Origin of the sequence: Tolypothrix tenuis PCC 7101 (genome assembly GCF_963874875.1) — a bacterium.
Taxonomy (GTDB): domain Bacteria; phylum Cyanobacteriota; class Cyanobacteriia; order Cyanobacteriales; family Nostocaceae; genus Aulosira; species Aulosira tenue.
Genome location: NZ_CAWNJS010000001.1, coordinates 3,511,173 through 3,568,843 on the forward strand (window position 1 = coordinate 3,511,173; position 57,671 = coordinate 3,568,843).

Annotated in this window: 44 protein-coding genes and 2 pseudogenes (1 of these 46 only partly in view); 28 read left to right on the plus strand and 18 right to left on the minus strand. The window is 41.6% G+C overall.

The genetic code is table 11. From position 1 onward, the window contains the following. Window positions 1–405 carry the 5' portion of a hypothetical protein gene (locus tag AACU25_RS14325; protein ID WP_096576661.1) on the minus strand. Its footprint begins 18 nt before the window's first position, so only the first 405 of its 423 coding nucleotides appear in the window; the start codon lies at window positions 403–405; its stop codon lies beyond the left edge, outside the window. A gap of 673 nt (window positions 406–1,078) precedes the next feature. Then, window positions 1,079–1,300: a BrnA antitoxin family protein gene (locus AACU25_RS14330; RefSeq protein ID WP_096576665.1), complete on the minus strand. Its 222-nt coding sequence runs from the start codon at window positions 1,298–1,300 to the stop codon at window positions 1,079–1,081. A gap of 337 nt (window positions 1,301–1,637) precedes the next feature. Between AACU25_RS14330 and AACU25_RS14335 the strand changes: the two genes are divergently transcribed. Then, window positions 1,638–5,054 carry a COR domain-containing protein gene (locus tag AACU25_RS14335; protein ID WP_321206736.1) on the plus strand — a complete coding sequence of 1,139 codons (3,417 nt, stop codon included), beginning with the start codon at window positions 1,638–1,640 and terminating at the stop codon, window positions 5,052–5,054. Between the two features lie 394 nt (window positions 5,055–5,448). Here AACU25_RS14335 and AACU25_RS14340 read toward each other — a convergent pair whose 3' ends face one another. Together AACU25_RS14340 and AACU25_RS14345 are read right to left on the minus strand one after the other, a co-directional pair. Beyond that, a complete protein-coding gene (locus AACU25_RS14340; protein WP_096576667.1) occupies window positions 5,449–5,778 on the minus strand; it encodes a hypothetical protein in 330 nt (109 codons plus the stop codon). Window positions 5,779–5,966: 188 nt separating this feature from the next. After that, window positions 5,967–6,368, minus strand: coding sequence for a fasciclin domain-containing protein (locus AACU25_RS14345; RefSeq protein WP_045867371.1), 402 nt, complete (start codon window positions 6,366–6,368; stop codon window positions 5,967–5,969). Between the two features lie 171 nt (window positions 6,369–6,539). On the opposite strand from AACU25_RS14345, the gene AACU25_RS14350 reads away from it, so the two are divergent. Then, complete coding sequence (locus AACU25_RS14350; RefSeq protein ID WP_096576669.1) at window positions 6,540–7,475, plus strand: putative 2-dehydropantoate 2-reductase; 936 nt, start codon at window positions 6,540–6,542, stop codon at window positions 7,473–7,475. A gap of 108 nt (window positions 7,476–7,583) precedes the next feature. On the opposite strand, the gene AACU25_RS14355 is transcribed toward AACU25_RS14350, so the two are convergent. The 3 genes from AACU25_RS14355 to treZ form a co-directional block, all read right to left on the minus strand. After that, window positions 7,584–9,104, minus strand: a complete 1,521-nt coding sequence (locus AACU25_RS14355; protein WP_096576671.1) for a trehalase family glycosidase — start codon at window positions 9,102–9,104, stop codon at window positions 7,584–7,586. A gap of 507 nt (window positions 9,105–9,611) precedes the next feature. Continuing rightward, entirely contained in the window at window positions 9,612–12,407 is a 2,796-nt protein-coding gene (gene treY, locus AACU25_RS14360) for a malto-oligosyltrehalose synthase (protein ID WP_096576673.1), read from the minus strand. 138 nt (window positions 12,408–12,545) lie between these two features. After that, window positions 12,546–14,396: a malto-oligosyltrehalose trehalohydrolase gene (treZ, locus tag AACU25_RS14365; RefSeq protein ID WP_096576675.1), complete on the minus strand. Its 1,851-nt coding sequence runs from the start codon at window positions 14,394–14,396 to the stop codon at window positions 12,546–12,548. Between the two features lie 384 nt (window positions 14,397–14,780). Between treZ and AACU25_RS14370 the strand changes: the two are divergent. After that, window positions 14,781–15,720 (plus strand): annotated as a pseudogene (locus AACU25_RS14370) (Rpn family recombination-promoting nuclease/putative transposase). Between the two features lie 183 nt (window positions 15,721–15,903). On the opposite strand, the gene AACU25_RS14375 reads toward AACU25_RS14370, so the two are convergent. The 6 genes from AACU25_RS14375 to AACU25_RS14400 form a co-directional block, all read right to left on the minus strand. Continuing rightward, window positions 15,904–16,692 (minus strand): SDR family oxidoreductase, encoded by a 789-nt coding sequence (locus AACU25_RS14375; RefSeq protein ID WP_096576677.1) that lies wholly within the window; start codon window positions 16,690–16,692, stop codon window positions 15,904–15,906. A gap of 160 nt (window positions 16,693–16,852) precedes the next feature. Beyond that, window positions 16,853–18,328, minus strand: a complete 1,476-nt coding sequence (locus AACU25_RS14380; protein WP_096576679.1) for an NB-ARC domain-containing protein — start codon at window positions 18,326–18,328, stop codon at window positions 16,853–16,855. Window positions 18,329–18,566: 238 nt separating this feature from the next. Continuing rightward, on the minus strand, window positions 18,567–19,514 hold the full coding sequence (locus AACU25_RS14385; protein WP_096576681.1) for an AMIN domain-containing protein: 948 nt from the start codon (window positions 19,512–19,514) through the stop codon (window positions 18,567–18,569). 120 nt (window positions 19,515–19,634) lie between these two features. Continuing rightward, a complete protein-coding gene (locus AACU25_RS14390) occupies window positions 19,635–20,156 on the minus strand; it encodes a hypothetical protein (protein WP_096576683.1) in 522 nt (173 codons plus the stop codon). Between the two features lie 4 nt (window positions 20,157–20,160). Then, a complete protein-coding gene (locus AACU25_RS14395; protein ID WP_096576685.1) occupies window positions 20,161–22,338 on the minus strand; it encodes a cation:proton antiporter in 2,178 nt (725 codons plus the stop codon). A 452-nt stretch (window positions 22,339–22,790) separates the two neighbouring features. Then, the gene (locus AACU25_RS14400; RefSeq protein WP_096576687.1) at window positions 22,791–24,080 is read right to left on the minus strand and encodes a cation:proton antiporter domain-containing protein; all 1,290 of its coding nucleotides are present in this window, start codon (window positions 24,078–24,080) and stop codon (window positions 22,791–22,793) included. Between the two features lie 527 nt (window positions 24,081–24,607). On the opposite strand from AACU25_RS14400, the gene AACU25_RS14405 reads away from it, so the two are divergent. From AACU25_RS14405 to AACU25_RS14415, 3 genes are all read left to right on the plus strand, one after another. Then, window positions 24,608–25,105, plus strand: a complete 498-nt coding sequence (locus AACU25_RS14405; RefSeq protein ID WP_096576689.1) for a GNAT family N-acetyltransferase — start codon at window positions 24,608–24,610, stop codon at window positions 25,103–25,105. A 219-nt stretch (window positions 25,106–25,324) separates the two neighbouring features. Continuing rightward, window positions 25,325–25,549 (plus strand): hypothetical protein, encoded by a 225-nt coding sequence (locus tag AACU25_RS14410; RefSeq protein WP_096576691.1) that lies wholly within the window; start codon window positions 25,325–25,327, stop codon window positions 25,547–25,549. Window positions 25,550–25,755: 206 nt separating this feature from the next. Further along, on the plus strand, window positions 25,756–26,322 hold the full coding sequence (locus AACU25_RS14415; RefSeq protein WP_096576693.1) for a hypothetical protein: 567 nt from the start codon (window positions 25,756–25,758) through the stop codon (window positions 26,320–26,322). A gap of 690 nt (window positions 26,323–27,012) precedes the next feature. Here AACU25_RS14415 and AACU25_RS36930 read toward each other — a convergent pair. Next, a pseudogene (locus AACU25_RS36930) lies at window positions 27,013–27,105 on the minus strand (tetratricopeptide repeat protein); the annotation flags it as partial. Window positions 27,106–27,551: 446 nt separating this feature from the next. On the opposite strand from AACU25_RS36930, the gene dndD reads away from it, so the two are divergent. The 10 genes from dndD (at window position 27,552) to AACU25_RS14465 (ending at window position 36,099) form a co-directional block, all read left to right on the plus strand. Continuing rightward, a complete protein-coding gene (dndD, locus tag AACU25_RS14420; RefSeq protein ID WP_096576697.1) occupies window positions 27,552–29,534 on the plus strand; it encodes a DNA sulfur modification protein DndD in 1,983 nt (660 codons plus the stop codon). 117 nt (window positions 29,535–29,651) lie between these two features. After that, window positions 29,652–29,894, plus strand: coding sequence for a hypothetical protein (locus AACU25_RS14425; protein ID WP_190445912.1), 243 nt, complete (start codon window positions 29,652–29,654; stop codon window positions 29,892–29,894). A 5-nt stretch (window positions 29,895–29,899) separates the two neighbouring features. After that, window positions 29,900–30,247 carry a type II toxin-antitoxin system PemK/MazF family toxin gene (locus AACU25_RS14430; RefSeq protein ID WP_096576698.1) on the plus strand — a complete coding sequence of 116 codons (348 nt, stop codon included), beginning with the start codon at window positions 29,900–29,902 and terminating at the stop codon, window positions 30,245–30,247. A 47-nt stretch (window positions 30,248–30,294) separates the two neighbouring features. Beyond that, a complete protein-coding gene (gene dndE / locus AACU25_RS14435) occupies window positions 30,295–30,681 on the plus strand; it encodes a DNA sulfur modification protein DndE (protein ID WP_096576700.1) in 387 nt (128 codons plus the stop codon). Window positions 30,682–30,724: 43 nt separating this feature from the next. Continuing rightward, window positions 30,725–32,173 carry a DNA phosphorothioation-associated putative methyltransferase gene (locus tag AACU25_RS14440; RefSeq protein ID WP_096576702.1) on the plus strand — a complete coding sequence of 483 codons (1,449 nt, stop codon included), beginning with the start codon at window positions 30,725–30,727 and terminating at the stop codon, window positions 32,171–32,173. 325 nt (window positions 32,174–32,498) lie between these two features. Further along, on the plus strand, window positions 32,499–33,791 hold the full coding sequence (locus AACU25_RS14445) for an AmpG family muropeptide MFS transporter (protein WP_190445916.1): 1,293 nt from the start codon (window positions 32,499–32,501) through the stop codon (window positions 33,789–33,791). After that, the gene (locus tag AACU25_RS14450; RefSeq protein ID WP_096576706.1) at window positions 33,776–34,189 is read left to right on the plus strand and encodes an ABC transporter permease; all 414 of its coding nucleotides are present in this window, start codon (window positions 33,776–33,778) and stop codon (window positions 34,187–34,189) included. The genes AACU25_RS14445 and AACU25_RS14450 overlap by 16 nt, the downstream gene beginning before the upstream one ends. A 241-nt stretch (window positions 34,190–34,430) precedes the next feature. Next, entirely contained in the window at window positions 34,431–34,592 is a 162-nt protein-coding gene (locus AACU25_RS14455) for a hypothetical protein (protein ID WP_167727210.1), read from the plus strand. Further along, the gene (locus tag AACU25_RS14460) at window positions 34,585–35,115 is read left to right on the plus strand and encodes a GNAT family N-acetyltransferase (protein ID WP_321206822.1); all 531 of its coding nucleotides are present in this window, start codon (window positions 34,585–34,587) and stop codon (window positions 35,113–35,115) included. The genes AACU25_RS14455 and AACU25_RS14460 overlap by 8 nt, the downstream gene beginning before the upstream one ends. Before the next feature lie 225 nt (window positions 35,116–35,340). After that, window positions 35,341–36,099, plus strand: coding sequence for a HEAT repeat domain-containing protein (locus AACU25_RS14465; RefSeq protein WP_096576708.1), 759 nt, complete (start codon window positions 35,341–35,343; stop codon window positions 36,097–36,099). A gap of 4 nt (window positions 36,100–36,103) precedes the next feature. Here the strand turns inward: AACU25_RS14465 and AACU25_RS14470 are convergent, their stop codons facing one another. Then, the gene (locus tag AACU25_RS14470; RefSeq protein WP_190445913.1) at window positions 36,104–36,259 is read right to left on the minus strand and encodes a hypothetical protein; all 156 of its coding nucleotides are present in this window, start codon (window positions 36,257–36,259) and stop codon (window positions 36,104–36,106) included. 325 nt (window positions 36,260–36,584) lie between these two features. On the opposite strand from AACU25_RS14470, the gene AACU25_RS14475 reads away from it, so the two are divergent. The 3 genes from AACU25_RS14475 to egtD all read left to right on the plus strand — a co-directional run bounded on the left by AACU25_RS14475 (window position 36,585) and on the right by egtD (window position 41,228). Further along, a complete protein-coding gene (locus AACU25_RS14475) occupies window positions 36,585–36,797 on the plus strand; it encodes a hypothetical protein (RefSeq protein ID WP_155539265.1) in 213 nt (70 codons plus the stop codon). Between the two features lie 604 nt (window positions 36,798–37,401). Beyond that, window positions 37,402–40,110 carry an MGH1-like glycoside hydrolase domain-containing protein gene (locus AACU25_RS14480; protein ID WP_096576710.1) on the plus strand — a complete coding sequence of 903 codons (2,709 nt, stop codon included), beginning with the start codon at window positions 37,402–37,404 and terminating at the stop codon, window positions 40,108–40,110. Window positions 40,111–40,211: 101 nt separating this feature from the next. Beyond that, window positions 40,212–41,228, plus strand: a complete 1,017-nt coding sequence (egtD, locus tag AACU25_RS14485; RefSeq protein WP_321206823.1) for an L-histidine N(alpha)-methyltransferase — start codon at window positions 40,212–40,214, stop codon at window positions 41,226–41,228. A gap of 184 nt (window positions 41,229–41,412) precedes the next feature. Here egtD and AACU25_RS14490 read toward each other — a convergent pair whose 3' ends face one another. After that, complete coding sequence (locus AACU25_RS14490; protein WP_096576712.1) at window positions 41,413–41,802, minus strand: Alr5209 family pentapeptide repeat protein; 390 nt, start codon at window positions 41,800–41,802, stop codon at window positions 41,413–41,415. Between the two features lie 156 nt (window positions 41,803–41,958). Here AACU25_RS14490 and AACU25_RS14495 point away from each other — a divergent pair, with 156 nt between their 5' ends. Beyond that, window positions 41,959–43,191: a hypothetical protein gene (locus AACU25_RS14495; RefSeq protein WP_096576714.1), complete on the plus strand. Its 1,233-nt coding sequence runs from the start codon at window positions 41,959–41,961 to the stop codon at window positions 43,189–43,191. A gap of 500 nt (window positions 43,192–43,691) precedes the next feature. Here the strand turns inward: AACU25_RS14495 and AACU25_RS14500 are convergent, their stop codons facing one another. After that, window positions 43,692–44,084 (minus strand): DUF4112 domain-containing protein, encoded by a 393-nt coding sequence (locus AACU25_RS14500; protein ID WP_096576716.1) that lies wholly within the window; start codon window positions 44,082–44,084, stop codon window positions 43,692–43,694. Window positions 44,085–44,518: 434 nt separating this feature from the next. Here AACU25_RS14500 and AACU25_RS14505 point away from each other — a divergent pair, with 434 nt between their 5' ends. From AACU25_RS14505 to AACU25_RS14530, 6 genes are all read left to right on the plus strand, one after another. Next, window positions 44,519–49,927 (plus strand): ATP-binding sensor histidine kinase, encoded by a 5,409-nt coding sequence (locus AACU25_RS14505; RefSeq protein ID WP_096576718.1) that lies wholly within the window; start codon window positions 44,519–44,521, stop codon window positions 49,925–49,927. Window positions 49,928–50,253: 326 nt separating this feature from the next. Next, entirely contained in the window at window positions 50,254–51,204 is a 951-nt protein-coding gene (locus AACU25_RS14510; RefSeq protein WP_096576720.1) for an alpha/beta fold hydrolase, read from the plus strand. Window positions 51,205–51,357: 153 nt separating this feature from the next. Continuing rightward, the gene (locus tag AACU25_RS14515) at window positions 51,358–52,341 is read left to right on the plus strand and encodes a zinc-dependent alcohol dehydrogenase family protein (RefSeq protein ID WP_096583758.1); all 984 of its coding nucleotides are present in this window, start codon (window positions 51,358–51,360) and stop codon (window positions 52,339–52,341) included. Window positions 52,342–52,538: 197 nt separating this feature from the next. Continuing rightward, complete coding sequence (locus tag AACU25_RS14520; RefSeq protein ID WP_321206824.1) at window positions 52,539–52,973, plus strand: hypothetical protein; 435 nt, start codon at window positions 52,539–52,541, stop codon at window positions 52,971–52,973. Window positions 52,974–53,042: 69 nt separating this feature from the next. Then, a complete protein-coding gene (locus AACU25_RS14525) occupies window positions 53,043–53,609 on the plus strand; it encodes a pyridoxamine 5'-phosphate oxidase family protein (RefSeq protein WP_096576724.1) in 567 nt (188 codons plus the stop codon). A 503-nt stretch (window positions 53,610–54,112) separates the two neighbouring features. Next, on the plus strand, window positions 54,113–54,346 hold the full coding sequence (locus tag AACU25_RS14530) for a Nif11-like leader peptide family natural product precursor (RefSeq protein WP_096576726.1): 234 nt from the start codon (window positions 54,113–54,115) through the stop codon (window positions 54,344–54,346). Window positions 54,347–54,741: 395 nt separating this feature from the next. Here AACU25_RS14530 and purH read toward each other — a convergent pair whose 3' ends face one another. Beyond that, a complete protein-coding gene (purH, locus tag AACU25_RS14535) occupies window positions 54,742–56,283 on the minus strand; it encodes a bifunctional phosphoribosylaminoimidazolecarboxamide formyltransferase/IMP cyclohydrolase (protein ID WP_096576728.1) in 1,542 nt (513 codons plus the stop codon). 303 nt (window positions 56,284–56,586) lie between these two features. Here purH and AACU25_RS14540 point away from each other — a divergent pair, with 303 nt between their 5' ends. After that, on the plus strand, window positions 56,587–57,213 hold the full coding sequence (locus tag AACU25_RS14540) for an alpha/beta hydrolase (RefSeq protein ID WP_096576730.1): 627 nt from the start codon (window positions 56,587–56,589) through the stop codon (window positions 57,211–57,213). Between the two features lie 154 nt (window positions 57,214–57,367). Beyond that, window positions 57,368–57,580: a protein IsiD gene (gene isiD, locus AACU25_RS14545; RefSeq protein ID WP_096576732.1), complete on the plus strand. Its 213-nt coding sequence runs from the start codon at window positions 57,368–57,370 to the stop codon at window positions 57,578–57,580. Window positions 57,581–57,671: the final 91 nt, after the last annotated feature.

Consider the following 57,671-nt stretch of genomic DNA (forward strand, 5'->3'; position numbering starts at 1 on the left):
GTTTTGCTTACCATTGTTATTTGCACCATTCAAAGCTGTAACTGTACCCTCTGATGAAGGTTCAGATTTTTTAGAACGGCGGGATGAACTCTTGCGTAGCTTACCTCCCGCCTGGGTATATTGCACACTATCTTTGCCATAATTAGTAGCCACACTCATTAACATCTTTTCGGAATAGCTACTTAATTCTTCTTCACTTTGAGCGATACGAGCTGCCATTTCATCTAAAGTAGAAAGTAAATTATTGTAGTTTGATAGCTCAGTCTGCAAACTTTGAATGCGGCTGTCGTATTCTGTTAAATTCAAGCCATTACCAAAGTCTAGCGTCTGGTTAATCCAGCGCATTCCGCCAATTCGCCGTAAAGCTTTTTCGAGAATAGGTGAACCGCGTTTTTGTCTCGCCATAATAATATGCACTCCTGAAGAAAATCAGAGTATGACTGCGTATAATCTAGCCAATACAACAATGAATTTATATGAGAAATAATTCGGAAAATTAATCGCAAATAAACATCAATTTGATTATTTTTACTTATTTATACTGAAATTTTTAAAAAAAGCGTCTTCAATATCGTTTTGAGCGTCTTCAATGTCGTATTGAGCGCCTTCAATATCGTATTGAGCGTCTTCAATATCGTTTTGAGCGTCTTCAATATCGTATTGAGCGTCTTCAATATCGTATTGAGCGCCTTCAATGTCGTATTGAGCGCCTTCAATGTCGTATTGAGCGCCTTCAATGTCGTATTGAGCGCCTTCAATGTCGTATTGAGCGTCTTCAATATCGTTTTGAGCGTCTTCAATATCGTATTGAGCGTCTTCAATGTCGTTTTGAGCGCCTTCAATATCGTTTTGAGCGTCTTCAATATCGTTTTGAGGGTTAAATTATGATTTTCCCTTGCTTAACCGGACTTATGGCAAAGGCGATCGCACAAAGTAGGGTGTGTTGTCGCGCAGCGCAACGCACCATCAACAATTTAAGGCGATAACTTCTCTACGAGACGCTACGCGTAGCTTGCTTCCCCGTAGGGATACGTTAAGCTCCGCTAACACATTACCAATAAGGAAATACACTCAGGTGTTATGCGGATTGTTGATCGGCGCTGCTTTCAATATGACGACGCAAAACAGCGTTGATGAGTGTTTTATATTCTGAGCCTTGAGCTTGAAACCAAGCTATTACATCTGGGTCTAATTGAATCAAATTTTTAGCTTGAGCCGCCGGAATTCGCAATGTTGCTTTTTCAAAAAATTCATCAGTTAATGGCGGAATATCTGAATAATCAATGTCTTCATCTAACATTGCTGCATTAAGGTCTAGGGAATGTTCATTGGGCTATCACTTAATTATCTCCCATTAAAAGCGATGTCTACGACGGGCTACGCCTACGCACTTTTGCTGAAGATGAGAAAAGCGCGATCGCACTGGTTAAACATTCTTTGCCTACTCTGAATATTTTTCATACAAATCAATACCTTTGTCAGTATCGGCATGACCTTCTTAAATAATGCGTATATAATGTGACAATTCTAGCTTAAACGCGCAATAGCTTGTCCTTAGGCATTCTATCTTCATTTATCTTGAATGCATTGGACTTAGAACACCTTTAGAACAGTAAGTAATATTCCAGTAATTATCCATGACTAACGAAGAATTGCTACAGGTAATTGAAGAAGCAGCAAGAAATAGTGTCACCGAACTTAATCTCTCAGGTTACGGGTTAACGATCTTACCACCTGAGATTGGAAAATTGAGCAACTTGCGATCGCTCAATATCAGAGAAAATCAACTGAGCAGTCTGCCAAGTGAAATTGGAAAATTGAGCAACTTGCGATCGCTCAACCTCAGCAGTAATCAACTGAGTAGTCTAGCAGGAGAAATTGGACAACTGAGTGAGTTGCAAACACTCGATCTTAGCTTTAACCAACTGAGTAGTCTAGCAGGAGAAATTGGACAACTGAGTGAGTTGCAAACACTCGATCTTAGCTTTAACCAACTGAGCAGTCTACCAGGAGAAATTGGACAACTGAGTGAGTTGCAAACACTCGATCTCAGCTTTAACCAACTGAGCAGTCTACCAGGAGAAATTGGACAACTGCTTAACTTACACCTACTTGAGCTACGTAGTAATAAACTAAGAAGTCTACCAGGGGAAATTGGACAACTGGGTGAGCTGCAAACACTCGATCTCAGCTTTAACCAACTGAGTAATCTGCCCTACAAAATTGCAAAACTTATTAACTTACAAAGTGTAGACATTAGCAATAATCAACTGAGCAGTCTGCCCTACGAAATTGAAAAACTTATTAAATTGGAAACGTTTAATCTCCGCAGCAACCAACTAAATAGTCTGCCTTTGGAAATTAGACAACTGCCAAACCTCAAAAAGCTAGACTTACGTAGCAATCCACTCCCCATTTCACCTGAGATTTTAGGGACAAACAAGCTTTGGGAAGATCCAGGTGATGTGAATGAAGTCCTCAATTTCTATTTCCGAGTGCAAGATCCAAATGAAAGTGAACCCTTCTGCGAAGCAAAACTCTTAATTGTCGGCGAAGAGAACGCTGGCAAAACCTCCTTTGCCAAGAAAATTCAAAACGAAAACTATTATCTACAGCCAAAAGAAAAATCAACTGAAGGTATTGACATAATTCCGTGGCACTTCATACAGAACAATAGTAATAAAGATTTTCGCGTTAATATCTGGGATTTTGGAGGTCAAGAAATCTATCACAAAACCCACCAGTTTTTTCTCACTGAACGTTCTCTTTATGCCTTAGTTGTTGATACTCGCGAAGAAAATATAGACCTTAACTGGTGGCTTAATATTGTTAAACTGTGCGACGAAGATAGCCCTGTTATCATTATTAAAAACGAAAAAGATAATCGTGAGTGCAAAATTGATGAGGGCAAGTTACATGGAGAATTTACCAATTTAAAAGAATTTTTGACTACAAACCTAGCTGACAATCGTGGTTTACCAGAAATTAAACAAGCTATTCAATACTACATAAGCAGACTACCCCATGTTTACGATCCTCTGCCAAAAATCTGGCTGAGAGTTCGTTCTGCTTTAGAAAACGACTTACGCAACTACATCACTTTAGAGGAATACAAAAAGCTTTGCCAAGTTAATAATTTAACAGACACTGAAGATATGCTGCGGCTAAGTCGTTATTTGCACGACATCGGTGTTTGTCTACACTATCAAGATGATTCTCTACTTGAACAGTATGTCATTCTAAAACCCAAATGGGTGACTGCTGCCGTCTACAAAGTCTTAGACAATGAAAAAGTCCAGCAAAATAAAGGTGAGTTTAGCAAGAATAATCTCAAAGATATCTGGAAAAACAAAGAATACACTGATATGCGAGGTCAACTGCTGGAACTCATGAAGCGATTCAGACTTTGCTACGAAATTCCTTATAGTCCTAGCAATTATATTGCACCACAACTACTCAGTGACAAGCAACCTAAATATAATTGGGACAAAACTCATAACTTGATTTTGCGTTACAAATACGAGTTCATGCCCAAAGGTATTATCACTTGCTTGATTGCTACGAGACATGATTTGATTGAACAAAAGCTTGTTTGGAGAAATGGTGTTGTTCTCAACAAAGATGAAACTCGTGCTGAAGTAATTGAAGATTACGAGCGTAAAGAAATCAAAATACGTGTAACAGGAATCACAAAGAAAGTATTACTGGGAATTGTTAACGACGAATTACATCAAATTCACCAGTCTTTCAAAAAATTGAGTCCGCAAATTTTGGTTCCTTGCAACTGCAAAAGCTGTACAGAAAGCCAAACACCTCATGATTACCTATTTGAAAATTTATATAAGCGTTTAAAAGCTGGTCGCTATAAAGTTGAGTGCGAGAATAGCTATGAAATGGTAGATGTCCGCAGGTTAATTGATGATGTTAATTTGCTACCTGTAGAAGTAGAACAGAAATGTAATCCCCAAGTTGAATCATTCCAAAATCAAGCGATGATCAATTACCATGATTTTCAAATATTAGTAACAGCAGACCGCAAAATTCGCGCTTCCTCAGCAGAACAAGGCGAGGAGTGGGGTGAATTGCGCTTGGAAATGAACGAAATTGATCTGGCATTACCACTAATTGAGCAGAGACAGACAAATGCCAAATTGATCAAAGGACTAGGTAGTAAACTTTACCAAGCGCTTTTCCCTGTAGATATTCGCGGTCAATTGCGGGCTACAATAGCAGGTGCACAAGCTAATGGCTACGAGGTACGCTTGAGCCTTGTATTTAATTCCCCAGAATTAGCCGCTCTCCCTTGGGAATTTCTTTATGATGAGGCTACTAACACATTCCTGGCAAACAATACTCAAACTGTGCTTTCGCGTTATGTTGATGTTCCCCTACAAAAGCGCGAACTCAAAGCCGCAAGTCAACCGCTTAAAGTTCTACTAGTCATCTCTAGCCCAAGTAACTTACCGCCATTAGACGAAGCTGGAGAAGAAAGCCTCATCCGTGATGCGCTGGCAAAACACATAGACTCAGGCACAATTGAGTTAGATGTGCTACAAGAGGCTACTATCCGCAATATCAATCAAAAGCTACACGAAAAGCCATACAATGTTTTACACTTCATCGGTCACGGTAAATTTGAGAACAATAAAGGCTATATCGCCCTAGTAGATACCGATGGCAAATATAAATTATTAGATGATGAAGGCTTTGCCAACTTCTTCTTAGGGAACCGCAGTTTAGGTTTAGCTGTGCTAAATTCCTGTCAAGGCGCAGCTGTATCTTCCAATCAAGCATTTGCAGGTATCGCACCCAACCTAGTACGCCGAGGAATCCCTGCTGTAGTCGCCATGCAATACGAAATCCTCGACACCACCGCCAAGCTGTTTGCAGATGAATTTTATCGCACCCTCGCCCTTGGCTGGCCTGTAGATGCAGCGATACAAACCACTCGCAACGCTATTTCAATGGAAGTCGGCTTAGATAAACCAGACTTTGCGACACCAGTGCTTTATATGCGCGCCAAGGATGGAATTATTTTGGCTAAAGAAGTATGAAGTGTAAAGGCTAAAGGATAAAAAGCAATTGAGATATACAGGGTATTTCACGTAAATTAATTACACGCGTAGGGGCGCGGCAATATCCATACGTGTCAACTTAACGTGAAACCCGCTTGGCGACAACGTTCTGCCCTCACCCCCAGCCCCTCTCCCTCAGGGAGAGGGGAGCAAGAGATTCAATTCCCCTTCTCCCTGGGGGAGAAGGGGTTAGGGGATGAGGGCGAGGGTTTTTGTACAACACTCGCCGTATATAGCTTTTAGCTTAAGTTGACACAAATGGGCATTGCTTTGCCCTCTAGAACATTATTGATGTGTTGCAAACATTATTTGATCTGGCGGTGCGTTAGGCTAAAGTCATAACGCACCCTACTGAAGATTTACTTTTCATCCTTCATCCTTGAAACTTCAGCCTTTTCACCCAGTGTCTTTGCCAAAGAATTGTGGCTAAGTTAACGAATAAACAAGTCATCGCCAGGCATAGCAAGATATAAGTTGGCAGCATCACTACACCAATTTCAAACCAAGTATATACGTGCCATACCATGATTAAGGCAAAAATACTGGCAATTCCCGCCGATTGCCATACTTGATGTGATGGGCGATGAATTACCGTCAAGATAATTGTCAAAATTGTAGCTAATAGGTTTGCAGGGACAAGAAACGCACAAATACTGACGCAGTTGGCGCGAGAGAACTCAGCTAAGGTGTGGAAATCGAGCATCAAGTTGTTGGGATAATGTTCGCTTATACTAACAAATTTAATATATTTCAAAATAATTGAACTAACCTTAGCATGATATGAGAGTGTAGCAATCAATTGTGTAACATAATTTAAATTAATTACGGTATTTAAAAATGTTAATCACATCATTAATAACTGGATGGTGGGTAATCCCCACCATCACCAAATCATCCCATCAAAATTACTGTATCAATGACGTGAATTACACCATTATCAGCTTCAATATCTGCTGCTAAAACTGTGGCGTTTTTCACTTCAAATCCGTCAGAACAATCAATTTTAATCGGTGAACCTTCCACAGAAGTAACCGTGCCCAGTTTTGCTAAGTCAGCCTGCATCAGCTTTCCAGGCACTACATGAAATTTTAAAATCCTTGTTAACTGAGGAATATTTTGCACTAGAGTTTGAATAGTTCCTGCTGGTAATTTAGCAAAAGCATCATCAGTAGGAGCAAACACAGTAAACGGCCCAGGACTTTTTAATGTCTCTACTAAACCAGCAGCTTGTACAGCAGTTACTAAGGTTTTAAACGCGTCATTGCTAACGGCAATATCTACAATATCAGCCATTTATTTATCCTATATTTGTGTATGTCATCATAAAGGATAGTAAACCATTTTTAAGTTTTATTACACAAGGTGAGTAAAAAATTAGGTGCAATTATATAACACTTACACGCGAGTGTATTCTTGTTAGGTATCTCTTGATGATCAGCATAGAAAAATATCATTGTAGGTAAAATGTCCGAGCGTAGTTACGCCATTTTAGGTACTGGTGCATTAGGTGGTTTTTATGGTGCCAAGCTGCAAAAAGCTGGTTTAAATGTCCACTTTTTGTTGAGAAGTGATTATGAATATGTCAAAAAATCGGGTTTGCTGGTGGAGTCAATTGATGGTGATTTCACACTGACTCAAGTCAACGCCTACGATGATGTCGCCAAAATGCCACAATGCGATGTGGTGGTGGTGTCGCTGAAAACTACACAAAACCATTTACTACCGCAGATGTTACCGCCCGTAGTTAAGGAGAATGGGGTGGTTTTGGTGCTGCAAAATGGACTGGCGGTAGAGGAGGAAGTTGCCAAGATAGTTGACAATGTGACTATTATTGGTGGGTTGTGTTTTCTCTGTTCCAACAAAGTTGCAGCTGGACATATCAGCCATCTCGACTATGGACAAATTACCTTGGGAGAATATGCTGCTAACTACAATCCGATGGGAATTACACCCAGGATGCAGCAAATAGCTGATGACTTTACTAATGCAGGTATCGCCATCGAGTTAACTGAAGATTTATTACTGGGGCGATGGAAAAAGCTGGTGTGGAATATTCCCTATAATGGGCTGTCTGTGATTCTCAACGCTAGAACTGATGAGTTAATGGCGAATATGCACACCCGTGAGTTAGTTGAACAGGTGATGTATGAAGTTAGCGCTGGGGCGAAGACGGCGGGGAGGGTGATTGCTGAGAGTTTTATTCAAACTATGTTGGATTATACGGTGAAGATGAAGCCTTACCGTACTAGCATGAAGATTGATTATGATGAACGCCGTCCTTTAGAAGTGGAAGCGATTTTTGGGAATCCGTTACGGAAGGCGGAAGCGGCTGGGGTGGATTTACGGTTGATTCGGTGTTTGTATCAGCAGTTGAAGTTTTTAGATATGAGGGATGGGTAATGGGGATTGGGGATTGGGGATTGGGGATTGGGGATTGGGGATTGGGGATTGGGGATTGGTAATGGGTAATTGGAAGACGCGATGAATCGCGTCTCTACAATTGTGGGTTTACATCAAAGTTGCGAGGAGTTCGAGTACTACACCGTTTGTCCAGCCGAAGCCGACTTCGTTGGAACTGTAGCCAAAGCAAATTTCGTCGGAAACGTTGGCGGAACAGCGTTCTACGTCGTATTTTTCGACTAGGCTACCGCGACGCTCAAATTCTTTAATTACCATAGCTAAGAATTTACGGGCAATGCGATCGCCTTCTTGATGATAGCCGTAACGATGCAATCCTTGGACGGCAATTAATGTTAAGGGTGCCCAGCCAAAGGGTGCATCCCATTGGTTACCTGTAACGCGGGTGCTGGTAAATAATCCGCCTGGGGCTTCAAATATGGAGAGATTTTCTACGACGCGTTTAGCTTGTGCGTCGGAGGCGACTCCTACCCACAGGGGATAAAAGGTGGTAGCAAATTCGTATTTGCGGCGTGTTTGAGTTTGAAAGTGATAGTCGAGATAAAGTCCCTGGGCTTCATCCCAAAGACATTGATTCATGCGATCGCGTCTTACTTCTGCGCGATCGCGCCATTGTTGGGCTAGTTGCTCGTTACCGAGAATATCATTGATTTGCGCTAAGTCTTGTTCCATTTGGTGAAGCAAGCTGTTGAGGCAGACGGGCGCATAATGGATGATATCAATACTAAAGGGGCCAAAGCGATTGCTGATATCAAAGCCAGATTCGCGCATGGTGCGATCGCCTTTGTAAAACAGATTGCTTAATTCGTCTGTTTCTCGGTCATAGTAAAGACTGACATCATAATCTTCGATTTCAAATCTTTGATAGTATTCTTTGACGCGTTCATAGTGGTTTTTTCCTTCTTCATCGCGTTCGGAGAATAAAACTTCTGGTGCTGGGCCTTCGCCTAAAGCATAATATCTGGATAACCCGGTGGCGGGGTTGAGGTGGGGCGGTACTACCCAGTAATAGTAAAATTGCTCTAATAGCGGTACTGTTGACCTCAGCCATTCTTCATCTTGGCTGTGCTGGAACATCGCCAAAACCATCAAGCTGAGGACTGGGGGTTGCGATCGCGACAGCATATATGTACGGTTAGCATTAAGGATGGTACCGTAATGCTGTACTTGGTAAAGTAGCTGATCGACTTGGCTTTGGGCTAAATCTGATTCGCCATCCCGTAATAAGCCTAGCAAAATAAAGTAACTGTCCCAGCCGTACATTTCGTTAAAGCGTCCGCCGGGAACAACGTAATCGCCGGGGAGATATAACAATCCATGTTCTTTGATGGCTTCAGCTTCGGGGGGTAGGGTGCGAATTTCGATTTGGCGGACTTCGTCTTGAGAAAGCGATCGCTCTAAGACAGACTGAACATTGGGACAATCTTCTCTAGGGGAAATGTATATAATCCAAGGGCTATCTGGTTTGTGTTCTAGTTTGGCATCTTTGGCAGATTGCAGTAAATGTGAGTGCGATCGCCTTAAGGTTTTCCAGGTTTTTTTGATATATGTTCTGACAGCGTCGATTTGTGTGCTGGTAAATGGGGATTGGGTGGAAGTTTGAGGTGTCATAAGCAATTTATGAGGAATTTTTTCTCACGCAGAGGCGCAGAGGCGCGGAGGAGAATGAAAGAATTAAGCGCTAATGTTTGCGACAAATAAATTCTTTGTAGGGGCACGGCACCAGTAAGATAATTTGATACACCACAAAATTGTGGATGCCGTGCCCATCTGTCGCATAATGGTATAAAAAATATTTCTCTGTGTTCTCTGCGCCTCTGTGGTTGTTTATCAGGAAGGGTTTAGCAGTGCTCATACGTGTCAACTTAAGCTAAAAGCTATATACGGCGGGTGTTGTACAAATCCCTCGCGCCCTCATCCCCTCACCCCTTCTCCCCCAGGAGAAGGGGAATTAAATTTCTTGCTCCCCTCTCCTGGTGGGAGAGGGGCTGGGGGTGAGGGCAGAACGTTGTCGCCAAGCGGGTTGCACGTTACGTTGACACCAATAAGCATTGCTAAACCCCTACCGTTAACTCAGAACTCTTGTAGAGACGCGATTCATCGCGTCTCTACAACTAATTACTCATTACTCACTAACAACCCCACAGGAAAATGCGCCAGTGCTGCGCCGATGGATAATGTTCCTGTCGCTTCTAGAGATTGCTGAGTTATTACGTTTTTCCAGGTGGCGGAGGTGACTTTGGGTAATTGCAGGTGTGTATCTTGCCATACCGATTCGCCTAAGGGATATTCCCCAGGTTGAATGAGGCTGGTGAGAAAACGCGGGGCGATCGCGATCGCTGTTTGGTTTCCCTGCTGTCTGGCAAAGGCGATGATATGATTGGCGTGGGTTCCGTGAATTTCTAAGGGTAGATATTCACCATCTTGGAATAGTTGTAGGTAATCGATTCTGGCTTTTAGGGCTTGTACTGTTAAAAAGAGTTTGATTCTCCCATCGGTTTTGGCGGTGAGTAATTCCTGAATTAAGCCGAGAATGTCGGTTTTGATTTGCTGTTTGATGTCGCTTAAATAACTCCGCCGTTGTTCAAAATCTACAGGACGACGGTTATCGGGATCGACTAAGCTGAGTTCCCAAAGTTCGGTTCCTTGGTAAAAGTCGGGTACGCCAGGGGCGACAATTTTTAGTAGAGTTTGAGAAAGGGAGTTGAAGATGCCATAATTAGCAATGCGCTGTTGAAATTCGCGGAAATCTGTGAGGAAGTCTTGGGAGATTGATGGATCTAGAACTTTCTCCACAAAAGCTGTACAAGCTTCTTCATACTCGCTATCGGGACGCAACCAGGCTGTATGTACTTTCGCTTCCCGAATCGATTTAATGATGTATTCTTTCACCCTTTCCCCAAAGGATGATAGTTCATGTTCCGCGAAGGGAAACGCCCCAACTAGGGTTTGATAGAGAAAATATTCATCATTGCGATCGGGCATAGTAGCATTTTTGCGTTTGCTTTTTTGCCCTTGATTCATGCTACTCCACTTGTTAACTCGCTGTTCCCACTCATCGGGAATTTCCGACAGCACATTTAACCTGGCGCGCACATCTTCACCCCGCTTGGTGTCGTGGGTGGCGGTGGTGTTCATGGTATGAGTCCAAGTTTGTTGGTGCTTGTGGTTAAAGCTATGAAATTCGCCCAGGGAAATACCAAAGTGACTGGGATTTCCGCCGACTTCATTGAGGGAGATAAAGCGGTTGTAGGAATATAATGTGGTGTCTTCTACGCCTTTTGCCATCAAAGGCCCGGTGTATTGCTGCATCCGCATGACAAAATATAGCCATTGTTCCCGTTCAGTTTGCGTTAGGGAAGAATCAAACTCCAGTAGCATCAGCTTTTCAATGAAGTCCATCTCATGCTGTAACAAAGGCGCTTGGACTTTGGCTTGGCGAATTACTTCTTCAATGTAGGCGCGATCGCTCTCATGGATGCCGTCAGGTGTAATATAGGTGCGGTAAATAGGGAAGAGAGTCAGAATTTCTGCGATCGCTCTTTTTAAGCCGTTGACTGTAAAATCATTGCCAAAGCGATATTTGCTGGAGATATTCTTTAACAAAATCGCTAAATTATCAACGTCGCCGGCTAAGTTCTTTTCTAGAATCAGATGCTTATTCTTATTGACAAGGGATGCATAATCTACTTTTGCACCGATAAATTTCTGGTAAATCTGCTCAAATTCTGACTCGTTGGCTGATTGACAGAATACGCCATTGATATAGTTTAAAAAGTCATAACCAGATGTACCTGCGATTCTCCAATTTTCTGGTAAGTCTTCCGTCAGTTCCAAGATTTTCTCAACGGTGATATAGACATCACCCATTTTTTCTTGGAGTCTTTCTAAATATTGGCTGGGGTTATACAGTCCGTCAATATGGTCAATGCGTAAGCCTGTAAATTTGCCTTCTTCTACTAACTTTTGAATTAAGCTATGGGTGTTATTAAAAACCCGCAGTTCTTCAACTTTTACCGAAATTAATTCATTGACCGTAAAGAAGCGGCGATAGTTCATTTCTTCCGCGCCCACTTTCCAAAAAGCGAGGCGATAAAATTGCTCTTTAAGGATGTCATCGAGCAAATTAAAGCTTTCGGAATTACCTGGTTCACCGTTGAATGTTTTCAGGTTCTCGTCAATGAACTCGCGGATATCGTCATTGCTAGTATATAGTTCCCAAACTAAACCTTTAATAAAGGCGATTTGGTCTTGACGCTGTTTACCAGCTACCTCTGAGGGGACATTTTTCAGAATGTAGAGAATCCCTAATAATTTAATAAAATCTGGATGATTGCGCCCTAAAGTCCGGGTGAGTTTACCCAGATTATGAGTCAGGAATTTGGTATAAGATTCTAACCGCAACGGCAATTTTAAACTGTAATAATTAACAGTTAACCCGTTTTGTTCATATTGTAATTGAATGTCTCCCTTTTCTAGGGAAACACCGTAGAAGTCTCCCAGCAAAGGCGCGAGTATGCGCTGTTCGCGATCGCCAAAGGGAACATTCCAGCATAAATCGAAGTAGTCGGTATAGCTGGAATCTGGCCCATGTTCTAACACATCCATTAAGTAGGCGTTTTCGCTACTATAAGCCATGTGGTTAGGTACAATGTCTTGTAACCAGCCCATACCAAGGGATTGGAGTTCACTGACTAAGGCTTCAAAGGATTCGGTACTACCTAATTCGGGGTTGAGTTGAGCAGCATCTACGACATCATAGCCATGCGTACTCCCGGATCTAGCTTTGAAGATGGGGGAGGCGTATAAATCGGAGATACCTAAATCAGCGAGGTAAGATGCGATCGCCTTGGCGTTGTCAAAGTTAAATTGGGATGTAAATTGAATTCGATAAGTAGCTTTAGGAATTCGCATAATATTGTTGTTTTAATGGGGGAATAAGGGAAATATTCTTTGCGTCTTTGCGCCTACCCTGCGGGAACGACTGCGTCGAAGGCGTGAGACTTTTTTTAACGAACCACAGAGACGCAGAGAACACAGAGAAAAGAGAAATTAAGCTTCTAATTCATACAGCACTAAACTGTGAGGTTGCAGTTGCAATTCTTGTCCTACAGCTAAATTATTAGGTGCTGGTGAACCAGGGCCAGCCCATACTGTATCAGCAGAGTCTAATTTTTTATGAGCAGTGCTTGCAATTGGTAAAGTTAATGTTATGGGAGATTGATTAAAATTCATGGCAAATATTACTTGATTAGCTTCACTCCAACGCCGCACTATGACTAATTGTTTCTCTTCATTGCTATTTGCTTCGATGCAATTGCGGTCTTTTTTCAAAAGTGCGGGGTGGGTTTTACGCCAATTAATTAACTCACGATGCCAATCTAATAAAACCTTGTGTTTACCTTCATTGCGTAATTGCCAATTCATTTTACAACGCAAAAAAGTTTCTGCTGATTCTGGATCTGGTGGATCTTCATCGTAGTGAAACGCTGCAAATTCTTGTTTACGCCCTGCCCTGACTGCTTGAATTAAATCAGGGTCAGAGTGACTCACAAAGTACATGAATGGTGCAGTTTCGCCGTATTCTTCACCCATGAATAATAAAGGTAAGTAAGGCGATAGCAATACAGCACCAGCAGCTAATTTTAATCCTTCAAAAGAAATGCGATTCCACAGGCGATCGCCTTTCATTTGATTGCCGATTTGGTCGTGATTTTGGATGCAAACGGAAAATTGAAATGGGGGGCGATCGCGGCAAGGGATACCATGAAATCGTTTACGATGGGGTGCATACAGCCAATCGTAGACAAAGGTATCTTGGTAAGCTTTGGCTAGTTGAGTGCATTCGCCATAATCTTGATAATACCCTTGGCGATCGCCTGTTAACAGTGCGTGTAATGCATGGTGAAAGTCATCACTCCACTGTGCATCCAGTCCATAACCACCTAATTCTGGCGGACGAATGATTTGGGGATTATTTAAGTCACTTTCGGCAATTAAATAGCGTTTGCAATTAGCATTCTGGCAAAAATGATGTACTGCTTCCGCTAATTCCCACAAGAAATGTTTTGCGCCTAAATCGTAAATCGCCTGAATCGCATCCAGCCGCAAAGCATCAATATGAAATTCTCCCAACCAATACAGCGCATTTTGGATGAAATAATGACGCACACCTTGACTGTGGGCATCATCGAAATTCATTGCATTGCCCCAAGGGGTTTTATAGGTTTTAGTAAAATAAGGCGCAAATTGACCCATATAGTTACCTTCTGGGCCAAAGTGGTTATAAACCACATCCAGCACTACCGCAATCCCATGTTGATGACAAGCATTTACAAGTTCCTTTAAATCGGCTGGCGTACCGTAGGAATTTTGCACAGCAAACGGGTAAACGCCATCATAACCCCAGTTGCGATATGCTAAAGCAGGTTCAATATGGGTATCTCCGGGGAACTGGGCAATAGGCATAATTTCAATGGCGTTAATTCCCACTTCTCTAAGTTCCGCCAATCGGGGAATGATCGCTTTGAAAGTACCTTCGGGTGTAAATGTGCCTACGTGAAGTTCATAAAAAATCATCGCTTCCAAAGGCACACCAGTCCAGTTATCATCTGTCCAATTAAACTGCGGATCGACAACTTGCGAGGGGCCATGAACACCTTCGGGTTGATACTGTGATGCAGGATCGGCAAAAGCATTTTCGCCATCCAAAACATAGCGATAAAGCGTATCAGGATAAACATCATTTACTTTGATTTGCCAATATCCCGCTTCTATATGAGGTTTGAGTGGAATTATCTGTTCTTGTGGTGTTAAAATTTGCACCGCCACGCTATTTAGCGTAGGCGACCAAACTGTAAACTCACACTCTCCGTTACCCAAGTAGTTAGCACCAGTCCTCACGCAGTATCCTCCCGTTAGATAATGTGTGCCGAATTGTGGCTTGACTTTTGTTTATCCCAATTCTGCAAAATCTAGGAACAGATTTAATGTTTAAAAAATCAGATTAAATCTGACTTTCTCAATTACAAAATAGGAATTGGTAAGCAAAAAATCCTGCCAGATAGCATCATGGATTGTCTAGCAGAGAATTTACCAGCACCCTCAGGCGGATTTTTTTCAGCCGAAAAGCTTGTCTATTCACCTATATAGAGAAGATTCATGAAAGAAACTCTATCGAATTGAGTAATTTGCTCAAATTACTTGATATTGACTGACAAATTAAGAATCAGTACCCATGAGAAAATGCAATTATGAGCATCTCTGAATGAGTACAGCAATATTTACATGATTGATCACGACCGTTTATTTAAAGAACTTATTTCTACATTCTTTCTCGAATTTTTAGAATTATTCTTCCCCCAGGTAATGGCTTATCTAGAACCTGAATCATTAAAATTTCTAGACAAAGAAGTATTTACCGATGTTACTGCTGGCGAACAATACGAAGCCGATTTAGTAGCACAAATCAGATTCCGAGAACAAGAGACATTTTTTCTCGTCCATATCGAAAACCAATCCTACCCCCAAGCTGATTTTGGGCGGAGAATGTTTCGATATTTTGCGCGCTTATTTGAAAAGTACGCATTACCTGTATATCCCATCGTGATATTTTCTTACGACACCCCACGCACACCCCAAACGAATATTTACCGCGTAGAGTTTCCCGACAAAACAGTTTTAGAATTTAACTATGGGGTAGTTCAACTCAATCAATTAAACTGGCGTGACTTTTTACAACAAGAAAACCCTGTAGCCAGCGCCCTCATGGTGAGTCCAGTGCTGAAGGCGGGTTTCCCGCCGTAGGCAACTGGCGAACCCGAAGGGCAAAATGAATATAGCACCCTCAGAACGTCCCCGAGTCAAGTCTGAATGCTTGCGTTTGTTAGCAACTTTACGACTTGATCCAGCCAGAATGAAAATGATTTCTGGCTTTGTAGACACTTATCTCAAGTTAAACGCAGCAGAACAAGAGATTTTTAAAACTGAGATTGCTAAATTTGAACCAGTCAAACAAGAGGTAGTTATGAAAATTGTTACTAGTTGGCAATTAGAAGGCAAACAGGAAATAATTATACGCCAACTTAACCGAAAAGTTGGTGCGATCGCACCAGAATTACAAGAACAAATTCTCCAATTACCTAATACCCAATTAGAAGATTTAGGCGAAGCGTTGTTAGATTTTAATAGTCAAGAAGATTTAGTAAATTGGTTGCAGGGAGTGTAAGAGGTTGTTTGAAAAGTTTTTCCCTGTGATTTTAATTGCACTGTTACCCCCCTTAATCCCCCCTTGTCAAGGGGGGAGACCGGAAAATCCAGTTCCCTCCCCTTTCTAAGGGGAGGGCTAGGGTGGGGTAAAAAATATTTGATACACTACTACAGACTTTTCAAACATCCTCTAAGAGTAAAATTAAGTGGGATTAATGCGCTTTGCTATCCAATAAAACAAAGATGGCAAATATCTTTTAAAATACACCATCAAAATATCAGCACCGCCAATGTAAACTTCTCGCTGCTGGCGATAAATACTTTTGATAATTTTTTGCGCGCAAACCTCAGCCGTCATCCCTTTTGCTTGCCCTTCATCCATTTGCTGATATAAACTGCCATCAGCAGTTAAAGCATTAGCTGAAATATTAGTGTTAATTCGACCAGGACAAACTATAGTAATAAAAATATTATTTTCCGGTTTTAATTCTATCTGTAATGTCTCAAACCATCCATGTAGCGCGTGTTTTGAAGCTGCATAAGCTGAACGTAGCGGAAAGCCAAATTTTCCTACGAGGCTGGAAATGACCGCAATTTGTCCGCCACCTTGTTTAATCATATATGGCAGAATCTTTTTAGTTATATTAATCGTGCCAAAATAGTTGACTTCCATAATTTTTCTGTCAACTATCTCTTGAGTATCAATAGCTAAAGAACGTTGACTAATACCTGAATTATTTACTAATATATCTACTTTGCCATAATGATCTATAGCTGTATTAACTGCATTCTCTACGGCTATATTATCGGTAATATCTAAGGGAATAATTAAACATTCACTCTTGATTTGCTGTTTAACTCTTTGCAATTCTGCTTCTTTTCGTGAGGAAATAATTAGCTTTGCACCTTGATTAGCAAATTGGTAAGCTAATGCTTCACCAATCCCAGAAGATGCGCCAGTAATCCAAACAACTTTATCTAAAAAAAGCATTTTCAAAATAATAAACTATGAATTATATAGGAATCTGATTTGATTTATGAAAAAATCTCAGATGCGTTACGCTATCGCTAACGCATCCTACGTGAATTGCGACTGAAGTACAAATAAATTTATCTGTGTTCATATTCTTCTATCTGCGGTTAATATTTTGTCAAGTTTTGAATAGCAATGCTGTGAGATTACAAGCAATGTAACCAATCGCCCAAGGAGATTTATCCTTTAATAGCAATAGTATCTGATTTAGTGTTTCTGGTAGAGTCGCACCATACAACCGCCAGAGATTTTCGCGCAGTTGATGCAAAATGCGATCGCCTACAATATCATCGCTACCGGGACGCAGTAACCAATGGGTTCGCAAAAGCTTAAAATGATGAATCTCATGAGTCTGCGCTACCTGTTGCATCTCTTTTGCAGCCTGTTCTACCAATTCATCGGTGACAATTTTCATCACTAAGGGTTGCAAGGTAAATGAGGCTTCACCCATACCCACCCATTTTTCTAAAAGCGATCGCCTTTCTAATGCCATAATTGCTTCTAACACCATCGCTGGATCGATGGATATCAGCAGATGGGTTTGCAAACGCGAGAATGATATAGGTTCTTGCCAAATAGCTAACCAATACAGAATATCCTGTTGTAATTCCGAGAGTTGCTGGAATTGCTGTTTCAAGATAAAACGTAAGCGATCGCCAATCACTAAGGTATTCTGACTCAAAAATGCTGTGATATTCCCCGCAAACACAGACTGAATTAATGGGGTGACAAGTTTCAGCGCTAGGGGATTACCGCGATAAAGTTGAATTAACGCTGATATTCCCAGTTCTTTAGTGGTAAAGCCTCTAGATTGCAATAGTTCTAAAGCATCGGCTTTTGGTAAACCCTTGAGATTTACACAGTTGTTGATTTCAATCGCACTTGACTGTTCGCGACTGGTAATCACGATACAACTTTGATGGCGATCGCGGCTAATTTTCTGGATAAATTGAGTATATTCTGGCTGCGACAAAACCCCATCTAAGTCATCCAAGATTACCAGACAGCGACGTTTGTGTAGGTAGTGTAAAAGTTGTGCTGTTCCTTGCTGGATATCATGAACAACAGTTTCCTCAAAGTTCTGCACTAGCGTATCCAGCAGCGATATTAGGGAAGGTACAGTAGAAAGCGATCGCCAAATCAAACAATCGAATTTTGACTGCATCCGATCCGCCATAGCCAGCGCTAAAGCAGTTTTACCAATCCCCGCAATTCCAACAATAGTAACTACTTTACAACCAGCTAAAATCCATTCTTCTAGTTGCTGCAATTCCTGATTGCGTCCATAAAAGCTTTCGACATCCGGTGCATCATGCCAATCAATGTAAGGTTGAGAGAAGTCTGCAATAACTTCCAATTCTACCCCAGAAGCATCTGCGATCGCTTCCCAGTCGGTAATCCCAACAGCTGTACAAATAGCAATGAAAATTTCGCGCTGAATGCGATCGCCTTGCCAAAATCGACGTAAAGTAGCTCTAGAAGTATGGGCATCTTGCCACCATCTCGCCGTACTAGTTTTCGTCCATCCTAGACGTTGGCGCGCCTTGTCTACAATTGTTAATCCTGCTGTCGATGCCCTCAACGAGTTTGACATACAATTTTTATATGATGGATGACACCAATGGGCACCAGTAAGATAATTTGATACACCAAAAGATTGTGGATGTTCCCTACCTGCCCATCTGTCGCGTTCTTTTTTCAAAATTTTAAATTATAAAGGCACGGCATTGCCGTGCCCTTACAGTGTGTTTTACTACCATCAGCCATTCTTTTTATCATGAAAAATCATTTTATCGCCTTGTATAGGCGGTTAATTTCCTGTAATCCAAACATCACCTACTAGGAATAGGTTGACCAAATTCAACTACTTGAGTTTCTGAAATATTAGGTTGAGAATTGGGAATTGTAGGAACAGGAAAATTAGGGCTGATAACAGGTGCAGGGCTGTTAAAATTAACTGGTTGATTTGGCACAATTGGCGCTGGAAGATTAACTGGTATTTGGGGTGAGTTGTTAGAAGTAAGGGGCGGTACAGTCACAAAGGGTTGCGACTGGTTATTAGTTATTGGAGGTAAGTTGTTAACAGGTGGTGGTAACGTCAAAAATGGTGATTGTTGGTTATTACTTATTGGTAATTGATTAATGGGTGTTGGCGGATAGTTAGATGGAATTTGAGGTAGATTGAGAGGTTGAGGATTTACAGGTAAATTATTAGGTAACTGCGGATAGTACCCTGGTTTGACAGAGTTTTGAGCAGTATTAACAGCAGGACGTAAAACCCAGCGATTCGGGTTTTTCTTAGAAGTGGGTTGCAATTTTAATTGATTTGGATCTAAAGAATTTCCTGGTGCTAAATCTAAAACAATGCGAGTCACACCTGCATTTAATTGAGAAATGCGAACTCTCTGAATCTTACCGGAATAATTTTGTTGAGTGGGAACATACCCTAATTTGGTATTGGGTAAATCTACAACAATGCGCGCAGGTTGAGCTAGATAAAAGTATTTAGGAGTTCTAGCTGCTGATAGGGTAAATTCCAGTTGCATAGCTTCTGGAGAAAAGTGCCAATTATCCAGCCTAGCTAATGAGCCTGTCACATTTGTAGTAGCAGGTTGTACAGGTAGATTGGGATAATAGGGGGGTCTGATTTGCTTTGCTGCTGATTGAGCAATACTACTACCAGCTTCTAGAATCATTGCTGTAGATATACTCAACAAGCTGATACTAATAAGCCGCTTGTAGAATTGAAAAAATTGTCTATTCCTCACACCTTTGACCATGATTTTTAGCTCTTGATTGAAAAACTCTCTACTAGATTTAGAGTTTTAGGATTAAGATGATTATTTTAATTTATCTCAGCATAAAATTTGGAAAGCTGAATATTTTTCATCATCCTGCTGTTAATGCTTTTTCACTGACTGTGATTTTTCCTGTGTTTTTTGTGGTATTGCCGTAAATTTGAAACTTTGCGAGCTACCACCAAGGGTTAATTGTCCAGTAAAATTACCTTTATCTAGTAATTGCATTTGCATTTTAGCTGAGTGAAAAGGTGCATTTTGAGTAGAAGCAATATTGCACAGAGCAGAACCCTCTATTTTGCCAGATAAATTTAATTCTTGGTTTTTCAAAATGCCTGAGAGAGGATGACTTTTTTCACTGCTGGTAGCATTTTCCGAGTTATTATCTGCTGGTAATAAAGAAGCATTTACATAAATCCCTGATTGTTGAATTTTGAGAATTGGAGCTGCTGTTTGATTACAGGTAGGTAGCTTTTCATCTAAAGCCAGACGATAGGAACCGTTGATTACAGGAGGAGCTTTGAGATTGCTTTCTCCGTAAGCGCTCACAGCTTTAAATAATAAGAGAACTGAACTGATTGCTATGCCATAAAAGGCTAAGGATTTAACGTTGAAATGATTCATGGTTTTAGCTCCTAGCTGCTGATTCTGGACTACTAACGTCAGGAAGTACAGAGGCTAAATGGGAGGTAACTTGACTGTAACGTCGGGTAATCAGCAGTGAAGAACGACATTGAATAGCGAGTTCATCTGTGTATCTTCCTAGGGTTTGGCGTTCGATACCCCACGCGCGGCTAGTACCAGCAATTGTCAAATCAACAGACTCGGAAGCTTCAACTACAGCTTGGATGGGATCTGGAGCTTCAATCATCTGAATTTCAATGCGATCGCGTACACTGTTTGGTAATTGCTCCATCATGATTTGTAATTCGTGGCTCATTTCGTCCTTAACCTGATTTTCCGCTCGTACCTGTAAAATCCGCAACATACAGGTATCTCTGTTAATCAGCAATCTTAAGGCAAGTATCAAGGCTAAATCATCATGAATATTGGCAGAATAAGGAACTAGTAAGCTTTCTAGTCTTTCTCCTCCCCGGTCGATAAATACTGCTACATCTACGGGTGCAGTAGTAAGAATTTGACCAACTCTCCCACCTAAGCGATTGTTACTAAAAGCTGGGCGGTGCCATCCTACTAAAATTAAGTTAGGTTGCTCAATTTGGGCAATCTGGGCAGTTTCTCTAGCAACGTTGCTTGATGTGCGGATAATAGGATGCACATAAGCACGAGAAGTTGCAGGTTCGAGGTTATTAATTAACTCTTCTAGCTGTTGGCGACGTTGAGCAATTAAGCGGTTAGCCTCAACTGGTGTACTTTCAAAAGCATAGTCTTCTTCAAACTCAATCAAGCTGAGGGGATGAACCACAGCAGATTGACGATAGTTGAGAGCGATCGCAACTGCTAACTGTAATAAGCCTTTTTGGGTGCTAGGATTAGCAACTGGCACTAAAATTCGGTATTCTTCAGTAATTCTAGTTGGTGTATCAGTTTCTTCTTCTAATTCTGGTTCTACTACATCTAACCTGATCAGCTTCTTGGGATAAGTCCATTCCAGCAGTGGCGAGGTCATAAATGTAGTTACCAATGCCATAATCACCAGCATGGTAAACAGTAAGGGTGAAACTACACCTAACTCGAGTCCAATATTGAGCACAATTAACTCAGTTAAACCGCGAGTATTCATCAACCAACCAAGGGCTGAGGCTTCCCGCTTATTAATTCCACTGACACGAGCTGCAACATAAGTCCCAATATACTTGCCTGCGATCGCAACTGCTAAAACTAATGCACACAGTAACCACAATTCTGGACGGTTGAGCAAGCCAATTTGCGTCCGCAAGCCACTATAAGCAAAGAATACTGGGAGCAGAAATACTAAGACAAAATCTTCGGTTTTCTCTGCCAGTTCTCTCACCAAATCTGCATTTTTAGGCATTGCTGCACCTAGTAAAAATGCACCAAAAATCAGGTGAATGCCAATTAATTCGGTAACTAGAGCAGAAGCCACCACTCCCATGTAAATTAACGCTACTACCATTTGGCTTAAGCGTCCCGTGCGTTGGTGGTAGGTAGCCAGCCGTTGTAGGAACCAACGCCCCACAGTTAGCATAAAGCCGATGTAGAGAATGCTTTCGACAATTGTCGGCCAGGCACTGATAATATTACCTTCTCTAGCAACTGCGATCGCTACTGCTAAGACGCACCAAGCCGTCACATCATCCACCGCCGCACAAGTTAACGCCAAGGTTCCCAAGCGCGTTCCTTGCAAGTTGTTCTCTGTAATAATTCTCGCCAGTACCGGAAATGCGGTAATTGACATCGCCGCGCCCAAAAATAGGGCAAAAGCGGTAAAGGAAACACTAGCATTAGAAACCAGAGGATAAAGCAACACTGCGAGCAGCGTTCCTAAAGAAAACGGCACCAAAATGCTGACATGAGAAGTCAAAACAGCTGTTTCTAATTGTCCGCTCAGGTATCTGGGATTCAGCTCTAAGCCAATCAGAAACATAAAAAATATCAGTCCCACCTGAGACAGCACATTTAAAAATGGCACGGCTTCGGGCGGAAACAAGGTAGCTGCTGCTGATGGAGCTATCAAACCAAATAGAGAAGGGCCGAGCATAATCCCAGCTACAATCTCACCAATTACCAGCGGTTGCTTAATTGACTTAAATCCCAGTCCTACTAGCCGAGACAGTCCAATAACAATCAGCACCTCAAACAGAACGAGTATTACTGTGTGCATAGTTTCCTCGCAAGTGACTATCCGGTTTCCCTAAGATGATTCTTTATAACACTCAAAAATGTCAACCTTTTTATACTGGGGCATGGGGCATGGGGCATGGGGCATGGGGCATTGGGTAATTGGTAATTGGTAATTGGTAATAGCAGAGTGATGCAATACTTGTTGGTGAAGGGGAAAAAAGGGAATGGGAAAAGGGAAAGAAAAAACCTTTAACCCTTAACCTTTAACCTTTTCCCCAAAACCTATTTTGGGTTCAAAACGCTTAACCGATTAGTATTGCAGAGTGATGTGTCATTTCTCTTCTGCTTTGTGTGCTATCTTCTCTTTCTTCCCTTTCAATCCCTATTTTGAAAACATTAAATTAATTTAAAATCCCTAATCCCCAATCCCCAATCCCCAATCCCCAATCCCTAATCCCCAATCCCCAGTCCCCAGTCCCCAATCCCCAACCCCTAAGCCAGAGATTTCTCATACCTCGTACCTTGCAACAAATAGGCAACTAGTGGTGATGCCATTAATGTCGTCACGATTGCCATAATAACCATGATAGTGAATAAAGTTGGCGTAATAACTCCTTGTTCTAAACCTATATTGAGGATAATTAACTCCATCAATCCTCGAGCATTCATGAGCGCCCCAATTGTTGCTGATTCTCGCCAAGTTTCGCCAGCTATTTTAGCCGCAAGCATACAAGCAATGCCTTTACCAAGAACAGCGATCGCAATAATCAAAAATGTAATTGCCCACAAAGTTGGTGTATTTACTAATCCTATTTGTGTATTCAATCCTGAGAAGACAAAAAATATCGGTAATAAAAAACCTGTCGTCAAAAATTCAGTGCGATCGCGTATTTGTTCGGCAAATTCCCCGCGCGGCATTGCTGTGCCTAAAATAAAGGCACCAAAGACTGCATAGATACCAATAGCATCGGTAAACCAAGCCCCAAACATCAAAACTGTTAGTACTAAAGTTAATGTTTGAATTGTCACTCCACCATCTTTATTTGTGATGCGAGTAAAGATAGTTAAAGCAGGTCTACCGACAAAAATTGTTAATAAAACATAGCCAATACCACCACCAATCGCAAAAGCGGCAATACTAGAATTAGCATTTAAACTGGCTAACACAATAGCCAGTAAACACCATGCAGTTGCGTCATCTATAGAACCTGCGGCTAGAGCTAAAGTGCCAAAAGTGGTTTTTGCAATTCCCCTTTCATAGAGCATCCGGGCTAACATCGGAAATGCGGTAATCGACATCGATGCACCCAAATATAAAGCCGCAGCCCAAGGAGTTACACCAGCTTTAAAAAGGTCGCCTTTACTGTATAAGAAAAAAGCTGCGATCGCGCCTAAACAAAAAGGTGCAATTATCCCAGCCGCAGACACTAAACCTGCACTTTTAAGACGCTGCTTAATTAAATCAGTATTAAATTCTAAGCCAATCAAAAACATATAAATTACTAACCCAATCTGACTGATAGCGAAGAGAATCGACATCGAAGGATTGGGAATTTTGGCTCCCGTTGCTAACAATATTGGTGCTTTGGGAAATAACCACTGCTGTAAATCTGGAGTAATTAAACCTAGTAATGATGGCCCTAACATTACCCCCGCAATCATTTCACAAACAACATCAGTTTGTTTGAGATATCGCGTACCAATAATAGTCACGATGCGACAAGTCACCAAAATTATTGTTAGTTGTAGCAATAGCTTGAGAACTAGCTCAAAATTAGACATTTGATTTCCCTTATTAAAAATGGGGAGATTCAGCAAAGTATCTATAGTAATCTTAGGCTAATTAGAGGCATAAAACTTTGCTAGATGCACTGAGCTTGGCTGCAAAATATCAATATTTTGCAATTCTACGTAGCAGTACTTATCTATTTGTAATAAACGCCAAAAACTGTTTTTATACCGACATCCAGGTGATCCAGATACACAATCAACCTCAAAAGTGAGCTTTTTTACAGATTGCGATCGCGCTTTAAATGTTTTATAACCAAACCTATATCTTTATTCTCATCTCAACGCATTAAGTCTGCATTGATAATAACCTGCTGCAAGCCCTATCCTTCTTTGATCAGAGAAACTACCTATAGCTTGCTTCTCTGTACTGGTAAGGTAACAGCTACCCCTAACCACTCCGCATCTATCTCAATATTAATTACAATCTATGCTGGCGTTGAGCTTCCCACCTCCCAGCACCCTTAACTCACGTAATTACGAATTACGAATTACGAATTACGAATTACGAATTAATAATCATGAGCGCTAACGACCAATTTCTTCGTCCTGCTATCGAAACAGATGCTTGCTGTATGAGTGCAATTCATATTGCTGCTATCAAAGCGCTACCAGCAACTTTATATTCTGAAGAAGAACTGTTAGCTTGGCGAAACTACCTAGACCAACCTGACGGTGCTAATATTCTCAGGAGTATGAAAATCAAAAATTGCTGGGTTGCTGTTGATAAAAATGTAATTGTGGGATTCACTAGTTACATTTTTGATGAACTCATAGCATTATACGTGCATCCTAAACACCAAGGGCAAGGTGTTGGTAGAGCCTTAGTTAATCATTTTTGCGAAGCAGCTAGCAAGCAAGGTATAGAAAAGGTAATTACAACTGCTAGCCTTTACGCTGAAGGATTTTATAGGAGATTGGGTTTTAAATTTATCGAAAAAGCGCCTCATTACTTAAAAAGAGGGATGATTGTTCCAGTTAGTAAAATGAGTAAAAATTTGCTTCCTGCGACCAAGTAGGATGCGTTAATAACGCATCCTCTATTTATGATGATTTCTATATAAAAATTGAGTATCTCTACTCTAGATTTAGAGTCAATAATACGCAGACTAATGAATATTAGTAAATAATGTGGTTTTAACTACCTTCTGATGTGGAATTAGTAAGATAAACTTGCCAGGTGGATGTCATCAAACTCCTATATGGAGCTTACTAACAACAAAGGATAAAGCTTAACCATGTCTAAAGAAATAGCCAAAGTAATTTTATGGGAAGAGAACGAAAAAGAGTATATTAAAAAGTTTTATGACTTACAATTTGTGCCCAGAGTTGGAGAGGAAGTTTACCTTAAAAAGGAGAAATGGAAAGTAACTAGAGTTGAACATGATGTAGAAGTGAATGAAGTTAATGTCTACATGGAAATCATTAAAAAAGTCCATAAAGATAAACCATCTAATTCTTAATACTTCCGGAAATTCTGTCCTACCTCAGCTTTTATTCCCTCTTCTCTCTTCCCTATTTCCTCCATCAGCAAATAATTTCAGCCATCATATCGGCTTACGATAACTTCTTACCTGCAACATAGATAATTTGCATAAAGCTGCTAAGGGCGAACCTATTATATACTCAGCAGTTTACAGAATTATCTTAAGTAAAGGTATAAAGTTAAATGACTAGTAAACAGTTATCTCTCAGCAAAATAGCAGTATTCATAACTGCTGTAATTTCCCTGAGTTTCCCTTCTACTAAAACTCCAGCCTCTTGTGCTGCTCCCCTAAATGGTGGAGACTTTGAAGCACAAACTAACCAAAGAATCAGCAGTCCTTGGGTTGGGGAAGGTAGAGTTGGCGTTGATATTGGATTAGGCTACAGCAATAGGGGTAAAAATAATGTCTGGATGCGGAATGTTTCGGGATGGAATGGTATTCGTCAACGCGTCAGACTACAACCCAACACTCAATATAAGTTAACAGCATATATCCGCACATCAGGCAATGTTACAGATGGTTATTTTGGAGTGCGAGATGCTCAACAGAAGGTTTTTTCCGAAATCAAGTTTGGTAGTTTACCTCGCTACACACCTATGACACTGTCATTTAGAACTGGCAATGAAACTGTGTACAATATTTTCACGGGATTTTGGGCTTTAGGTCAAGATAGCTGGGTTCAGGTAGATGACTATAGCCTGACAGGTGGTTCCTGTGAAGATGTGCAACTAGTTCCAGCAAATAATTAATCATTGTGGGAGACGCGATGAATCGCGTCTCTACAAGATAGGCTGGTGATTTGCGATCGCACACCAAACAATGGAGAATTTTACAGGAGCGATCGCCTTCATAACTCCATCATTTCACCTCAGAACAGGAAACTTCAAGCTAGAAACAGGAATTTTCTCGTTTGGAACAGGAAACTTCGAGTTCAGAACACGAAACTTGAAGATGAAAAACTCCACCCACAAGGGGATGGAGTTTTTGGGCATTGGGAATTGGGCATAGGGGAGGCAGTGCGTTGCGGGGGTTCCCCCCGTTGTAGCAACTGCCGTCATGGGAAAGAAAATACCAATGCCCAATGCCCTATGCCCCAAGCGGCGGGGCGGCTATCCCTCTCCACCCACAAGGGGATGGAGTTTCCCGCCGCTTTCAATAAAAGCTTGATTTATCAGGCTGAGAACTTGAATTTTACTTTTCTGAGGAGAGGCGATCGCGAAGATATGCTAAATTTTCACGTACAGTCATAGTATGGGGATGATCATTGGTGTCAACTTAACGTGAAAACCTCTTGGCGACAACGTTCTGCCCTCACCCCCAGCCCCTCTCCCATCAGGAGAGGGGAGCAAGAGATTTAATTCCCCTTCGCCAGGGGGAGAAGGGGTGAGGGGATGAGGGCGAGGTTTTTTTTACAACACGCGCCGTATATAGCTTTTAGCTTAAGTTAACACCAATGGGGGATGATTCACCCCTAAAGTTTGCTCACAAATATCTAAAGCTTGCACATACAAAGGTTCGGCTTCGCTGTATCTAGTTCTATAGTGGTTTCAAAAGCCTTGGTAAACACTAGGATGGCGATTCCCCCAGCAGTAAGTGTCACAGGCTTCATATTTTCGGCAAGAAATACGAGATGATGCTGATGGAGATTCTAATCTAGCTCAACTGTTTTGGGAAGAAATCATCCAAATTAATTAATATTTACGCTGGTAACGCGGATTTTAAGGCAATTTGCAATTGAGTAACCAACATTTTTGATGGTAAATGCCCATCCCGTTGTTTTATAATTCAATACCGTTCAGTTAATATCAAAAAACTTAACCTGCGTAGGTTAGTTTGAGGAACGAAACCCAACAAAAACGCGAAAATGTTGGGTTTCACTGCGTTCAACCCAACCTACAATTATCTAAAGTTACCTTTCTTTTTCTCTTGTATCTCTATATCCCAGTAATTTTCCCGAATCCTACATTAATTCATATAAATGATATTTCTTGAACTCGTATTACAAAACTTTGGCCCCTACGCTGGTAAACAAGTAATCAATCTTGACCCCAGAAATCATGAAAATTCTCGCCCAATTATTCTGTTAGGTGGAATGAATGGTGGCGGAAAAACCACCCTCATGGATGCAATTCGCCTAGCGCTTTATGGTCATCGCGCTCAATGTTCCACTCGTGGTAATTTAAGTTATAGCGATTTCCTAACTCAATGCGTTAATAGCAAAACCGATCCCGTAGAAAAGACGCGCATTGAATTACTTTTTGAACATATCGAAAATGACAAGCCAGTAAAATATCGCGTTGTCCGCACCTGGGAAAAAAATCCTAAAGATGGTAAAGACCATTTAGGTATTTTAGATGCTCATGAATGGTTAGATACGGCTTTAGTAAATATTTGGGATGAATATATTGAAAATCTCTTACCTTTAGGAATATCTAACTTATTTTTATTTGATGGCGAACAAGTTAAAGAACTTGCAGAACAGGAAATACCACCGCCAATAGTAGTGGATGCGATTAGCGGACTTTTAGGTTTAGAGTTAGCCGATAGATTAGCGGTAGATTTAGATATCCTAGTCAATCGCAAACGCAAAGAACTTGCTGATACTAAAGATTTAGCGAATATTGAAGAAATTGAAGATAAATTGAAAGAACTACAAGATGAGTATCATCAAGAATCGCAATCAATTACATCTCTCCAAGAGAATTTAACAGCAGCGGAAGCTAGACAACAAGAAGCTGTACATAAATTTATTTCTGAAGGTGGCAAAATTGCCGGGGAACGCAGCCAATTAGAGAAACAAAAGCAAGACAGAATCACAGAAACAGAAAAAATCCGCCAATTATTATGTGATTTAGCCGCCGAATTTTTACCTCTAGGATTGATTACACCGCTATTAAATGAAGCTTACAAGCAAGGCGAAGAAGAATTTCGCATTCAACAAGCGAAAGTGGCGCATGATTTATTAATTGAGAGAGATAAAAAGTTACTCAATTTGATTAATCAATTAGCTATTGAGCAAGCAGCAGTAACTCAAATTAAAGACTTTATCTCCCAAGAAAATCAAGATTTAGATAACGCCGCCATTGCTGAACCTTGGCTATTAGCTGACACAGAAACCCTACATCAATTAGATAATGTTATCCATCATCATCTGGAATATGCCAAAACCAAAGCGAAAGATAAAATTACACTGCTTAATTCTCAAGAAGAAGAAATTATTACCTTAGAAAGACAAATTCAAACCGCCGCCTCACCCGAAGAATATCAAAGATTAGTTGATGAATTACAACAAGCACAACAGCAAGTTGCAGAAGCTAAAGCCGCTTGGGAAATTACCAAACGTCGCTTAGATGAATTAGCAACGGAGATTGAAAATACCAAAAAAAGCTTAGAAAATTATACAGATACAAATCTTAAACTTCAAAACAAAGGACATATTATTGAATCTGCGGTTAGAGTCCAAGAAACCCTCAAACTTTTCCGCGAGAAATTAACCCTGAGAAAACTCAACAAATTAGAAGTTGAGGTGACAGAATGCTTCCGCTATCTGTTACACAAATCTGATTTAGTTCATCGCGTGGCGATTGACACTAACACCTTCAGCCTTTCGCTTTACGACTTAAACGGTAAACCCGTCCCCAAACATCGCCTTTCTGCTGGCGAAAAACAACTACTGGCGATCGCATTTCTTTGGGGTTTAGCTAGAGTCTCCGGTCGCCGCTTACCAGTAGCAATTGACACCCCCCTTGGTAGACTCGACTCATCCCACCGCAGTAACTTAGTAGAACGCTACTTTCCCTCCGCTAGCCACCAAGTAATTTTGCTTTCTACGGATACAGAAATTGGTAAAAAAGAAGTAGAGACACTGAGAGAAAATGAAGCGATCGCTCACGAATATCTCCTCGATTATAATTCTGCCACTCGTCAAACCACAGTGATCAAACATAAATATTTCTGGTAATATTTTTCATCTAAATCATCGAGTGATGAGCTTATTACCAGAAGAATTAATTGCAATTGATTTCCTCTCAGATATTTACAATATATCTAACAACATTCGAGCAAAGGATACGCAGTTATGATATCGCCATATCTACAAGAAATAGAGCGTGACCTAAGTAATCTGTCATTAGAGGAACTAGAATGGCTCTTAGAACGTGTTGAAAGCAAAGTGCAAGAAAAGAAACAATTATCTCATCAACTGGCTAATGTGCAATCTATGAATCAACAACTAGCTGCGATGGCTAATGATTTAGATATTCAGAGGGAAATTGCTTCTATTAATCATGAGTTTGGTGTTACGGAAATGGATGGACTATAAAAATTGTGGCTATCGAAAGAGGAGAAATTTATTTTGTCAATCTGAATCCAGTTCAGGGTCGAGAACAGTCAGGAACCAGACCAGTTTTAGTTTTATCTATTGATGCTATTAATCAATTACCTTTGGTTGTAACTGTAATTGTTGGGACAAAAGGTACAAATATTCAGCGCGATTACCCTACAAATATCAGAGTCTTACCAAGTGATAGCGGATTACCTATTGAAACAGTATTTTTGTGTTTTCAAATTCGTTCTTTAGATCCAAATCGCTTTCCTGAAAAACCGTCTGGGAAGCTTTCAGACTCAAAAATGCTCGAAGTGGAAGCTGCTGTTCGCTACTGTTTAGGTTTGTAACCAGCGACTACTGCAATTCTCGCTCAAACTCTTTATTTATAAAAATTATGGAATCACCTATCGAAAGATTTAAACTTTCCCAAACTGCAAAAGACCAACTACTTAAACTGCGACGCAACACCAAAATTGACCAATGGAATATATTATGTCGTTGGGCTTTTTGTCGTTCTCTTGCAGAACCCACACCACCTTCCCCTGTACCCATCCCCCAAGATAGCAACGTGGAATTAACCTGGCGCGTTTTTGGTGGCGATATGTCCGATATCTTTCTCCTCGCCCTCAAGCAACGCTGTCACAACGACGGTTACGCCACCGATAAAGAAACCCTAGCTAGCCAATTTCGCTTGCATTTACATCGGGGAATTGGTTACTTAGCCGGTGACCCAAATATCAAGAAAATTGAAGATTTAATTGAACTAGCGCTAAAAGATTGACAGGATATTAGTTAACTGTTGACTGTTAACTGTTGACTGTATTATGCCTGAAGCGTTAGAAATCGAGCGTCACAGAGCTGCGATCGCACGTACTGATATCTCTCGTCCGGTACGATTAGCTATAGAATGGTCAATCCTCAATCAGGAAACGACTTTCTTTGACTACGGTTGCGGCTATGGTGGCGATGTCCAGCGCGTGGCAAATTTAGGTTATACCAGTGGCGGCTGGGATCCTTATTATTATCCTGATGAGCAAATGACCGCCGCTGATGTTGTCAACTTGGGTTATGTCCTGAACGTTATCGAAGATACCCAAGAAAGGCGGGAAAGCTTAATTAAAGCTTGGGAACTTACCCACAAAGTCTTAATCGTCGCTGCACAAATTTTAATTAACGCCCCAAGTAAAACACAAATAGCTTACAGTGATGGAATTGTTACCCGGCGCAATACTTTTCAGAAATATTACGAGCAAGAAGAACTGAAAAGTTACATTGATGAGGTACTGAATGTAGATGCTGTACCCGTAGCTTTAGGTGTTTATTTTGTCTTTCGCGATGAAGCCGAAAAAGAAAGTTTCAAAGCCATCCGCTTCTTTTCTCGCACTTCTACGCCCAGAGTTCGCATTCCCAGCAAGCGCTTTGAAGATTACCAAGAACTACTTGCACCATTGATGGCATTTTTCACCCAACGCGGGAGATTACCAGTCAAAGGAGAATTGAGCAACGAACAGGAACTACTGAGTGAATTTGGTAACTTCCGCCGTGCCTTTGGTGTAGTATTACAAGCTACCGATGAAGCAGAATGGGATGCGATCGCCTATCGTCGTTCTCTGGATATTCAAGTTTATCTCGCCCTCACCCACTTTGAGCAACGCCCCTCATGGCAGAAACTCGCCCCAGAAATTCGTCATGACATCAAAGCCTTTTTTGGCAGTTACGAAGAAGCTTGTGGAGTTGCAGATCAAAAACTGTTTAGCTTAGGAAAACCCAGGGTAGTGCAAACAGCTTGCGAAAAAAGCAAAATTGGTAAACATACCCGTGGGGCATTATATGTCCATGTTTCCGCCCTTGCAGAACTCGATGCTTTACTGCGAATCTATGAAGGCTGCGCTAGCCGTACCATCGGGCGTGTAGATGGTGCTACTTTAATTAAATTTTGCACTGATAAACCGCAAATTTGCTATCTCTTTTACCCCGAATTCGACACAGACCCCCACCCTGCCTTAAAAGCCAGTATTATTATTGACTTCCTAACCTTAAGAATTACTCACCGCGACTACGAAACCCGAACAAATCCCCCAATTTTGCACCGTAAAGAAACCTTTGTGACACCAAACTACCCACGCTACGAAGAATTTGCAAAACTCACCCAGCAAGAACAGCAACTAGGACTACTCCAGCAAAAAAGCGAAATTGGCACCCGTGAAGGCTGGGAAAAATGTCTCGCTGCACACAAGGTAGAAATTAGGGGGCATGAAGTTTATCAAGTTTAATTGGGGTATGGGGTATTGGGCATGGGGCATGGGTAATTGGTAATTGGTAATTGGTAATTGGTAATTGGTAATTGGTAATTGGTGTTTGGGGTTTGCCATTAATTATTTCTCCCCTGCTCCCTGCTCCCTGCTCCCTTACCTCATCCCCAATCCCCAGTCCCCAATCCCCAATCCCCAGTCCCCAGTCCCCAATCCCCATTACCCCTTATCCCCAGAGGGGGCCCAGAGTTCCCCAATCCCCAACCTTCCCGATTTGCGTGGAATCCTCTAGTAATGGCAAGATAACTGCAATTCGCAACAGGTGAGGAGATACCAAAACGAAACTATGAATCCACTGCGATCGCTATTGGAAGTTTTTGGTAGCCGCAAGATGGCGGCTTTATTGTTTCTGGGGTTTTCATCGGGGTTACCGCTGCTATTAATCGGTAATACATTGAAAGCTTGGATGACTGTGGAACAGGTGGATTTGGCTGCTATTGGGTGGTTTAGCCTCGCTAGTTTGCCTTATTCGTTAAAATTTTTGTGGTCGCCGTTTCTTGATCGCTTTACAATGCCATTTTTGGGACGACGGCGGGGTTGGTTAGTGGTGACGCAGCTGGCTTTAACAGTAGCGATCGCAATTATGGCATTCCAACAACCCAAACAAGCATTACAGCTGCTAGCCATTAACGCTATCGTTATTGCTTTTTTGAGCGCAACACAAGATATTGCTGCTGATGCTTACCGCACTGACGTTTTAGAAAAGCTGGAAATGGGGGCTGGGGCGGCGGTTTTCATTTTGGGATATCGCATCGCTTTGTTAGTGGCTGGTGCTTTAGCATTAATCCTGGCTGATAGAATCCCTTGGTCATCGGTTTATTTATTGATGGCAGGTACGATGGTATTGGGGATTTTTGCGACTTTATTTGCACCAGAACCAGAAGCAATTAGCCCTCCCGCCTCGTTAACCGATGCCGTCATTTTACCCTTCGGTGAATTTTTCCAACGCCGAGGAGTGATTCAAGGCTTTTTGGTTTTATTGTTCATTACCCTTTACAAGCTGGGTGATGCTTTACTGAGCAATATGACCACCCCATTTTTGCTGCAAGTGGGTTTTACCAAAACCGATATTGGCGCAATTCAGGTAGGGATGGGATTAATCGCTACCATTGTGGGGGCACTGGCAGGCGGTGCAATTTTGAGTAGAATTGGCATCAACCGTTCGCTTTGGGTATTTGGCGTTTTACAAGCTGTGAGTAATTTTGCTTACTTATCTCTTGCTTACACAGGGAAAAACTATCAAGCTATGGTCTTAGCCATCAACATCGAACAGTTCTGTGGTGGTTTAGGAACAGCTGCTTTTGTGGCATTTTTAATGAGTCTGTGTAACCAGAAGTTTTCGGCAACTCAGTATGCCTTACTTTCCAGCTTAATGGCTGTCAGCCGTGATATTCTCGCATCTCCCGGTGGAGCGATCGCACAAAATACAGGTTGGCCGTTATTTTTCATTATTACTATCGTTGCTGCTGTGCCAGGATTATTGCTATTACCAATATTTGCCCCCTGGAACCCTCAACCAGTGGCAATTACAAGACCAGGACTTGAGGAAGAAGAAGAGGATGTATGGGGAACCAAGTAGTGATTATTGTCGGCACGTTTATCCTTTTGGTTACGGGCCTGCTACTAGGCTACGTTCTCTCACAGTTAGTTTTGGGGTTTTTAGGCTTTAACCTGCTAACTCTTTTGGGAACAATCAGCCTGATTTTAATTTTTGGCACACTGTACTATGTTTTATTTTGGCAATTGCGCCGCCAGCAAGTACAGTCATTTAATAGCTTCAATAGTGAAATCACACAACAAACAGCCCAAGAATTCCTCACTCATAACGATTTGAGAAATGATCTCGTGGCGCGGCTAGATGGTGATATAGACACTGCTGAACGCTTAATTGAACAAGCCAGGGAGAATTATCCGGGAATGTCTGAAAATTGGTATGTAGAGAAAGTGATTGAAGACTTGGATCGCGATCGCCGATAACTTCTACCCAATAACTTCTTGTGAGTTAGGGACTTCCAGAAAATAAATTATCCAAATATAGTCCGAGAATATTTTTATTCTCCCCCTGCTCCCTGCCCCCTGCCCCCTGCCAAGAAAGCGATAGTATATTTTTTTAGTTGGAAGTCCCTTATCCCCCGAACATCGCTAAAATAAACCAAGAAAACTTTACAAATCTCTACAACTAAGTTCGTAGACCTACCTTGCTCCCTCACATACATATATGGCTATTTTTCGTCAATACATCGCCCCTTTGCTTGTAGTGCTAGTATTTATCCTCGCCCTTGTAGCAGTCAGCGCCAGGATATTTTTACCTTCTGATATGGCTGCACCTGCACCAATTGAAGAGGTAGGGGTAATTTTGTCAAGTATTCACAGTGCCTAACCAACTGCTACCAGGGTACAAAATCCGCCTCGGCTCCAGCTTGGATCGAGCGCTACTGGTAAAGTTCATGCAACGCAGTTACCAGGATATATTTCCCCAGGCGGATTTTTCCCATCTCGCCCAAACAGTCGAGCAGTACTTTTCTAGTAAAACCCCCTTGTGGTGGGTAGAAGAGGCAGAGGGAGCAGAGGAAGCAGAGGAAGCAGAGGGAGAAAAGAAAATATTATCCCCCTCATCTCCCTCATCCCCCGTCGCTTGTTTATGGGTGGGAAATGCTATCGATCAAGTCACTGGGACTCGTCATGCTCACATTTTTCTGCTTTACGTTTTGCCAGAATATCGGCGGCGGGGTATTGGTACAGCGTTGATGAAGTATGTGGAAAATTGGGCGAATCAAAGAGGCGATCGCCAACTGGGGTTACAAGTCTTTCAATCTAACCAACCAGCATTGAATCTTTATCATCAACTTGGTTATCAAACCCAATCCCTGTGGATGGTAAAATCACTCAGTACGGAAAAATAGGCTGGAATTACTCAATTAGCAGTCAAGATTCACAGAGACGCGATTAATCGCGTCTGTACAATAGTCAAAATTCCAAAAATTTTGGATTCTTGACCATGAACACACTTTAAGAAAAAATATGACAATTGCTTCAGCCCTAATAAACTGGTAAAAAATTCCTATTTTTTTGAATTTTGAATTTTGAATTTTGAATTCCCCTCTTGGGGTTTGCCTTCTTGCACTATTATGTATGACGAAGACGACCTAAGCCTACTTGATATAGAAGACGAGCTAGAAAGTCCCTTGGATCGAATGGAGCCGTTAACTGCTGAGTCAGAAGTGGCAAAACCAGATCCCGATGTGATGCTAGTTCTCTTAGAAAATGACCAACCGCAGCAGAGAATGCTAGCGGCGCGTGCTTTTTGTGACATTGAAGATGCACGTGCTACGCCCCATCTCATCCGGCTGTTGACTGATACCTGTCCATTAGTGCGGGTGAGTGCAGCCTATGCGATCGGGCGCAATCCCAGTAAAGATGCAGTAGAGCCGTTAATTAACCAACTCAACCGAGATTGGAATGGCTATGTCCGCAAAGGTGTAGTTTGGGCTTTAGGAAACTGCCGCGATCGCCGTTCCTTAGCGCCCCTAACTGATGCTTTAATAACAGATATTTCCGCAGTGCGCTTGTGGGCTGCTAGTGCCTTAGCGCAAATGGCAGATGTTGGTTATGAAGCAGTTTTAGGCGCAATTCCACCACTAATTGAAGCCTTGGTCAAAGACCCTGTAGCCGCAGTCCGGAGTAACTGCGCTTGGACAATTGGGCAATTGTGCCGCGAACTTCCATCTAACATCGTTTACGCCACAGCTATCGACGCTTTAATTCAGGCTTTTGCTGAAGACAAAGATTTAGGCGTGAGAGAAGACGCTAAAGCCTCACTATTAGGTGTAGGCGACCCCCGTGGTTTACAGTTAATCGAAACCTTAGAACAAGAAGGTTGGTTTTAAGGAACTAGGGATGAGTGTTTCTTCTATTCATAGTTGATGGCGCACCGCCTGTGCGGTTACTCTCACCAATCAATATCTCAATTTTGCGTAATTTTGACCGCAAAATAGCAAATGCGATCGCTAAAATCACAACTGCGATCGCATTTGCTATAGAACTCATATTTGATTGTTAAAACTTACGTAGGATGCGTTAGCGATAGCGTAACGCATCTGTGGCTGAAATTTTTCAGAAATCAAATCGGATTCCGATATTTCTCGTAGGACTTGCTGAAAAAGTCTTATAGCCACGATAACAAACAGGTGATTTTGCAAACTTCATTAAAAGTTTTATCACTGTGAGTGACTATTTATTAACATAAATATCAGATTTTTAATTATTTTAAAAATCTGCATATTACTCCTGTTAAGTACTGACAAATAAATACTTCTATTAGAAGTATTGACACGGCTATCAAGTTTCAGTTTTTTGACGACAGGATTTATGTATGCTGCAATATAGTGAAAAGCCCTGCTTGGTTTGCAAGAAGAAGATTCGTTACCGCATGGAAGTCGAAATCACCGCCAATGGAACTAGTAAAATTTATTGGCAACCAATCGGTGCTACACCAGATCAACCGGATATCAACAAATGTCCGATATGTCGTCGCCAGGTTTCTAGAATATTCGGTTATTCCTTGAAAGCCTGTCTAGCAATTTAAGCCAACACAATAACATACAGCTTATTTCAGGTAAATGGAGTACATGGGTAGGGGCACCGCAGCCCATACGTTTCAACTTCAGCTAAAAGCTATATAAGGCGCGTGTTGTACAAAAACCCTCCCCCTCATCCCCTAACCCCTTCTCCTGGGGGAGAAGGGGAATTAAATCTCTTGCTCCCCTCTCCAGGTGGGAGAGGGGCTGGGGGTGTGGGCAGAACCTTGTCGCCAAGCGGGTTTCACGTTAAGTTGACACCAATGACGGCAGCCGTGCCCTTACAATTATCTGTACATTACCAACTAGCAATCTGCTGTAAATTATCCTGTAGCTTAGGGCATAGCATCAATCAGATATCTGTATCATTGAAAATCTGTGGATGCCGTGCCCTGATCATAATTTGGGTGTTTTTAAAATTACCAATTACCAATTACCCATTACCAATTACCATAATTCTGAGTTTTTCCTGAGTATATGCTGTATTTATGTTGGGCTAATTTCTAGAATATTTTAAGTCGCAACTCAGCCTGATATTTGGTGAGTACAGGATACTCCAGACAGCAAATAGAGGAACTCAATTATTGTGCAGGTAGGCACGGGGTGATACTGATGCAAACTTCAACCCAGGAAGAAATCAGATTAGCAGCCGCCCGAAATCATGAAGCGCATTGGCGCAGGTGGGGGCCATATTTAAGCGATCGCCAATGGGGAACGGTACGAGAAGATTATAGTCATAACGGTGCAGCGTGGGACTACTTCACCCACGATCAGGCGCGTTCTCGGGCTTACCGTTGGGGTGAAGATGGGATTGCCGGGATTTCGGATAATCATCAACGGCTATGTTTTGCGATCGCACTTTGGAATGGCGAAGACTCGATTCTCAAGGAAAGAATCTTTGGCTTGACAGGAACTGAAGGTAATCATGGCGAAGATGTCAAGGATTATTACTTTTATTTAGATAGTACGCCGACTCATTCCTACATGAAGGCGTTGTACAAATATCCCCAAAGCGCTTTTCCTTACGAAAAATTAGTTACAGAAAATCAAAGTCGTAATCGTCTCCAACCAGAATTTGAACTATTAGATACAGGTATTTTTGACGAAAACCGCTATTTTGATGTTTTTGTAGAATATGCGAAAAATTCTACTGAAGATATTCTCATTCAAATTAATGTAGCTAATCGCGGCCCCGAAACTAAAACATTACACCTCTTACCTACTCTGTGGTTTCGCAATACTTGGTCTTGGAATGGAGATACTAATAAACCTCACCTGAAGCAAGTAAATTCTGGTAATAGCTGGCAAATTATCGAAGCTTCCCATCCCACTTTAGGTAATAGATGGTTGTATTGTCAAACATCAACCGAAATTTTGTTTACAGAAAATGAAACCAATAATCAGCGATTATTTGGCTCTCCTAATACCTCTGCCTATGTGAAAGATGGCATTAATGACTATATTGTCTCAGGTAATAAACAGGCTGTAAATCCCGAGAAATTTGGGACGAAAGCTGCACCTCATTATGTGCTAACAGTTGGTGCAGGGGAAACCCAAACTATCAAATTACGCTTGAGTGATATACCAAATTTATTTGAGCCATTTAACTCAGAATTTGATGCTATTTTCTTAAATAGAAAACAAGAAGCCGATGCATTTTATCAACGGATTACACCATTTCCCCTGAGTGCAGATATGCGAAATGTGCAAAGACAAGCATTTGCTGGGATGCTGTGGAGTAAGCAATTTTATCACTACATATTAGAAAATTGGCTAAAAGGCGATCGCAATACACCACCGCCACCACCAGAAAGGCAAGAAGGCAGAAATCATGAATGGTTTCACCTCTACAATGAAGATATACTTTCTATGCCTGATAAGTGGGAATATCCTTGGTTTGCAGCTTGGGATTTAGCCTTTCATACTATTCCTTTGGCAATTATTGATCCTGACTTTGCCAAATATCAATTAGATGTGTTAACGCGGGAATGGTATATGCATCCTAATGGGCAAATTCCGGCTTATGAGTGGAAATTTAGTGATGTTAACCCGCCTGTTCATGCTTGGGCAACTTGGCGAATTTATAAGATTGAACAAAAGATATATGGTAAGAGCGATCGCCAATTTCTAGAAAGAGTATTTCAGAAATTGATGCTGAATTTTACTTGGTGGGTAAATCGCAAAGATGCTGAAGGTAATAATGTCTTTCAAGGGGGATTTTTAGGGTTAGATAATATAGGAGTATTTGACCGTAGTGCTACTTTACCTACAGGCGGACATATTGACCAATCTGATGGTACTAGTTGGATGGGGATGTATTGCTTAAATATGTTGGCAATTTCACTGGAATTAGCAACAACCAATCCTGTTTATGAAGACATCGCCACTAAATTCTTTGAACATTTCCTCTACATCGCTGATGCAATGAACAAAATTGGCGAACTGGAAGCTAGTTTGTGGAATGAGCAAGATGGCTTTTACTACGACGTACTGCATTTAGCAGAAAAACAGATTACCTTAAAAGTCCGGTCAATGGTAGGGCTAATTCCCCTGTTTGCTATTGAAACGTTGGAACCAGAAACTATTAATCTGCTTCCTGGCTTCAAAAGTCGCTTGGAATGGTTCATTAAAAATCGCCCAGACTTACGGCAAAATGTCGCCTGTATGGAAACTAAAGGCATAGGTGCAAGACGATTATTAGCAATTGTCTCACGGGATAAACTCAAAAGTATACTGCAAAAAATGCTCGATGAAAATGAGTTTTTTAGCCCCCACGGTATTCGTGCTCTTTCTAAATTTCATAGCGAACATCCCTACATTTTTGATGTTGATGGTAGCCAATTTCGCGTAGATTATGAACCTGCAGAATCTAGCAGTGGCTTATTTGGTGGTAATTCCAACTGGCGAGGCCCTGTTTGGTTCCCAGTGAATTTTCTGCTGATAGAATCACTGCAAAAATTTCATCATTACTTAGGCGACAATTTCTTATTAGAATGCCCTACAGGTTCTGGTAAAATGATGACGCTTTGGGAAGTTGCCTCGGAACTATCTCAAAGATTAATCCGAATTTTCTTACAGAATTCTGCTGCACAACGACCCGTTTATGGTAATACACAAAAGTTTCAAACTGATCCACATTGGCGCGATTTAATTTTGTTTTACGAGTATTTTCATGGTGATAACGGCGCAGGAATCGGTGCAAGTCATCAAACAGGATGGACAGGTTTAGTTGCCAAACTCATTCAGCAATTTGGTGAATATGAAGCCCAAAATCAAGACCCTGAGATAGATAGAAAAGGTCAAGAAATAGCTTTAGTATAAAAAGCTGAAGTCTGAATTATCAAGGATGAATATAAAGTTGATTATTTTATCATTTATCATTCAGACTTTATCTTTCACTTAAACCCCAGGAGAGCAGAAAATTGAAGACTGAAAATAAAGAGCATTCACGGCTGCGTTGGATTAATTTAAATTCAGCGATCGCATCAGTCGATGAAGGTGCAGATATCATGGCGGGACTGACTCAAAATCCCAAAACTTTGCCTTGTCGTTACTTCTATGATGACCGTGGGTCGGAACTATTTGAGCAGATTTGTGACCTAAGAGAATACTATCCTACTCGCACCGAGCAAGCAATTTTAGAAACCTACGCTGCTGAAATTGCTAAGATGACAGGCTCTTGTCATTTAATAGAATTAGGTAGCGGTAGTTCGCGCAAAACTCGCCTATTATTAGAAGCATATAGCGAGGTAGTTCAAGAACTACAATATTACCCCATAGATGTTAGTAGCGGTATCCTCAAAACCACCGCGTTAGATTTGCTTGAGCAATACCCCAAATTAAAACTTTGCGGTTTAGCCGGAACTTACGAACAAGCCTTAGCCGAACTTCCCTCCGCCGAATTAGAAAATCGGATGTTAATTTTCTTAGGAAGTACTTTAGGCAATTTAAATGACGAACAAACTCACAAATTCTTCACCCAAGTACAACAAGCATTAAAACCAGGAGAATTCTTTTTATTGGGAGTAGATTTACAAAAGTCGGTAGAAATTATCGAAGCAGCTTACAACGATTCTCAAGGAGTAACTGCTGCTTTTAACTTGAATATTCTCAACCACATTAATCAAAGATTTCAGGGTAATTTTTCCCTCAACAATTTTGCTCACTGGGCTTTTTATAATCAAGTAGATAATCAAATTGAAATGCATCTGCGGAGTCTAGTTAATCAAACCGTTTTCCTAGAAGCTTTAGATTTAGAAGTTTCCTTACAAGCAGGAGAAACAATTCGCACCGAAATCTCTCGGAAATTTCACATCCCCACATTAATTTCGGTTTTAGAAACCCATGCATTTCAAACGTTACAAGTATGGACTGATCCGCAATCATGGTTTGGCTTGCTACTTTGCCAACGCCAATGTACAAATACTGAATGTCCTTAAACTTTAAATGGTGTTGACTGTTGACTGCTGACGGTTAACAGTCAACAGTTAACCAACTAACTCCTCTACGCGAGTCTTTCTGACACCAATTCTCCAAAATTCAACAAAATATGCAAATTCGCCAGCCCTTATAGAGTTAGGCTTTCTTAATTTTGAATTTTGAATTTTGAATTTTGAATTGGTATTATCCCTCCTTAATTTGCACACCTGCTTGAACTGGGTCAAAATCTTTGGGGAAATGAGTATTGCGATCGCAATCTGCTTTATCTAACTTTGCACCTGTTAAATTAGCTTGGCGGAGATTAGCTGAAAATAACAAAGCACCGCGCAGGTCGGTATCTTGGAGATTAGCGCGACTCAAATCTGTAAAACTCAGGTCGCTACCTCGAAGATTCGCACCGCTGAGATTAGCATGATTTAAATCGGCATAGCTGAGGTCAACACCTTTGATGTCAACCCCCTGTAAATTAGCCTTACCCAATTCCGCCTTAGTAAAGTTCCGTTTTCCCGCTGCGTAAAGTTCTAGAATCTTAGCCGCAGTCTTAATGGGCTGTTGAGAATCAGTTTGAGTCATAGAACAGCGACAACCTCATAGGTTGTTTTGTTAGTACTGTAAGTTACTTTCCTATTACTTAATCACAAAAATTGTCTATTCCGGCCATTCCTCACGAGTTCCTCAAGTTTTTCTCCTAGGGTCAAAAATATATAAAACTCATAGGAGGGCAAACTCATGCCATCCCTGAATTTATTAACTGTTTTTAATCCCTCAAATTATTGGCGTAGCGGTAACTTTACTATACCCTGGCAAGCGATCGCCCAAAAATTTCAAATTTCGCCGGCAGAACTTGTATTAAGCGACCTCCGCGACTTAACACATCAACCTCTCAAAGCCCAAATCGACCGCATTGATCCAGAAGATCCCTCCCGTGACACCTTAGTTTTTCATCTATCTCAACCCATTCCCCCAGGAACGGAAGATTATGTCTTAGCCTCAACTTTCATTCGTTTAGACAGAGGTAAACCCATACCGCCTGGAGTAGGTGAACCATACTTAGAAGTCGTCTACGGTTCCGATGGGCGAGAACGGGGAGTCAGGTTTGTGAATAATCGCCTGATTATTTGGTTTAATTTCATCCCCGCACCTGAAGATAATCAACGCAATTGGTTTTCTGGTTCAGCCAGCAGCGTCCAGTTAGACCGCCAGGAAATTCTCGATCCATTTCGCGCTGCAATGGGTGAATGGTTGGGACAAGATCCAGAAAAGCGCTGTATGCAAGTAAGTAAACTCCACTTACCAGGAATCGCTTCTCCCAAATCACCCAATTATCAAGTCTCTTTGTTCAATCATTCCTATCGACTGGTATCTCAATCTAGCGGCCCTGTACGTGCAACTATTACCATTGCTTCCGAACCCTTCGATTATATGGGGACAGATCCAGTGACAGGTCAAAATCGCCATTTAGTCTGTGAACTTTATCGGGTAATTAGTTTATATGCGGGTGCAGATTATTTGATTGAAGAATTATTTATTAAAGGAAAACCCAAAGCCCAAGAAGACAGAATAGAAGGTGCAGAAATAGTCAATCTTGATTTTGGTGTAGAATATTTTGCACACATGAATCTTGGACAAACACAAGATATAGAACAAGTCTTTCCTGTACCTGATTGGTTCGCTGTTGGTTCCACAACAGACCCTTATGCAGCTTATGGTTTGGCAACTAGTTTACATATAGAAGCGATCGCACACCCCTACGAAGAAAATACAAGCCGTTTTTCTTGGCAGTTGCTACCAGGTAAATCTGTAAAATGCCTACATCTATTTATGCGCGGTCAACCACAAGGATTTGATGCACAAGTCGGTCATGCTTGGTATGAATTAATCTATAGACCCCTGAATGCAGAAATTTACCAAGATACCGATGTCAAAATTCCACTGCAAAATACCAGATTAGTCACTGCTTGAAAGTGCTGAGTGCTGATACCAATTCAAATAATATTTGCGACAGATAAATTCTTTGTAGGGGTACGGCACCAGTAAGATATTAGATCTGCCAAAAAATTGTGGATGCCGTGCCCTCTAGAATATCATTGATGTGTCTTTTCCACCTTTCCCTTTTTTAAAAGAAAAACAACCTGAATAAAAAATCCCATAAATAATAAAGAACAACCCCATAGATGTGTGAGGTTGTTTTGAATATTTGGATTCAGCTTTTTAAGTAGAGGCTGGAGTTAGGACTAGATGTTGTTCCAAACCTTGTATTTCATACTACTGTGATTGTTTTCACATCAGGAGTCCGCTTCAGCCAGTTTTAAATGTGTCCAAAAGCAACAATATAATTCGTAATTTGTAATTCTTAATACGAAACTTTTGTCCACTAATAACCTATGAGATGCGCGCTACCAGATTTTTCATTTATGGGGTTTGAAAACACCTCCTCATCTCTAGCCTCTGGCTTCTAGTCCCTAATCTCTAGCTGCTGCATAAACAGGCGCTTCTGTAATTTCTGGTTCAACTGCGCTCAGATGCTGCTCTAAAATATCCAAATTGCGAATATTGGATTTGTAAAAAGCGTCAAATAAATCACCTACTAAAGGCACAGTACCAACAACTGCTTCCAAACCCACATTGAAAATCATTTTCGTTAAGTCTTGGCGTGGTATACCAAATCTTGTAGCTAAAAAGATAATGTACGCAGAAAACGCTGTACTAATTAAATCACCAGCACCAGGAACTAATCCAATAATTGGGTCTATACCGATACGAAAACCAATTCCTGGAATGCGTATAGATGTATCCATGAGGCGACTGAGTTTGCGGATGCGATTAAGAGTAGCAAGGCGTTTGGCTGCGTCCATAATTTAAAATATTTGCACTACTTTATAAATTGCCCGATTTTGCCTTGCTTGTCTTGTATCGTGAGAAAGAGCAGCTACTAAGCTAACGGATGTAGTTTGGATTTTAATACCACTTTGAAAAAAGAATGCGGCAGATATACAAACCCAAAATCTTGTTCTGTCTAGATTCTTAATTTTGAATTTTGAATTGTGATCAACATTATTTCAATCGGTATAACTTATATTTGAGCTAATAAAATAGGCTCAGGCTTTTGAGTAAGGATTTGTAACATTTCATGGACGTGTCGTTGTCAGAGAAAGTAACCCTACTACGAAATAATAAATAGTTTTACTGCTTACGTTACCTGCGGGATTGTCAGTGAGCGTTATTGTTAAATCATAGAACTATTTGGGAATCTTAGATGTAATCCAAACAGTTCCTCTGGCCAAGTTCTATGCTCTCCATCACTGAATCTCTGTCTGAGCCACCGTTCCACCTCCCGGGTTACACCCTCATCGAGCAGATATATCAGGGTTCTCGCACCGAGGTTTATCGAGCGATGCAAACGGCTCAACAGCGTCCAGTGGTGATTAAGGTGTTGCGGCGAGAGTACCCCAGCTTCAGCGAATTGGTACAGTTTCGCAACCAGTTTACGCTCCTGCGGGGCATCACCGATGCCCACAAAGAACACCAACCCGTAGCGGGAGTTATTCAGCCCCTGAGCCTGGAACCTCTGGGGAAAAGCTATGCCCTAGTGATGGAAGATTTTGGGGGGATTTCGCTCAATCACTATGCCCATCAGCGCCCCCTGGAAGTAATCGAAGTGCTGGCGATCGCTGTTCAAATCGCCGAAATTTTGCATGAGCTGCACCAACATCGGATTGTTCACAAAGACCTTAAACCCGCCAATATTCTGATTCATCCCGATTCAAAACAGGTCAAGTTGATTGACTTCAGCATCGCCTCCCTGTTGCCCAGGGAAACTCAGGAAATCCAGAACCCAAATCAGTTGGAAGGAACCCTAACTTATCTGGCTCCTGAACAAACGGGGCGGATGAATCGTGGGATTGATTATCGCGCCGACTTCTATGCGCTGGGTGTGACGCTTTATCAGTTGTTAACTGGACAGTTGCCATTTCAATCAGATGACGTGATGGAGTTAATTTACTGTCATCTGGCGAAGCGCCCCGCCCAGGTGCATCATCTGAATCCGTCAGTGCCGCCGATGCTCTCGGAGATTGTGTTCAAACTGATGGCCAAGAATGCGGAAGACCGCTATCAAAGTGCGATCGGACTCAAGCACGACCTCGAACACTGTTTGCATGAATGGCAAGATACAGGAAATATTGCTGACTTTAGATTAGGGCAGCGGGATTTAAGCGATCGCTTCTTGATTCCCGAAAAACTGTACGGTCGTGAAGCCGAAGTTCAGCAGTTATTAGCAGCCTTCGAGCGCGTCGCTAATGGCAAATCAGAACTCATGCTGGTGGCGGGATTTTCTGGTATTGGTAAAACAGCAGTTGTCAATGAAGTGCATAAGCCGATTGTCCGGCAACGGGGCTATTTCATCAAGGGCAAGTATGACCAATTCAATCGCAATATTCCCCTCTCCGCCTTCGTCCAGGCATTGCGAGATCTGATGGGGCAATTGCTGTCTGAATCGGATGCCGCCTTGGAGCAGTGGAAAAACCAAATTCTGACAGCCGTGGGTAATAACGGACAAGTCCTGATCGACGTGATTCCAGAATTGGAGCAGATCATTGGTAAACAGCCTGCGGCTCCCGAATTGTCAGGTAGCGCCGTCCAAAACCGATTTAACCTGCTATTCCAAAAGTTCATTGAGGTTTTTACCACTCCAGCGCATCCCTTGATCATCTTCCTGGATGATCTGCAGTGGGCAGATTCCGCCTCGCTGCAGTTGGTCAAACTGCTGATGAATGACAATGGCTATCTGCTAATGCTGGGTGCTTATCGGGATAATGAAGTCTCGCCCGTTCATCCCTTCATTTTGACTGTGGAAGAACTCAAAAAAGCTCAGAAAACGGTTAATACAATCACGCTATTACCGCTCACCTTGCAAGACATGAGTCATCTGGTTGCAGATACCTTAGCTTGTTCGACTCAACTGGTTCAACCACTGACTGAGTTAATCGATCGCCAAACCCAGGGCAATCCCTTTTTCATCACCCAATTCCTCAAAGCAACACATACAGCAGGTCACATCACCTTCAATCAGGAGCGGTGCTATTGGGAATGTGACATCGCTCAAATCAGTGCTGTGGTATTCACCGATGATGTAGTAGACTTCATGGCACAGCAGTTGCAAAAATTGCCACCGGAAACCCAAAATGTGCTGAAATTAGCAGCCTGTGTGGGAAATCAATTTGATTTGAATACGCTGGCGATCGTTTCTCAACAATCCCAAACCGAAGCCGCAACTGCACTGTGGAGAGCGTTGCAAGAAGGCTTGATTATTCCCATTTCTGAAACCTACAAGTTTTTCCAGAGCCACGAAACCCAAACGGCTCAACAGAATATTGCTGTACCCTACAAATTTCTGCATGATCGCGTCCAACAAGCAGCTTATTCTCTCATTCCTGAAACTTTAAGAAAATCAACTCACTTCCAAATTGGTAAACTTCTGCTGGCTGATGTTTCCCTAGAAGAACAAGGTAGCAAAATTTTTGCGATCGTCAATCACTTAAATCAGGGCTTTGAACTTCATCGCAGCCAGGAAGAACATTCAGAACTTCTACAGCTAAACTGTCTTGCCGGAACAAGGGCTAAGGAGTCTACTGCCTATGGAGTTGCTGTCAACTACTTTACAATGGCTGAAAGTTTGTTACCTCCAGATAGCTGGCAGCAATGCTATGAAAAGTCTTTAGAAGTTTATTTTAATTTGGCAGAAGCTAAATATTTGTCCGGAGATTTCTCATCTTCTATGGCAATTATTGAAACAATTTCTAGCTTTGCCAGACAACCAATTGAAAGAGCTGAAGCTTTTAATCTGGCAATTCAAATGTTCACATTGCAAGGAAAGTACCTCCAAGCACTTGAGTATGGACAAAAGGCATTATCTTGCTTGAATTTTGATTTATCAGAAATCGATTTATCGGCAAAACTTGCATCTTACCAACAAGAAATTCAAATAAAATTAGCGAATCGCCAGCCAGAGCAATTGGTAAATGAACCAGAAGCAACTGCTCCAGATAAACGCTTGATTATCAAAATATTGAATAATTTAATTGTACCCGTTTATGTTCTACAAAAGCCAGAGCTATACTTTTTCGTTGCATTATCGATGGTTGCAGTATCTCTCAACTTTGGCGTAATAGGTGAATCTGGAAACGGATTTTCAGCCTATGGAATGTATCTGGGATATTATCACAATGACTATCAATCTGGCTATGAATTTGGAGTACTTGCAGAAAGTTTAGCCAAACGCTTCAGACAAGCAGATAATCTCTGCAAAGCTTGCTATATGCTAGGGAATAATCTCCTTTCCTGGGTGCGTCCTTTACGTTGCTCACTGCCTATTTTTGATCAAGGATTAGTCGCTGGACTGCAATCTGGGGAGATGGTTTTCTCCGGTAATCTTTTGATGTACAAGCTGCTCAATTCGTTTTATGCAGGAGACAGCGTATTAGAAGTTCAGCAAAATCTTCCGGAATATTTAGAATTTTCTGCCAAGAAACTCAACTATCAACTTGCCGTAGATGTCATCTCTGGATTAAAAATTTTGCTCCCTGATCTGACAGCTAATCTTACAGAAAATCTCCCAACTGAGGAGCAGCATCTTGAGGTATGTAAGAGCAACAATAGCGACTATGCAATTTGTCACTATTTGCTGCTAAAAACTCAGGTCTTATGTTTTTATGGGCGTTATGCAGAAGCAGTGGCAGCAGCTGAAGGGGCTGAAGACCTTGTTGGCACTATTACCGGAAAATATCAAGTCGCAGCTATCAATTTTTATCAATCTATTGCTATAGCTGAATATTGTCGGACTCATTCTCTAGGTTTAGACAATAGTTATATCCAAAAAGTTAAATCAAATCAAGCGCAACTGAGTTTATGGGCAGTGAGTTGTCCGGAAAACTTTGCTCATAAGTGCGCTTTAGTAAATGCGATTTTAAGCATTTTATTGGGACAGAAAGCAGAAGCAATTGAACTATTTGATCGCGCTATTTCTGGTGCTAAAATCAACGGCTACCTCCAAGAAGAAGCCTTAGCCAACGAACTTGCAGCTAAATTTTACCTGGAGTGGGGCAAGGAAAAAATTGCAGCCAGCTACCTGCAAGAAGCTTACTACTGCTATGCTCGCTGGGGAGCTAACGCCAAAGTCAATGACCTGGAGCAACGCTATCCCCAACTGTTACGCCCGATTTTGCAAGCCCAACATAGCCAACAGACGATTTTAGAAACTTTGGCTACCATCTCGGCCCCTAACTATTTACACTCCTCTACCAGCAGCAAGAGTTCTGCCAGCAGTAGTATCAACACCACGCTCGATTTCGCCACCTTGCTGCAAACCTGTCAAATTCTTTCCAGCACAATTGATCTGGATGAATTGCTGAGTATCCTCACCCAAACCATGCTGCAAAACTCTGGCGCAGACAAATGTGCGTTAATACTTTGCCAGCATGGGCTATGGCAAGTTCGGGTGATCGCCGATCTTGAACAAACGACTCTGCAAGTTGCCCCCCTGGAAAACAACAACAAGGTTCCTGCCAAACTCATCCAGTATGTTAAAAATACGATGACCACCGTTGTTGTAGATGCGTTAGAGACTGATCTGCCGGTGGTGGGTGAATATTTGCATTACCATCAACCCCAGAGTGTGCTTTGTATACCAATTCTGCGTCAGGGCAATTTAGTTGGCATTTTGTATCTGGAAAATCAGACAACTCGTGGCGTGTTTACCAGCGATCGCATCCTTGTACTCAATTTCCTCTGCACTGAAGCCGCTATTTCTCTCGAAAATGCCCGCCTCTATCAACAAGCCCAAACCTATGCCCAGCAGCTAGAGCAATCCCAACTGCAAATTGTCCAAAGTGAAAAAATGGCATCATTGGGCAATCTAGTTGCAGGTGTTGCTCACGAAATCAATAATCCCATTGGTTTTCTCAATGGCAGTATCAAAAATGGCAAAGACTATTTGAAAGATTTGCTCAATCATCTCGCGCTTTATCAAGAATACTATCCCAATCCTGTCCCATCAATTCAAGACAATGCAGAAGATATTGATATTGACTACCTGATTGATGACTTACCCAAGCTGCTGGACTCCATGGAAGGGGCGACTAATCGCATCAAAACTATCAGCATCAGTCTGCGTACTTTTTCTCGTGCTGATACAGAACATAAAGTCAGCGCTAATCTGCATGAAGGTCTGGATAGCACGCTATTGATCCTCAAGTATCGTCTCAAAGCCAATGAGTTTCGTCCGGCAATTCAAGTTGCTCAAAACTATGGCGAATTGCCAGCTGTGGAATGTTTCCCCGGACAACTCAATCAGGTGTTTCTAAATATCCTGGCTAACGCCATTGATATGTTTGATGAAGTTGCCCACACTCATTCTTTTGAAATACTCACAGCCCATCCTCAGACAATCATCATTTCTACAGAAAAGGTGGCAAATCAAGTGATAATTCGGATTAGAGACAATGGCAAGGGAATGAGCCAGGAAGTACAAGCCAAAATCTTTGATCATTTGTTTACCACCAAAGCGGTAGGAAAAGGAACCGGATTAGGATTGGCGATCGCCCGACAAATTGTTGTAGAGAAACATAACGGCAAGCTAGAGGTGCAGTCTGCGATCGGGCAAGGAAGCGAGTTTTGTATCTCAATACCGTTGCCAAAATAAAGTTATTGCTTTTCGGTTAAGGGGAAAAAGGGGAATGGGAAAAGGAAAGAAACAACCTTTCACCTTTTTCCCAAAAGCTATTTTGAGTTTAAAACGCTTAACCGAGTTGTATTGCCTCACAAGCCTGAGCCTATTTTATTAGTTCAAATTTTTGCCAAGTTCACTTATGCGCGGACGTATTCATCTCCCTTCCACAGGCGTTGAACTCTCGTCAATTGGCTAAGGTATTGTTATAGAAACTCATATTTTGTAGCTAGCACTCAACACTCAGCACCGGAAAATACTGCATTACAATTATTAACAGCTACTTCACATTTCTTTAAATCATGCAGGTAACAACAGCGCCTTCTACCACTCCTATACCTGGCCAATACTGGCAATGGCGCGGGCATAAAGTTTACTATGTACGAGCCGCAGAGCAACAAGCGCAACGTCCACCCTTGTTATTAGTGCATGGGTTTGGTGCTTCTACAGACCACTGGCGCAAAAATATCACAGGACTGTGCCAAGATTTTCAAGTTTTTGCGATCGATTTATTAGGATTCGGGCGTTCAGCGAAGCCGAAGTTAGATTACAGTGGCGACTTGTGGCGTGATCAACTGCACGATTTTATTAATGAAATCATCGGTCAAAAAGTAGTTTTAGTAGGAAACTCCCTAGGTGGTTATGCTTCTTTGTGCGTTGCAGCACAATACCCCGATAGTGCAGCTGGTGTAGTTTTACTCAACAGTGCAGGCCCCTTTAGCATCGAAAAGCCAACATCTGAGCCGGAAGCTTTGCAATCACAAATTCAGCCTCCCAAACAGGAATCAGGATTGCAAAAGTTACTAGGCGATGGTGTGAAGTGGATGTTTCAGCAACCTTTAGCCCAGTTTTTATTATTTCAATACGTGCGTCAACGTTGGGTAATTCGCCAAACCCTAGAGAAAGTTTATTTAGATAAAACTGCAATCACAGACCAGTTAGTAGAAGAAATTTATCGACCAGCTTACGATGCTGGTGCATTGGATGTGTTTGTCTCAGTTTTTAGTACTCCTCAAGGAGAAAAAGTTGATGTATTGCTAAAACAATTAACTTGTCCTTTATTGTTGTTGTGGGGAGAAGCCGATCCTTGGATGAATGCTAGAGAACGTTCTCAAAAGTTTCGCCAATATTATCCACAACTACAAGAAGATTTTTTATCTGCGGGTCATTGTCCTCATGATGAAATACCAGAGCAAGTTAACTCTCTTTTACGAGATTGGATGTTAGGAAATACCCAGCTTTTCAGCATATAAGAAAGCACATTGAGACTGCAGGGGATGAAGGGATAGAGACGCGATGGAGGGAGAGAGACGCGATGAATCGCGTCTCTACAATTTTTGACTCAGGACTTTAAAGCTAGTCACTCTGGTCAGAAAATAAAATTAGAAGAATTTTCTTTATTAATTATGCGTGCAATGATACTAGAGGCACCACGCCAACCTCTGCAATTAGCAGACTTACCAGTGCCGAAACCCAATCCAGAGCAAGTATTAATTCGCATCCACGCCTGTGCTGTTTGTCGCACAGATTTGCATATAGTTGATGGAGAATTGACTCATCCCAAATTACCGTTAATACCTGGGCATCAAATAGTCGGTACTATAGAAGCAAAAGGCGATCGCGTTGAGCAATTTACTATTGGACAACGGGTTGGTGTTCCTTGGTTAGGTCACACTTGCGATCGCTGCCGGTATTGCCTTTCCCATCGTGAAAATCTCTGCGATTATGCTGAGTTCACAGGTTACAATATTGACGGCGGTTATGCAGATTACACTGTCGCTGACCATCGCTTCTGCTTTCCTCTAGACCCTAGTTTCCCAGACTTGCAAGCTGCACCTTTATTATGTGGCGGCTTAATTGGTTATCGTGCTTATCGCATGGCTGGCGATGCAGAAAAAATTGGCTTTTATGGTTTTGGTTCAGCCGCCCATATATTGATTCAACTAGCTCGCTATCAACAGCGTCAAGTATTTGCTTTTACGCGTAGTGGTGATATTGAAGGGCAAGAATTCGCCCGTCAATTAGGTGCAGTTTGGGCTGGAGGCTCAGAGGAATTACCCCCAGAACCCTTAGATGCGGCAATTATTTTTGCTCCCATAGGTAAATTAGTTCCTGCTGCTTTACGGGCAGTCGCTAAAGGAGGTACGGTAGTTTGTGCAGGCATTCACATGAGTGATATTCCCGCCTTTCCCTACGAAATTTTATGGGAAGAAAGGGTATTAAGGTCTGTTGCTAACCTGACTCGTCAAGATGGCGAAGAATTTCTCGCTTTAGCACCCAAAATTCCCATCCATACAGAAATTAATAGCTTTCCTCTAACTCAAGCAAATGAGGCGTTAGATGCTCTGCGGAGTGGCAAAATTACAGGGTCAGCAGTTTTAGTAATTTGAAAAATTGGTGTTTGGTAATTGGTAATTGGTAATTGGTAATTGGTAATTGGTAATGGGGATTTATCCTCTGTTTTCTTTGCTCTCTTAAAGATGCTCAGACTATCATGCTCTACCTGTTTATAGAAAATTCGCTCTTTTTTTTGGTTACAACATTAATTACTGTAATTATGGGCTGGTCATGGAGGAATGCCAAGCCTATGACTTTACCGCAACCTTTGCCAGGATGGTACAAAATCTGGTTTGGTACGATACAGCTATTTGGAATTGTAGTGCCACTAGTAGTAATGCTGTTGTGGGGTATAGCATGGGGCTACAACAGCGTGTTGACTGTATTACTGTGGTATTTTGTGATGCTGGGGTTACAAATTGTCGCGGAAATTGTGACACTGAGAAAGTTTCACTCAGTCACTTGGGTAATGGTGCCTTATTTATATTTGCCTTACCGTATTTGGCAGCTATATGAGGGTTTAGGAATTATTGGTTCGCAACCAGAATTGATGTGGGTAAGAAATTTATTACTGTTTGAAATTGTGTTGTGGACTGGTAACTATATTTTAGATGTGTCGCGGTTGCCAAGATTGTTTAACTGGCCAGTTCAGGAAGATTCTCTGGAAGTAACTAAGCACAATTAAACCGAACGATGTAAAGTTTTGTAGTACAGACACAATTACCAATTACCAATTACCAATTACCAATTACCCATGCTCGAACCAGCAAGCCCAACTAACAGATGGGTAAATACAATCGATTCTCAAAATCCTGAAGTTATTGCTCAAGCCTGTCGGATTATCGCCAAGAATATTTATTGTACTTTGTCTACTTGTTCGGCTGATGGCTATCCTTGGGTTTCGCCTTTATTGTTTGCCTATGATGAGGACTGGAATATTTATTGGAGTTCCGCGATCGCATCTCAGCATTCACAGCACATATACAATAATCATGGCAGAGTTGCGATCGCGATTTTTGATTCCAGCATTTCTGAAGGTGCAGTAGAAGGTTTATATCTGACTGGAACTGCATCACAGTTAAACCCAGACGCAGCCGAAACGGTATTGCAGTTGCTTTTGCAGCGAGCAACTAAAAAGCATAATCGCACAGCATTAGACTATTTAAATGATTCACCCCGCAGGTTTTATCAATGTAAACCCCAAGAGGTTTGGATTACTGGTAAACGAGTAGCAGTTGGTAATCAATTAGTGGATACAAAAATTCAATTAAATTTGTCAAACTTAAGAGAAGCAAAATTGATTGAGCAATCACAAATTTGAATTGCTAATTAAACAACTGGTACACTAATCTTCTGGTTTAAGAGTCAACAGTCAAGGGTCAAGGGTCAAAAATTCAAGTTTTTTGGACTTTTGAATGCCAGTTCACTCAACGGAGGGAACCTCCGCACGTGACTGGCTCCTCTTGACTCTGGACAGCCTCAACGAAAAAAATGTGACACTTGCGTAAGTCCTATTGGTATAAAACTTAAAATTTTAAAAATAGTATTGAGAAATATTTCAGTGATGAATTTAAAACTTTCACCTTTTCCTCTTCTTTTATTTTGTCTTCCTCCTATGGATATAAATTAAATGTTAATTCCTGCCATATCCGAGAACAAACTTATATTTTCTTGTCAAAATCAATTTATTTTATTTTGAAGTCTTAAAATCTAAATTTATAGGCTTAAGTGAGAATCTTCTCAACTAAAGTTTGAGACTGGGCAAGACGACAACAGTCAAATTATAGGTTCAAATCTAATTTTTAAAATAGGAGATGGACTGTCATGCCACGACAAAATGCTGCCCAACTTTTAAAAGCTGTAAAACAGGATCAAGCATTAAAGCAAAAGCTAAAAGCAACAGCTAATCCAGAAGCTTTCGTCCAAATTGCTCAAGAGCGCGGTTACGACTTCACAGTCGATGAACTAGAAACCGAACTAGACAAATTATCTGAAGAAGATTTAGCAGGTATTGTCAATCCTGGATGGGGGCCTAGACGGCATATTCATCCAAGATAATCATTGTCTATAGGACTCTGATTTGATTTGTGAAAAAATCTCAGATCGAACTTGATGCGTTAGCGATAGCGTAACGCATCCTACTGAGATTGCAAATATAGATTGACAAGGGAAAAGGGAAAACTCGAACGCTCAGTTTATAGACTCAGTATGGCAGTTCTTCTCCCCTGCTCTCTCTTTGAGTAGATATTTTTGATAGTTGGAAGTTCCTTGTAAATCCTCTTGAGAGATGTGTGCCAATGAAAAAACGCCCGGGAGTGTTGCCGTGTTTCCACCCCAGGCGTTTTTTCTTTTCAACTTGCTCCTCACACACAAATAAAAAATATCATTACTGTCAACAAACCACAAGTAGAGTGAGTGACAGTTAATTAACTGTCACAAGTACAGGAGCTAAACTAGTGTAAAAAGTGTCTTACACCAGTTAATACCATAACTAAGCCTAATTCATTGGCAGCTTTGATGGAGTCTTTATCGCGCAGGCTACCTCCCGGTTGAACAATGGCTGTAATTCCCGCCTCGGCTGCTGCGCGTACGGAATCATCGAAGGGGAAAAAGCCATCACTGGCGAGAAAGCCGCCTCTGGCGTTGTCTCCTGCTTGTTCTAGAGCGATTTTTGTGGAGCCAACGCGGTTCATTTGCCCTGCGCCTACTCCTAGTGTAGTGCGATCGCGGCTGACAACAATAGCATTCGATTTAACGTGTTTACAAACTTTCCAAGCAAAGAGTAATTCGGCTAATTCGCTTTCTGTAGGCTGGCGTTCGGTGACAACTTGCCATTTGCTAGTATCAGAAATCGCATCATCAGCAGCTTGTACCAAAAAGCCACCTGCGATCGCTTTTACTGTTTCTTTAGGGCCAGTGGTTAAGTCTGGTAAAATCAGGACGCGCACCTTGGATTTAGCTGTGAGAATTGCCTGAGCATCGCCTTCACAGCCTGGAGCCACCACACATTCTAAAAATGTTTTGGTTAATTCCGTTGCTGTCGCTTCATCAATCGGACGATTTAAGGCAACAATACCACCAAAGGCAGAAACCGCATCAGCATTAAAAGCCTTTTCATAAGCTTCTTTGAGAGAATCACCCACAGCCACACCACAGGGATTAGTGTGTTTGAGAATTGCTGCGGCGGGAGTATCTGTAAATTCGGAGATAATCCGGCGTGCGGCTTCTAAATCCACCAAGTTATTGTAACTAAGTTCCTTACCTTGCAATTTACTTGCAGCCGCCCAACCAGTGGGAGTACTACCTGTTTCATACCAAGCAGCCGCTTGATGGGGATTTTCGCCATAACGCAGAGATTGCAGGAGTTTGCCAGAAATGCTGTATTGTTGGGGTAAAGATTCACCATCCTGGGCTTTCATGAGGTAGGATGCGATCGCTTGGTCATAGCTAGCAGTATGTAAAAAGCCCTTTAACGCACACTTTTGGCGAAATTCTAAAGAAGCTTCACCATTGTGTTGACGTAGTTCTTGTAAATATTCATCATATTGGGCAGGGTCACATAATACAGTCAAATGAGCAAAGTTTTTTGATGAAGCCCTTAACATCGCTGGGCCGCCAATATCAATTTGTTCGATGGCTTCTGGTAATGTTACACCTGGTTTGGCAATAGTTTCTTCAAAAGGATAAAGATTAACTACAACCAAATCAATCGGACGAATTTGGTTATTTTCTAAATCTGTAATATCTTGAGGAAAATCCTTCCGTGCCAAAATCCCACCATGAATTCTAGGATGTAAGGTTTTAACTCGACCTCCTAAAATTTCCGGTGAACCCGTATAATCAGAAACCTTTGTAACAGGTATTCCCGCTTCTTTAATTGCTTTAGCGGTTCCGCCACTGCTAATTAAATCAAAGTTAAATTCTTCCACCAAGCTGCGGGCAAGGTCAATTAAACCAGTTTTATTAGATACACTCAGCAAAGCCAGACGCGCCATAATTCCCCAGTTTCCTTTGGTACAAACATTGAAAGACAGAAGATTATTTTACATGGGGGATTGGGGATTGGGGATTGGGGAAGGGGGAAGGGGAAATGGGAAATGGGTAATGGGTAATGGGTAATGAGTAATTGGTAATTGGTAATTACTATTCTCCCCTTGTCTCCCTTATCCCCCTCATCTCCCTCATCCCCAATGCCCAATGCCCAATGCCCAATGCCCAATGCCCAATGCCCCATGCCCAATGCCCCATGCCTCACTTTGCATTAGGATTATTTTTTAACAGCGATTAGTTATTTACTGATGACTCAAACTTTAGAATTTATTTCAGTTCCTCCAGAAACCGAACAAGCACCTTTGGGCTTAATCGTAACTTTACATGGTTGGGGTGCGAATGCCGATGATGTGGCATCGCTATTACCGTTTTTTAACTTGCCAGATTATCACTTTGTCTTTCCTAATGCGCCTTATCCTTATCCCTATGCTCCTATTGGTAGGGCTTGGTATGATTTGAGGTCAGAAAATATGTATGAGGGTTTGCCAGAAAGTCGGCAAATACTGACAGATTGGTTGCTATCTTTAGAAGGTGTCACAGGTGTGCCTTTATCGCGGACAGTTCTCAGTGGATTTTCGCAAGGGGCCGCAATGACATTAGATGTGGGATTAAATTTGCCTTTAGCTGGTTTAGTGGCAATGAGTGGTTATTTGCATCCTGATGCTGGCAAGGTAGCTAAAAATAGTTTTCCGCCGACTTTAATTACACATGGTACACAAGATCAGGTTGTACCCCTTTTAGCAGCAGTAAAAGCCAGAGAAACCCTAGAATCTATAGGGGTAGAGGTGCAATACCAAGAATTCCACATGGGTCATGAAATTGGTCAACAAATGTTAGACCTGCTACGGAATTTTGTGGTGAATGCAATTGCCTAATCTCAATTGTAATTTTTTTACAAATTAACGTATAAATTCGGAAAATTTTTACAAAATCCACGCCATCTAATGAGTAAGATATATTGGGTGGCCGTGAAAAGCATAACCCAACCCATGCTGGGTACGAATGCTGCATAAGGGAGGGGCAAGCATTATGAAAACTCTAGGCATTTCCAGAAAAGAAATTGCTGCCATGACTGCAGCAGAAGTTGAGGAGCTAGCTGCACGTCTAGAGCTAGATAATTATAGCAATGCTTTTGAGGGTTTGAACGATTGGCATCTACTGCGAGCGATCGCATTTCAGCGGCCGGAGTTAGTGGAACCCTATATCCACCTCCTGGACTTAGAACCCTATGACGAAGCTTGAATGAAGGATAAAGGATGCAGGATGAAACTACCTGGCTGACATCTTCCATCCTTTTCCATGACTGTAGTGTCTATTCATCAACAATAGTTTA

What these genes read in the sequence shown, in the direction of transcription:
- AACU25_RS14330 (WP_096576665.1), bottom strand. Translation starts at nt 1,300, where the DNA reads ATGTTAGATGAAGACATTGATTATTCAGATATTCCGCCATTAACTGAT.
- AACU25_RS14335 (WP_321206736.1), top strand. Translation starts at nt 1,638, where the DNA reads ATGACTAACGAAGAATTGCTACAGGTAATTGAAGAAGCAGCAAGAAAT.
- AACU25_RS14340 (WP_096576667.1), bottom strand. Translation starts at nt 5,778, where the DNA reads ATGCTCGATTTCCACACCTTAGCTGAGTTCTCTCGCGCCAACTGCGTC.
- AACU25_RS14345 (WP_045867371.1), bottom strand. Translation starts at nt 6,368, where the DNA reads ATGGCTGATATTGTAGATATTGCCGTTAGCAATGACGCGTTTAAAACC.
- AACU25_RS14350 (WP_096576669.1), top strand. Translation starts at nt 6,540, where the DNA reads ATGTCCGAGCGTAGTTACGCCATTTTAGGTACTGGTGCATTAGGTGGT.
- AACU25_RS14355 (WP_096576671.1), bottom strand. Translation starts at nt 9,104, where the DNA reads ATGACACCTCAAACTTCCACCCAATCCCCATTTACCAGCACACAAATC.
- treY (WP_096576673.1), bottom strand. Translation starts at nt 12,407, where the DNA reads ATGCGAATTCCTAAAGCTACTTATCGAATTCAATTTACATCCCAATTT.
- AACU25_RS14375 (WP_096576677.1), bottom strand. Translation starts at nt 16,692, where the DNA reads ATGCTTTTTTTAGATAAAGTTGTTTGGATTACTGGCGCATCTTCTGGG.
- AACU25_RS14380 (WP_096576679.1), bottom strand. Translation starts at nt 18,328, where the DNA reads ATGTCAAACTCGTTGAGGGCATCGACAGCAGGATTAACAATTGTAGAC.
- AACU25_RS14385 (WP_096576681.1), bottom strand. Translation starts at nt 19,514, where the DNA reads ATGGTCAAAGGTGTGAGGAATAGACAATTTTTTCAATTCTACAAGCGG.
- AACU25_RS14390 (WP_096576683.1), bottom strand. Translation starts at nt 20,156, where the DNA reads ATGAATCATTTCAACGTTAAATCCTTAGCCTTTTATGGCATAGCAATC.
- AACU25_RS14395 (WP_096576685.1), bottom strand. Translation starts at nt 22,338, where the DNA reads ATGCACACAGTAATACTCGTTCTGTTTGAGGTGCTGATTGTTATTGGA.
- AACU25_RS14400 (WP_096576687.1), bottom strand. Translation starts at nt 24,080, where the DNA reads ATGTCTAATTTTGAGCTAGTTCTCAAGCTATTGCTACAACTAACAATA.
- AACU25_RS14405 (WP_096576689.1), top strand. Translation starts at nt 24,608, where the DNA reads ATGAGCGCTAACGACCAATTTCTTCGTCCTGCTATCGAAACAGATGCT.
- AACU25_RS14410 (WP_096576691.1), top strand. Translation starts at nt 25,325, where the DNA reads ATGTCTAAAGAAATAGCCAAAGTAATTTTATGGGAAGAGAACGAAAAA.
- AACU25_RS14415 (WP_096576693.1), top strand. Translation starts at nt 25,756, where the DNA reads ATGACTAGTAAACAGTTATCTCTCAGCAAAATAGCAGTATTCATAACT.
- dndD (WP_096576697.1), top strand. Translation starts at nt 27,552, where the DNA reads ATGATATTTCTTGAACTCGTATTACAAAACTTTGGCCCCTACGCTGGT.
- AACU25_RS14425 (WP_190445912.1), top strand. Translation starts at nt 29,652, where the DNA reads ATGATATCGCCATATCTACAAGAAATAGAGCGTGACCTAAGTAATCTG.
- dndE (WP_096576700.1), top strand. Translation starts at nt 30,295, where the DNA reads ATGGAATCACCTATCGAAAGATTTAAACTTTCCCAAACTGCAAAAGAC.
- AACU25_RS14440 (WP_096576702.1), top strand. Translation starts at nt 30,725, where the DNA reads ATGCCTGAAGCGTTAGAAATCGAGCGTCACAGAGCTGCGATCGCACGT.
- AACU25_RS14445 (WP_190445916.1), top strand. Translation starts at nt 32,499, where the DNA reads ATGAATCCACTGCGATCGCTATTGGAAGTTTTTGGTAGCCGCAAGATG.
- AACU25_RS14450 (WP_096576706.1), top strand. Translation starts at nt 33,776, where the DNA reads ATGGGGAACCAAGTAGTGATTATTGTCGGCACGTTTATCCTTTTGGTT.
- AACU25_RS14455 (WP_167727210.1), top strand. Translation starts at nt 34,431, where the DNA reads ATGGCTATTTTTCGTCAATACATCGCCCCTTTGCTTGTAGTGCTAGTA.
- AACU25_RS14465 (WP_096576708.1), top strand. Translation starts at nt 35,341, where the DNA reads ATGTATGACGAAGACGACCTAAGCCTACTTGATATAGAAGACGAGCTA.
- AACU25_RS14470 (WP_190445913.1), bottom strand. Translation starts at nt 36,259, where the DNA reads ATGAGTTCTATAGCAAATGCGATCGCAGTTGTGATTTTAGCGATCGCA.
- AACU25_RS14475 (WP_155539265.1), top strand. Translation starts at nt 36,585, where the DNA reads ATGCTGCAATATAGTGAAAAGCCCTGCTTGGTTTGCAAGAAGAAGATT.
- AACU25_RS14480 (WP_096576710.1), top strand. Translation starts at nt 37,402, where the DNA reads ATGCAAACTTCAACCCAGGAAGAAATCAGATTAGCAGCCGCCCGAAAT.
- AACU25_RS14490 (WP_096576712.1), bottom strand. Translation starts at nt 41,802, where the DNA reads ATGACTCAAACTGATTCTCAACAGCCCATTAAGACTGCGGCTAAGATT.
- AACU25_RS14495 (WP_096576714.1), top strand. Translation starts at nt 41,959, where the DNA reads ATGCCATCCCTGAATTTATTAACTGTTTTTAATCCCTCAAATTATTGG.
- AACU25_RS14500 (WP_096576716.1), bottom strand. Translation starts at nt 44,084, where the DNA reads ATGGACGCAGCCAAACGCCTTGCTACTCTTAATCGCATCCGCAAACTC.
- AACU25_RS14505 (WP_096576718.1), top strand. Translation starts at nt 44,519, where the DNA reads ATGCTCTCCATCACTGAATCTCTGTCTGAGCCACCGTTCCACCTCCCG.
- AACU25_RS14510 (WP_096576720.1), top strand. Translation starts at nt 50,254, where the DNA reads ATGCAGGTAACAACAGCGCCTTCTACCACTCCTATACCTGGCCAATAC.
- AACU25_RS14515 (WP_096583758.1), top strand. Translation starts at nt 51,358, where the DNA reads ATGCGTGCAATGATACTAGAGGCACCACGCCAACCTCTGCAATTAGCA.
- AACU25_RS14520 (WP_321206824.1), top strand. Translation starts at nt 52,539, where the DNA reads ATGACTTTACCGCAACCTTTGCCAGGATGGTACAAAATCTGGTTTGGT.
- AACU25_RS14525 (WP_096576724.1), top strand. Translation starts at nt 53,043, where the DNA reads ATGCTCGAACCAGCAAGCCCAACTAACAGATGGGTAAATACAATCGAT.
- AACU25_RS14530 (WP_096576726.1), top strand. Translation starts at nt 54,113, where the DNA reads ATGCCACGACAAAATGCTGCCCAACTTTTAAAAGCTGTAAAACAGGAT.
- purH (WP_096576728.1), bottom strand. Translation starts at nt 56,283, where the DNA reads ATGGCGCGTCTGGCTTTGCTGAGTGTATCTAATAAAACTGGTTTAATT.
- AACU25_RS14540 (WP_096576730.1), top strand. Translation starts at nt 56,587, where the DNA reads ATGACTCAAACTTTAGAATTTATTTCAGTTCCTCCAGAAACCGAACAA.
- isiD (WP_096576732.1), top strand. Translation starts at nt 57,368, where the DNA reads ATGAAAACTCTAGGCATTTCCAGAAAAGAAATTGCTGCCATGACTGCA.